Source organism: Flavobacterium sp. CECT 9288 (assembly GCF_918731615.1).
In the GTDB taxonomy this organism is placed as follows: Bacteria; Bacteroidota; Bacteroidia; order Flavobacteriales; family Flavobacteriaceae; genus Flavobacterium.
The window spans coordinates 2105172-2162842 of sequence record NZ_OU957226.1 but is presented as its reverse complement, the minus strand read 5'-3'; the positions used below and the strand labels follow the sequence as shown (position 1 = coordinate 2162842).

Annotated in this window: 56 protein-coding genes (2 of these 56 cut by a window edge); 22 read left to right on the top strand and 34 right to left on the bottom strand. The window is 32.8% G+C overall.

Translation table 11 applies throughout. The annotated features are described in order from the left end of the window. From LQ189_RS09535 to LQ189_RS09510, 6 genes are all read right to left on the bottom strand, one after another. On the bottom strand, window positions 1-147 hold the 5' portion of the coding sequence (locus LQ189_RS09535; protein ID WP_086453503.1) for a CsbD family protein. It extends 36 nt beyond the left edge of the window; 147 of the gene's 183 nt are visible here — the first part of the coding sequence; it begins with the start codon at window positions 145-147; its stop codon lies off the left edge, out of view. 238 nt (window positions 148-385) lie between these two features. Next, complete coding sequence (locus tag LQ189_RS09530) at window positions 386-1159, bottom strand: CDP-alcohol phosphatidyltransferase family protein (RefSeq protein WP_086453502.1); 774 nt, start codon at window positions 1157-1159, stop codon at window positions 386-388. Window positions 1160-1211: 52 nt separating this feature from the next. Then, window positions 1212-2234 (bottom strand): heme A synthase, encoded by a 1023-nt coding sequence (locus LQ189_RS09525; protein ID WP_230156196.1) that lies wholly within the window; start codon window positions 2232-2234, stop codon window positions 1212-1214. 60 nt (window positions 2235-2294) lie between these two features. Beyond that, the gene (locus LQ189_RS09520; protein ID WP_230156186.1) at window positions 2295-3710 is read right to left on the bottom strand and encodes a CCA tRNA nucleotidyltransferase; all 1416 of its coding nucleotides are present in this window, start codon (window positions 3708-3710) and stop codon (window positions 2295-2297) included. Window positions 3711-3731: 21 nt separating this feature from the next. Continuing rightward, a complete protein-coding gene (locus LQ189_RS09515) occupies window positions 3732-4124 on the bottom strand; it encodes a GxxExxY protein (RefSeq protein ID WP_230156183.1) in 393 nt (130 codons plus the stop codon). 61 nt (window positions 4125-4185) lie between these two features. After that, a complete protein-coding gene (locus tag LQ189_RS09510; RefSeq protein ID WP_230156181.1) occupies window positions 4186-4755 on the bottom strand; it encodes an L-threonylcarbamoyladenylate synthase in 570 nt (189 codons plus the stop codon). Window positions 4756-4876: 121 nt separating this feature from the next. Here LQ189_RS09510 and LQ189_RS09505 point away from each other — a divergent pair, with 121 nt between their 5' ends. Continuing rightward, complete coding sequence (locus LQ189_RS09505) at window positions 4877-5044, top strand: hypothetical protein (RefSeq protein WP_230156178.1); 168 nt, start codon at window positions 4877-4879, stop codon at window positions 5042-5044. A gap of 142 nt (window positions 5045-5186) precedes the next feature. Here LQ189_RS09505 and LQ189_RS09500 read toward each other — a convergent pair whose 3' ends face one another. The 3 genes from LQ189_RS09500 to LQ189_RS09490 form a co-directional block, all read right to left on the bottom strand. After that, window positions 5187-5942 (bottom strand): glycosyltransferase family 2 protein, encoded by a 756-nt coding sequence (locus LQ189_RS09500; RefSeq protein ID WP_230156176.1) that lies wholly within the window; start codon window positions 5940-5942, stop codon window positions 5187-5189. A gap of 258 nt (window positions 5943-6200) precedes the next feature. After that, window positions 6201-7148 carry a hypothetical protein gene (locus LQ189_RS09495; protein ID WP_230156173.1) on the bottom strand — a complete coding sequence of 316 codons (948 nt, stop codon included), beginning with the start codon at window positions 7146-7148 and terminating at the stop codon, window positions 6201-6203. After that, window positions 7145-7951: a glycosyltransferase family 2 protein gene (locus LQ189_RS09490; RefSeq protein WP_230156170.1), complete on the bottom strand. Its 807-nt coding sequence runs from the start codon at window positions 7949-7951 to the stop codon at window positions 7145-7147. Before LQ189_RS09490 ends, LQ189_RS09495 begins: the two co-directional genes overlap by 4 nt. A 197-nt stretch (window positions 7952-8148) precedes the next feature. Here LQ189_RS09490 and LQ189_RS09485 point away from each other — a divergent pair, with 197 nt between their 5' ends. After that, on the top strand, window positions 8149-8913 hold the full coding sequence (locus LQ189_RS09485) for a lipopolysaccharide kinase InaA family protein (RefSeq protein WP_230156167.1): 765 nt from the start codon (window positions 8149-8151) through the stop codon (window positions 8911-8913). A 250-nt stretch (window positions 8914-9163) separates the two neighbouring features. Here LQ189_RS09485 and LQ189_RS09480 read toward each other — a convergent pair whose 3' ends face one another. Next, on the bottom strand, window positions 9164-9958 hold the full coding sequence (locus LQ189_RS09480; protein ID WP_230156166.1) for a glycosyltransferase family 2 protein: 795 nt from the start codon (window positions 9956-9958) through the stop codon (window positions 9164-9166). 153 nt (window positions 9959-10111) lie between these two features. Here LQ189_RS09480 and LQ189_RS09475 point away from each other — a divergent pair, with 153 nt between their 5' ends. Then, the gene (locus LQ189_RS09475; RefSeq protein ID WP_230156165.1) at window positions 10112-11275 is read left to right on the top strand and encodes a glycosyltransferase; all 1164 of its coding nucleotides are present in this window, start codon (window positions 10112-10114) and stop codon (window positions 11273-11275) included. A gap of 7 nt (window positions 11276-11282) precedes the next feature. Here the strand turns inward: LQ189_RS09475 and LQ189_RS09470 are convergent, their stop codons facing one another. Continuing rightward, window positions 11283-12401 (bottom strand): glycosyltransferase family 1 protein, encoded by a 1119-nt coding sequence (locus LQ189_RS09470; RefSeq protein ID WP_230156164.1) that lies wholly within the window; start codon window positions 12399-12401, stop codon window positions 11283-11285. An 11-nt stretch (window positions 12402-12412) separates the two neighbouring features. After that, on the bottom strand, window positions 12413-13228 hold the full coding sequence (locus LQ189_RS09465; RefSeq protein ID WP_230156163.1) for a 2,3,4,5-tetrahydropyridine-2,6-dicarboxylate N-succinyltransferase: 816 nt from the start codon (window positions 13226-13228) through the stop codon (window positions 12413-12415). Between the two features lie 341 nt (window positions 13229-13569). On the opposite strand from LQ189_RS09465, the gene LQ189_RS09460 reads away from it, so the two are divergent. The 3 genes from LQ189_RS09460 (at window position 13570) to LQ189_RS09450 (ending at window position 16254) form a co-directional block, all read left to right on the top strand. Next, window positions 13570-14148, top strand: coding sequence for a hypothetical protein (locus tag LQ189_RS09460; protein WP_230156162.1), 579 nt, complete (start codon window positions 13570-13572; stop codon window positions 14146-14148). Between the two features lie 77 nt (window positions 14149-14225). Further along, window positions 14226-14642 carry a Holliday junction resolvase RuvX gene (gene ruvX / locus LQ189_RS09455; protein ID WP_158729504.1) on the top strand — a complete coding sequence of 139 codons (417 nt, stop codon included), beginning with the start codon at window positions 14226-14228 and terminating at the stop codon, window positions 14640-14642. A 118-nt stretch (window positions 14643-14760) separates the two neighbouring features. After that, window positions 14761-16254, top strand: a complete 1494-nt coding sequence (locus tag LQ189_RS09450) for a malate:quinone oxidoreductase (RefSeq protein ID WP_230156161.1) — start codon at window positions 14761-14763, stop codon at window positions 16252-16254. A 62-nt stretch (window positions 16255-16316) separates the two neighbouring features. Here LQ189_RS09450 and LQ189_RS09445 read toward each other — a convergent pair whose 3' ends face one another. Next, a complete protein-coding gene (locus LQ189_RS09445; RefSeq protein ID WP_230156159.1) occupies window positions 16317-18530 on the bottom strand; it encodes an FUSC family membrane protein in 2214 nt (737 codons plus the stop codon). A 192-nt stretch (window positions 18531-18722) separates the two neighbouring features. Between LQ189_RS09445 and def the strand changes: the two genes are divergently transcribed. The 4 genes from def to LQ189_RS09425 all read left to right on the top strand — a co-directional run bounded on the left by def (window position 18723) and on the right by LQ189_RS09425 (window position 22328). After that, complete coding sequence (gene def, locus LQ189_RS09440; RefSeq protein WP_086453103.1) at window positions 18723-19310, top strand: peptide deformylase; 588 nt, start codon at window positions 18723-18725, stop codon at window positions 19308-19310. 84 nt (window positions 19311-19394) lie between these two features. Then, complete coding sequence (locus LQ189_RS09435) at window positions 19395-19880, top strand: DUF5606 domain-containing protein (RefSeq protein ID WP_230156156.1); 486 nt, start codon at window positions 19395-19397, stop codon at window positions 19878-19880. Between the two features lie 76 nt (window positions 19881-19956). Next, complete coding sequence (gene mazG, locus LQ189_RS09430; protein WP_230156147.1) at window positions 19957-20739, top strand: nucleoside triphosphate pyrophosphohydrolase; 783 nt, start codon at window positions 19957-19959, stop codon at window positions 20737-20739. A 140-nt stretch (window positions 20740-20879) separates the two neighbouring features. Continuing rightward, window positions 20880-22328 carry an APC family permease gene (locus LQ189_RS09425; protein ID WP_230156145.1) on the top strand — a complete coding sequence of 483 codons (1449 nt, stop codon included), beginning with the start codon at window positions 20880-20882 and terminating at the stop codon, window positions 22326-22328. A gap of 11 nt (window positions 22329-22339) precedes the next feature. On the opposite strand, the gene LQ189_RS09420 is transcribed toward LQ189_RS09425, so the two are convergent. Continuing rightward, a complete protein-coding gene (locus tag LQ189_RS09420) occupies window positions 22340-23020 on the bottom strand; it encodes a Crp/Fnr family transcriptional regulator (RefSeq protein ID WP_086453106.1) in 681 nt (226 codons plus the stop codon). Window positions 23021-23126: 106 nt separating this feature from the next. Between LQ189_RS09420 and LQ189_RS09415 the strand changes: the two genes are divergently transcribed. The 8 genes from LQ189_RS09415 (at window position 23127) to LQ189_RS09380 (ending at window position 31924) form a co-directional block, all read left to right on the top strand. Next, window positions 23127-25568, top strand: coding sequence for a heavy metal translocating P-type ATPase metal-binding domain-containing protein (locus LQ189_RS09415; protein ID WP_230158655.1), 2442 nt, complete (start codon window positions 23127-23129; stop codon window positions 25566-25568). Window positions 25569-25679: 111 nt separating this feature from the next. Then, window positions 25680-25886 (top strand): cbb3-type cytochrome oxidase assembly protein CcoS, encoded by a 207-nt coding sequence (gene ccoS / locus LQ189_RS09410; RefSeq protein ID WP_158729497.1) that lies wholly within the window; start codon window positions 25680-25682, stop codon window positions 25884-25886. A 31-nt stretch (window positions 25887-25917) separates the two neighbouring features. Next, window positions 25918-28095 (top strand): cytochrome-c oxidase, cbb3-type subunit I, encoded by a 2178-nt coding sequence (ccoN, locus tag LQ189_RS09405; protein ID WP_230156143.1) that lies wholly within the window; start codon window positions 25918-25920, stop codon window positions 28093-28095. Window positions 28096-28100: 5 nt separating this feature from the next. After that, window positions 28101-28271: a CcoQ/FixQ family Cbb3-type cytochrome c oxidase assembly chaperone gene (locus LQ189_RS09400; protein ID WP_221917321.1), complete on the top strand. Its 171-nt coding sequence runs from the start codon at window positions 28101-28103 to the stop codon at window positions 28269-28271. 23 nt (window positions 28272-28294) lie between these two features. Next, entirely contained in the window at window positions 28295-29194 is a 900-nt protein-coding gene (locus LQ189_RS09395) for a cbb3-type cytochrome c oxidase N-terminal domain-containing protein (protein WP_230156141.1), read from the top strand. Window positions 29195-29264: 70 nt separating this feature from the next. Further along, entirely contained in the window at window positions 29265-30683 is a 1419-nt protein-coding gene (gene ccoG / locus LQ189_RS09390) for a cytochrome c oxidase accessory protein CcoG (protein ID WP_230156139.1), read from the top strand. Window positions 30684-30708: 25 nt separating this feature from the next. Continuing rightward, window positions 30709-31161, top strand: a complete 453-nt coding sequence (locus LQ189_RS09385; RefSeq protein ID WP_230156137.1) for a FixH family protein — start codon at window positions 30709-30711, stop codon at window positions 31159-31161. A gap of 61 nt (window positions 31162-31222) precedes the next feature. After that, window positions 31223-31924 (top strand): sulfite exporter TauE/SafE family protein, encoded by a 702-nt coding sequence (locus LQ189_RS09380; RefSeq protein ID WP_230156135.1) that lies wholly within the window; start codon window positions 31223-31225, stop codon window positions 31922-31924. A 68-nt stretch (window positions 31925-31992) separates the two neighbouring features. Here the strand turns inward: LQ189_RS09380 and hemN are convergent, their stop codons facing one another. The 6 genes from hemN to LQ189_RS09350 all read right to left on the bottom strand — a co-directional run bounded on the left by hemN (window position 31993) and on the right by LQ189_RS09350 (window position 41014). After that, on the bottom strand, window positions 31993-33357 hold the full coding sequence (gene hemN / locus LQ189_RS09375) for an oxygen-independent coproporphyrinogen III oxidase (RefSeq protein WP_230156133.1): 1365 nt from the start codon (window positions 33355-33357) through the stop codon (window positions 31993-31995). A 134-nt stretch (window positions 33358-33491) separates the two neighbouring features. Next, window positions 33492-35456, bottom strand: a complete 1965-nt coding sequence (locus LQ189_RS09370) for a DUF349 domain-containing protein (RefSeq protein WP_230156131.1) — start codon at window positions 35454-35456, stop codon at window positions 33492-33494. A gap of 309 nt (window positions 35457-35765) precedes the next feature. Continuing rightward, entirely contained in the window at window positions 35766-36515 is a 750-nt protein-coding gene (locus tag LQ189_RS09365) for a shikimate dehydrogenase (protein ID WP_230156124.1), read from the bottom strand. After that, entirely contained in the window at window positions 36502-37911 is a 1410-nt protein-coding gene (locus tag LQ189_RS09360; protein ID WP_086453118.1) for a lipopolysaccharide assembly protein LapB, read from the bottom strand. Before LQ189_RS09360 ends, LQ189_RS09365 begins: the two co-directional genes overlap by 14 nt. Window positions 37912-38057: 146 nt before the next feature. Further along, the gene (locus tag LQ189_RS09355; RefSeq protein ID WP_230156122.1) at window positions 38058-39245 is read right to left on the bottom strand and encodes an aspartate aminotransferase family protein; all 1188 of its coding nucleotides are present in this window, start codon (window positions 39243-39245) and stop codon (window positions 38058-38060) included. 137 nt (window positions 39246-39382) lie between these two features. Beyond that, on the bottom strand, window positions 39383-41014 hold the full coding sequence (locus LQ189_RS09350; RefSeq protein ID WP_086453120.1) for an OstA-like protein: 1632 nt from the start codon (window positions 41012-41014) through the stop codon (window positions 39383-39385). A gap of 273 nt (window positions 41015-41287) precedes the next feature. On the opposite strand from LQ189_RS09350, the gene LQ189_RS09345 reads away from it, so the two are divergent. After that, the gene (locus LQ189_RS09345) at window positions 41288-43156 is read left to right on the top strand and encodes an alpha-amylase family protein (protein ID WP_230158654.1); all 1869 of its coding nucleotides are present in this window, start codon (window positions 41288-41290) and stop codon (window positions 43154-43156) included. Window positions 43157-43211: 55 nt separating this feature from the next. Here the strand turns inward: LQ189_RS09345 and LQ189_RS09340 are convergent, their stop codons facing one another. The 7 genes from LQ189_RS09340 to rsfS all read right to left on the bottom strand — a co-directional run bounded on the left by LQ189_RS09340 (window position 43212) and on the right by rsfS (window position 48830). Beyond that, the gene (locus LQ189_RS09340; protein ID WP_230156120.1) at window positions 43212-43985 is read right to left on the bottom strand and encodes a superoxide dismutase; all 774 of its coding nucleotides are present in this window, start codon (window positions 43983-43985) and stop codon (window positions 43212-43214) included. 7 nt (window positions 43986-43992) lie between these two features. Continuing rightward, window positions 43993-44262 carry an acyl-CoA-binding protein gene (locus LQ189_RS09335; RefSeq protein WP_230156118.1) on the bottom strand — a complete coding sequence of 90 codons (270 nt, stop codon included), beginning with the start codon at window positions 44260-44262 and terminating at the stop codon, window positions 43993-43995. Then, window positions 44262-44915: a phosphatidylserine decarboxylase family protein gene (locus tag LQ189_RS09330; protein ID WP_230156116.1), complete on the bottom strand. Its 654-nt coding sequence runs from the start codon at window positions 44913-44915 to the stop codon at window positions 44262-44264. Before LQ189_RS09330 ends, LQ189_RS09335 begins: the two co-directional genes overlap by 1 nt. Continuing rightward, a complete protein-coding gene (locus LQ189_RS09325) occupies window positions 44905-45795 on the bottom strand; it encodes a phosphatidate cytidylyltransferase (RefSeq protein WP_230156114.1) in 891 nt (296 codons plus the stop codon). The genes LQ189_RS09330 and LQ189_RS09325 overlap by 11 nt, the downstream gene beginning before the upstream one ends. Before the next feature lies 1 nt (window position 45796). Then, entirely contained in the window at window positions 45797-46399 is a 603-nt protein-coding gene (locus LQ189_RS09320) for a lactate utilization protein (RefSeq protein WP_230156112.1), read from the bottom strand. Between the two features lie 115 nt (window positions 46400-46514). Then, window positions 46515-48440 (bottom strand): ATP-dependent zinc metalloprotease FtsH, encoded by a 1926-nt coding sequence (ftsH, locus tag LQ189_RS09315; protein WP_230156110.1) that lies wholly within the window; start codon window positions 48438-48440, stop codon window positions 46515-46517. Window positions 48441-48458: 18 nt separating this feature from the next. Then, window positions 48459-48830, bottom strand: coding sequence for a ribosome silencing factor (rsfS, locus tag LQ189_RS09310; protein WP_230156108.1), 372 nt, complete (start codon window positions 48828-48830; stop codon window positions 48459-48461). A 95-nt stretch (window positions 48831-48925) separates the two neighbouring features. Here rsfS and LQ189_RS09305 point away from each other — a divergent pair, with 95 nt between their 5' ends. Further along, a complete protein-coding gene (locus LQ189_RS09305; protein ID WP_230156099.1) occupies window positions 48926-49654 on the top strand; it encodes a biotin--[acetyl-CoA-carboxylase] ligase in 729 nt (242 codons plus the stop codon). 57 nt (window positions 49655-49711) lie between these two features. Here LQ189_RS09305 and LQ189_RS09300 read toward each other — a convergent pair whose 3' ends face one another. Further along, window positions 49712-50104: an SRPBCC family protein gene (locus LQ189_RS09300; RefSeq protein ID WP_230156097.1), complete on the bottom strand. Its 393-nt coding sequence runs from the start codon at window positions 50102-50104 to the stop codon at window positions 49712-49714. Between the two features lie 22 nt (window positions 50105-50126). Then, window positions 50127-50774: an orotate phosphoribosyltransferase gene (gene pyrE, locus LQ189_RS09295; RefSeq protein WP_230156095.1), complete on the bottom strand. Its 648-nt coding sequence runs from the start codon at window positions 50772-50774 to the stop codon at window positions 50127-50129. A gap of 7 nt (window positions 50775-50781) precedes the next feature. Between pyrE and LQ189_RS09290 the strand changes: the two genes are divergently transcribed. Further along, window positions 50782-51387: an NUDIX hydrolase gene (locus tag LQ189_RS09290; protein ID WP_230156093.1), complete on the top strand. Its 606-nt coding sequence runs from the start codon at window positions 50782-50784 to the stop codon at window positions 51385-51387. A 146-nt stretch (window positions 51388-51533) separates the two neighbouring features. Here the strand turns inward: LQ189_RS09290 and LQ189_RS09285 are convergent, their stop codons facing one another. Beyond that, window positions 51534-53264 (bottom strand): M14 family metallopeptidase, encoded by a 1731-nt coding sequence (locus tag LQ189_RS09285; protein WP_230156091.1) that lies wholly within the window; start codon window positions 53262-53264, stop codon window positions 51534-51536. A gap of 154 nt (window positions 53265-53418) precedes the next feature. Here LQ189_RS09285 and LQ189_RS09280 point away from each other — a divergent pair, with 154 nt between their 5' ends. Next, on the top strand, window positions 53419-54765 hold the full coding sequence (locus tag LQ189_RS09280) for a DEAD/DEAH box helicase (RefSeq protein ID WP_230156083.1): 1347 nt from the start codon (window positions 53419-53421) through the stop codon (window positions 54763-54765). A 153-nt stretch (window positions 54766-54918) separates the two neighbouring features. On the opposite strand, the gene LQ189_RS09275 is transcribed toward LQ189_RS09280, so the two are convergent. The 4 genes from LQ189_RS09275 to LQ189_RS09260 form a co-directional block, all read right to left on the bottom strand. Continuing rightward, entirely contained in the window at window positions 54919-55497 is a 579-nt protein-coding gene (locus tag LQ189_RS09275; RefSeq protein WP_230156081.1) for an alkylphosphonate utilization protein, read from the bottom strand. 427 nt (window positions 55498-55924) lie between these two features. Next, complete coding sequence (locus LQ189_RS09270; RefSeq protein WP_230156078.1) at window positions 55925-56173, bottom strand: FUSC family protein; 249 nt, start codon at window positions 56171-56173, stop codon at window positions 55925-55927. Window positions 56174-56278: 105 nt separating this feature from the next. Next, the gene (gene coaD, locus LQ189_RS09265; RefSeq protein WP_230156076.1) at window positions 56279-56734 is read right to left on the bottom strand and encodes a pantetheine-phosphate adenylyltransferase; all 456 of its coding nucleotides are present in this window, start codon (window positions 56732-56734) and stop codon (window positions 56279-56281) included. Window positions 56735-56741: 7 nt separating this feature from the next. Beyond that, a protein-coding gene (locus tag LQ189_RS09260) for a D-alanine--D-alanine ligase (protein ID WP_230156074.1) crosses the window boundary here: on the bottom strand, window positions 56742-57671 show its 3' portion. It continues 39 nt past the right edge of the window; only the last 930 of its 969 coding nucleotides appear in the window; the start codon falls outside the window, past its right edge — the gene reads right to left on this strand; its stop codon occupies window positions 56742-56744.

Here is a 57671-nt window from a genome sequence, read left to right as displayed (position 1 = left end):
GCCTAATTTTTGTTGTAATTTACCCCACATTACATCTTCTTTACCCTCTTCGTACAATAAATCATCTTCAGTAAGATCGGCAAATTTTTGTTTCAGTTTTCCTTTCAACTCATTCCAGGTTCCTTTAATCTCATTTGAATTTGGCATAATGTCTAATTTTTAAATTACTATTTGTTATTCACAAATTTGGTAAAATTTAGTTGTTTAAATGTTATACAATTCTTTAAATGTATTGCATAATTCCAATAGCTAATAGTATTTAATACTTGTTTACAACATGCGTTGATTTGAAATAAGGTGTTAAATTATAGCTGCAATTGTTTTGTTTTAAAGTTATGGTAATGTGGTTTTTAGTTAATAGGTATAGATATTGTCTATGATGGGTTTATGCCTTAAAAACAAGTTTTCTAATACCTATTAAGACTAAAATAAAAGTAGTGTAAAAGATAAAGAAAGGTATGATGTACTCAATGCAGTCAAGCGCAAGTAAAACTGCAATTAATAGCAATTGAAAGCCTAGTCCATATATAGAAAGCAAGGTCATAAACCAGTTAGGGAATGTTTTTACTTTGTATGCATCAGGATCAAGAGCGTGTATGATTTTATCAAAAACTCCATAAACTATTGTGTAGATGGCGAATAAAATATCTACTGATTTTTGTGTTTCTCCCGGTAAAGCTCGTGGAGATTTATGCTCAAATATTTTGCTTGTGGTATCCCCTCCTACAGATTTTGTTCTTAAAATAACATAGTAATAATTGTATAAAGTACCTTGTAGTTGAATACCAATAAAGGCTAAAATTGTAGGAAGTAAAGTGGTTTTAGAAACATAGCAAATGGTCATTAAAAACAAAAAATTCAATACAATATCAAACACGCTATCAAGATATCTACCCGTGTAAGAAGGCGTTTTTTTTAACCTTGCAAGCTCACCATCGGCAGCATCAATTCCTGACTTTAGGATTAAGAAAAATGCAGCCCAAAAGTAATGTCCTTGCAAAATACTATAAATGGCTAATAGTCCAGAAATGCCAAAAAGGACCGTAACATGAATGGGAGTGAAGCGCGTATCTTTTAATTGGTTGGCAAGAAATTTTCCAAAAAATCTCCCGTAATCTGATAAATCTAAAAATTTATCTTGAGCTGCAAGTTTAGACATTTTAATAATTAGTAAGCAAAAAAAGATGTGACAATATAGTCAAGAACGGATTTTAAAGTTGTTTTTTTCTTTGTGAATATGACTCTAAAACCAAATAAAATTGAACCCCAAAAAGGAGGGTAGCAAGAACAATATGTATGGTTTGTGTACCAAAAGGGAAATCAAAATAATACATTGCAATGCCCGAAATAATTTCAAAAGCAAGCAGGAATATGACCCATTTTAATTTGTTTGCATTTAAATTTAGTTTGCTATTCATATAGAATAAATAAGCATTTATAGCCAGTACAAGTATCGAAAAAGATCTGTGAATGTAAAATTCTACAGTTGGGTTTTGAAGCCACATGACCTCTGGCGCTCCTGTTTTAGAAACAATGTCAACATGTTCTCTTACATCTGTACCCAATACAATCTGTACGATTGTTAGTGCTAACGAAACAAGTAAAATAGTATTGAATTTTGTGTTGAATACCACGGGTTTGTTAATTGTTTTCACGCTGTAAATAACCACAAGTTGTATGGCTAGGATTAACAAAGCAGCGAGCATGTGTGTGGTAATTTTATACGGACTCAGTACAGAATCTACAACTGTTTTCCCTAGCCAAGCCTGAAATGCCATAAGAACACACACAAAAAAGGACATGTAAATAAGATTTTTTTGTTGTTTTCTATATCCAAAAGAAAGCACTAGTGTTATAATACATGCAATTCCGGCTAATGCACCAAAGAGCCTATTGATGTATTCTACCCAAGTGTGAATAGGATTAAAAATGGCATAATCGTGTTTTTGATAAGGTGTCCAATTAGTTGTTTCAAAATTTTCTTTAGCAACAAAATCCTCTTTAGCAACTAATAATGATTCTTCTTTTATAATTACTTGGCCTTTATTGTACTCTTTTTTCGGTGTAAACAAAAGCTCTTTTTGGTCTGTTGGCGGAATGTAATAACCAAAACATTTAGGCCAGTCTGGGCAGCCCATTCCAGAACCAGTTAATCGAACAAAGGCACCTGCAAAGATGACTAGATAAACTAAAACGAGAGCTATTTTTGCTGATTTTAAAAAGTATTTTTGCACAAGAATTGTATTTTTTTGTAAAATTATCTCATTTCAATGGAGTAAACGAATACACAATAGTTAAACTTTGACTAAACCTAATTTAGATGCTTTTTTTAGCATAAAATCAAAAGCTGCATCGTACTCATTTGGGATTTCACCCTCAAGGATTGCTTCTTTAATTGCTTCTTTGATGATACCAATTTCTCTTGATGGTTTGATATTGAAATGTTCCATAATCTCTTCTCCTGTAATAGGAGGTTGAAAATTACGAACCTGATCACGTTCCTCTACTTCCACAATTTTTTTTCGAACTATTTCAAAATTTTTGTGGTATTTTTTAAATTTATTTGGGTTTTTAGTAGTGATATCAGCTTCGCATAATGTCATTAAATTCTCAACATCTTCGCCCGCATCAAATACCAATCTACGCACCGCACTATCTGTTACGGTATCTTGAGAAAGTACAATGGGTCTGGAACTCATCATGACCATTTTTTGTACAAATTTCATTTTATGGTTTAGCGGCATATGCAAACGTTCAAATATTTTTTTAGCCATTTTCCCACCTAGAAATTCGTGCCCATGAAATGTCCAACCTTGTTTTTTAGTGAAACGTTTTGTGGGAGCTTTGCCTATATCGTGTAATAAGGCAGCCCAGCGCAACCATACATCATCTGTATTTGGGCATATATTGTCAACTACTTCCAGCGTGTGGTAGAAGTTATTTTTGTGGGTGTGACCTTCTATTTCTTCTACTTGATTTAAGGCTGTTAATTCAGGTAAAATTAGATCTAAAAGTCCGGTTTTGAATAGTAATAAGAACCCAATAGAAGGTTTGTCAGTAGAAAGTATTTTATTCAATTCGTCTACAATACGTTCTCCTGAGATAATTTTGATTCGATCTGCATTCTTTTTGATGGATTGAAACGAATTTTCTTCGATTTCAAACTCTAATTGGTTCGCAAAACGAATGCCTCTCAACATCCGCAACGGATCATCAGAAAAAGTAATATCTGGATCCAATGGTGTTTTAATTATTTTGTTTTTTAAATCTTCAAGACCGTTAAAAGGGTCTAATAATTCTCCGAAATTGTCTTTATTGAGTGATAATGCAAGCGCATTGATTGTAAAATCGCGTCGGTTTTGATCATCTTGAAGTGTACCGTTTTCCACAATAGGATTTCTACTATCAGATTGATAGGATTCTTTTCTGGCGCCTACAAACTCAATTTCGGTATCTTCAAAACGTAACATTGCTGTTCCGTATGTTTTGAAAACCTGAACTTTTGGTTTGTTAGGAAGCAATTGAGACACTTTTAAAGCCAACTCAATTCCGCTACCAACAGCAACAATATCAATGTCTTTTTTAAAGTTTCTGTTCAAAAGTAAATCTCTAACAAAACCACCAATTACATAACTATCCACGTTAAGTTCTTGAGAAGCTTGAGAGATGACTTCGAAAATTTTATTATTTAAGGCTGTTTTGTAATTCATTTTTACCGCAGATTCGCAGATTTATTTTAATTTTTTTGAACTTACTATCCGTTTATATTCTAAGGATATTGCGTTGAAGTTTGCTAGTAATGCCAATTCATTTCCTGATACCTTTAAATAATTAAGACATTGATTATAATGACTAGAATTGAAGCATTCAACTGTTTTTACCTCAAGTATTATGCTGCTGTAAACTACAAAATCAGCATAAAATTTATGTTTTAAAGTGGTGTTTTTATACTGAACTTGAAATTCTTTTTCACGTTCAAACGGAATAAAATTAATCTTAAATTCATATTCCAGCGCATCTTTATAAACTATTTCTGAAAACCCTTTTCCTAAATTTTTATGTACCTCAAATAGAATTCCAATTATTTTGTATGTTTCATCTTTAATTGAATATTCTTCTGACATAAAAAAATAATAAATTGATTAATAATCTGCGAATCTGCGGTGAAAAATTATACTAAAAAAACTATTTCCGAATCACTTTTACCTGAGAATCATTAGTCAATTTTATGATTGTCGAAGGTTTACCGGCTATTTTGTCGTGATGCAAATTTACAACATAGTCTACACCTTTTATAATTTCTGGACTAATATCTTTAAAAGCAATAGGGGTAGGTTGGCCCGAAATATTTGCTGATGTTGAAACCAGTGGCTTTTTCATCTTTTCCATTAACTTAAAGCAAAAAGGCTCTTTTACAATGCGGATACCTAATGAGTTGTCTCCTGAAACTAAATTTGGAGCTACATTTCTTGGTTTGTCTAAGATTATGGTCGTAGGTTTTTCGGAAAGATCAATAATTTGCCAGGCTACTTCAGGAATATCCTTAAAAACATTGTACATCATTTTTTCTCCGTTCATCAAAACAATCATGCTTTGTGTTTCGGATCTTTGTTTGAGTTTGTATATTTTGGCAACAGCTTCAGGATTTGTGGCGTCGCAACCTATTCCCCAAACGGTGTCTGTTGGGTATAAAATAATACCTCCTTCTTTTATTATTTCGAAAGCGTTATGTATTTCTTCGTTCAGATTTTCCATTAAATATATTTAAAATTCAGGGTACAAGTTTCTATTTGCAAAGAAACGAATAATAAATATGAAAATACTACACATTTCAGGAGCAAAAGGTTGTGGAGGGAAATGAACAAAAAGGATTGATATGATTCCCGAATTAATAAAATTAGATTTTGAAAATATTATTATTGGTGTTGAGAATTCTTTACTTCACAAAGATTATGAAAATAATTACATCAATTTTGTTAATGCAAAAAAAAAAACTAGCTCAATAGATATTAAATTATCGGTATTTAAAAGCTTTAGTGTTTGAGAGAAAGTCAAATCTTATTTATATACATACTAATGATATATCCATTGTTTTTGTGATTTCAGATTTGCTTATTAGACTAAAATCAAGATTATTTTCAAAATAAATAATTGTTATAGTTAATGTATTTAAAATAGAAAATCAATTAATCAATCTTTCGATGCATCATCCAAAGCTGAAAATAACGTTTAAATACTGCAAATGAATGAATATATGCTAAAATGAATCCCTCTTTTTGATCAAGAAAGCCTAATCTGTATATATACTGCCACCAAAATCGATAATTTGGACGGATGAAAAAATGATATAAATTTGGACGCTTATTTTTTAGATATAGTGTTTCGGCCTGTAGTTTACTGTATAAATTTAGTTTTTCAATGTAATTTTCAAAGCTTTTATAACTGTAATGATTAACACGATTTTTCAAAAAACCTACTTTACCATTAGTGGTAATTGACTCATGAACTAAATTACCATTATAAGAACAGTATTTTTTGTTAAATATTCTAATGCATTTGTCAGTTTGACAACCTCCATATTTAATTTGTTTTCCCAGAAAAAAAGAAATTCTCTTTACGTAAAAAGCAACAAAATCATTTTTTAGTGAAATGACAGAAACAATTTCTTCTCCAAGTTCCGGAGTTATAATTTCATCTAGGTCAAAAAACACAACCCAATCATTTTTTGCCTGCTGAAGTGCAAAACTTCTTTGTTTTGAAAAATCGTCGAAATTTCTTTGGATTACCTTTACTCCAAGATCTTTTGCTATTGAAACTGTAGCATCAGTGCTATTTGAATCAATAAAGACAATTTCATCGGCAAAAGATAAACTTTCGACATATCTTTTTACGTTGTCTTCTTCGTTCAAAGTGATTGCTAATGCTGTTATTTTTGGTTCCAAATTATCGTGATTTTTATTTTGAGGTATTTAAAAAGCAAATGTAATAATTTTAGATTTACTTGCTAAACCTAAACTACTCAAATGACTCGATTGTCTAATTTAATGGATCAGAATATTTCTATTTATTAGCACTTCTTGTTCCTGTTTTTTAAATTTATATTAATTCAATAAAGTAATTGTTTAAAAAAAAACAGGAATCACCTTTTACTTTTTTATGTAAAAGAGTAGTGTAAAATATAAATCATATAAGGAGACTTTCTATAATTTAAATATCGTATTTACCCAATTTTGTATAGAGTATTTGTGAAAAATTTCATCTTTTATAGGTTGATAGGATGTTTCAAAAAAGGATTTGTTTATTTTTATATCGTTTTCAGTAATAATTAAAATATTGTTAGGATTGTAGAAATCATAATTCTTAATAGATTGATTTGTGGTAATTGTTTTTCTCTGGAAAGCTAATGCTTCAAAAATTCTAAAACTTAATCCGTTATGGTTTTTTCTAATTAAATCAATGAAAATTTCAGATTCATTCATCAAGTTTTGAACTTCAATAGGATTTATATTTTCTCTTAGATGTTGTATACTTGGGTGAAGTGATTCGGGGTTTTTTGGACTAATAACAATGCACTTGCTATCAATACCTAAAGAGTATAGTTTTTCTACAAGTAAGTTTAGAACGGTTAGTCGTTCATCAACAGACATTATTATAAAAACTGGAAATTTAAATGATTTCCTTATTTCTTTTTTTTCAAGAAAAATATAATTGGTTAAAGTCATAAAACCAAATTTTTCAACATCATCTTTGTCAAAAGAATAAATTCTTTCAAAAACCCCCTTTGTTAAGTTTTTAATATTGAAACGAGTACAACTGTCATATAAGTAGCAAACATATTCAGAAGTTTGCTTCTTAATTTCTAAATGAGTCTCTCTGGATATTAAATCTGGACGAATTACAAGTATTATGTCTTGTTTTCCAAGTGGTAATAATTGATTAAAAATAAATTTTTTTAACTCAATTTGCTTAACGTTTTTTTTGAAAAATAACTTTGTAAAAAAATTATTTATTTTTTGAAATTTACTACTGTAAGAAAAATGAAATTTGCTAATATCAATATGGGTTACATTCAAATTTCTTTTTTGGAGTTCTATAACAATATGTTTGTCATATCCAAAATAATCATAGCTTATTATACAATATCTCATAGAATTTCATTTTGCTTCGATATTCCATTCTCGCACCAAAAAGAAGTTGCTTTCTTATTCTTATCTAAAATGGCATTGTTTTGTTCAATATTGTTTTTTTCTTGTTCATTGTGATTCAAATGATATTGGATTCCAGCTAATCTTAATTTTCGTAATGCGACTCCTTTTTTTATTAATCGAGCAGATAAATCAGAGTCTTCTCTTCCCCAAGTTTTGAAATCTTCCTCATAACCGTTAATATCTAATAAATCTTGACGCCAAAAACTCATGTTGCATCCACGAACTTTAAAAATTAATTTTTCGACAGGAGTCTTTTTAGGTCGTATTAATTGATTTATTAGTGGAGCATGGATAGCATTGAACCTATTTTTGATGTTTCTTGTAAAAGGATTAAACTTTGTTATTTTACTTGTTAAAGCAAATTGAGTTGTTTCTTTTAATAAAAGTACTCTGGGGCCAGTGATAAAAGTGTTTTTTGCTGCATAATATATGTGATCTTTTATGTAGTCTTTGTGTAGAATTACATCACCGTCGATTTGAATAATATACTCGAATTGGGATTTTACAATTGCTTTATTTCTAATTTCTGCCAAACGAAAACCTATATCTTCTTGCCAAATATGATGTAATTCTATAACTGTTGTTGTTCTGAAATTTTCAATTACTTGTCGAGTTTCGTTATTGGAACCATCATCGGCAATGATTATTTCATTTGGTAAAACGGATTGATTTTTAACGCTTTCTAAAACTAATAATAGAGCTTCAGGCCAATTATACGTTGCAATAAGTAATGAAACTTTCATGTTAATTTAGTTTGATTTATGCCGTTTGATGATATTTTAATTATATTTGTATGTTCATAAAAAATAGCTTGTATACGCTGTGTTTTTTATAATGCAAATTTACAACATAAAATCGATTCTAATGTTATACATTTTCAATATGGATTTTCTTTAAAAATTGAAATGATAAAATTAAAACGTTTACCCAATACAATATAATGGTCTGCAATATTAATTCAAATACCTCATTTAGTAAAGACGAAATCATTGACTTAGTTAATAATTTTCATGATAACGGAGTTCTTCTTGTAAAAGGGAATCGGAATGAAATAAAAGTCTTTGAGAGTAAGAATTTTAGTTTAAATATTAAATCTTTTAAAATTCCTCATTTTATTAACAAGATAGCGTATAGATATTTTAGAAAATCTAAAGCAAGACGTTCCTTTGAGTATGCTACAATCTTATTACAGAAAGGAATAGGAACACCGCAGCCTATTGCTTTTCTTGAAAAGTTTAACTGGCTTGGTTTGGTTAATAGCTTCTATGTTAGTGAACAACTTGAAACTGAATTGACTTTTAGAGATTTAGACTGGTATCCAGATTTCCCAGATCATGAAAATATATTGAGACAGTTTACCAAATTTACTTTCAGTTTACACGAAAAAAAAATATTTTTTTTAGATCATTCAGCTGGAAATACATTGATCAAAAAAATGCCAAACGGAAAATATGAATTCTTTTTGGTCGATTTGAATAGAATGGCTTTTGATGTAAATATGGATTTTAACAAAAGAATGCAAAATTTTTCTAGGCTTACACATAAGAGAGAAATGGTAGAAGTTATGAGTGAAGAATATGCTAAATATTATAATGAGTCTAGTGCAGTAATATTTGAAAAAATGTGGTTTTTTACAAACAAATTTCAAGAGCAATTTTTAAAAAGACGAAAGTTAAAGAAGCAATTAAAATTTTGGAAATCGTAAATTATTTTTTGAATTTAGGTATGATATTAAAAAAAATAATGCTAAAAAAAATTGACAAGCAATATATATTGCTTTCATAGACAAAAATCATTAAGAATTATTTTTTTATGCCTACTAATCCAGCTGTATTTAGCAATTAATTTTTGGGCTTAAATAGAGATTTTGTATGTGAAATTCTTTTTAATACGAGTAAAAAAATATGTTTTTAGTAAGTTATAGTAAAAACTATTGTCAATATTACTGCTGAGCTTTAGAAGTTATTAATGCCGTTTTTTGCCATTTTTAGGTTAGAATTTACAGCTTTTTCTAGAATATTATAATTTGAATTTGCAGAATCAGTATTTCTTTCTTTGTGATAAATGTGGTAGACTATCCCCATATTTTTCATCACCCTTTTTTTTAGATTGCAATTAATTAGTCTTGCAGCTAATTCAGAATCTTCATAGCCCCAACCCTGTAAATTATTATCGTATCCATTAACTCTATAAACATCTTTACGCCAGAATGCCATATTACATCCTAGCATTTTAAGTTTATCTTCTTTTTTGTAAATTAAAAGTTTTGTCAAAAAAGGGAATCGAATGCCATTTCCTCTGTTTTTAATTCCTTTAGAAAAAAGTGAGACGTTTATAGTCTTATTAGCTAAAATTTTTTTTGATAAATTTTCTTCCATTTTTAGTCTGCTCCCTCTTACAAAACAATTTTCTTTGGCTATTTTGAGATGATCTTTGATGAAATGCTTATGTAAAATTACATCTCCATCTATCTGAATAATATAATCTCCAGAACTTATTTTTATCGCTTTGTTTCTAATTTCGGATAATCTAAAACCTTTGTCTTCATGGAATACATGGATTAGCGGTATTTGAAACTTAGATTGATAAAATGTTATCATGTCTTTTGTTTCAATTGTTGAACCGTCATCTGCAATAACTATTTCTTTTGGAAAAACAGATTGTGTTAAGGCACTCTTCAAAACAAGCTCCAGTGCTTCTGGCCAGTTGTAAGTTGATATTATTAGCGAAGACGTAGTTTTTTCTTTCATTTATCTACAGTTGATATCTTTTTTTATTCTTAACCAAAATAATGGAATTACAAATTTAAATTTTAAATTTAATAGTTAAATCATGACTTACGAATTTTTATTAAAATTAAATTTAGATACATTTGTATACCTATTTATAATAAAAGTAAACTTATGTCTTTAGAGAATAAAGCCTTTTTTTTGATTGATTATTCTTTGACAGGAGGGGTAGAGAGAGTTAATGCAAACTTATCTTTTTTGTTTGAACAAAACAATGTAGATTTCAAACATATTATTTCTTTATATAGTTTTAATAAGTCTCCTGAAATTAATTACTCATCACATTTAAGAGTTCACGTTGTTAATCCAATTTCAAAAAGAAGATTGATTGAAAGTATTACTAAAGTTTTAAGGGATAATAACATTACTTCAATTATTTTTCAAGGCGATAACATGACTATTTCTTTGGCCGTTTTGAAAGCAGCAAAAAAAGCAAATTGTAAAGCTATTTTGCATTATCATGGTTCTCCACATGCATATTTAAGAAAATATATTTTTAGAGAAGATGTAATTAGGAATCCTATTTTAATTTTTAAATGGTTGTTTTCTAAAATTGTTTATCCTTTAAAAAAAAATAAATTAAAAAGAGTAATTCAATTCGCCCAAGATGGTTTTGTTTGTGTAAGTCAAGGTGCAGAACAAGAGATAAAAGATTTATATAATCTTAAAGAATCCTTTAGTCATAAAATTATCACGATATATAATCCTTTATTTTTCAAAAGAATAAATATCGATAATCTGTTTTCAGAAAAAGAACAAATAATATCATTTGTTTCTAGATTGACTCATAAGCACAAGAATGTGATGCTTATCGTTAAAACTTGGATTTTGCTTGCCGATAAATACCCTCAATGGAAATTACAGATTTTAGGGGATGGACATTTAAAAACAATAATGGAATCATTTTTTGAAAAAAATAAAATTCGAAATGTTCAGTTTTGCGGGAATGTGAAAAATATTGAAGAAAGACTGATTAAAAGTAGTATATCTGTAAGTACTTCTAATTGTGAAGGATTTGGACTTGCAATGGCTGAAGCTGCTTATTTTGGAAATGCACTAGTTGCCACCAAAAGTGATGGTGGTTTGAAAGATATTATTTTGGAAGCTCAAACTGGTTTCTTTGTGCCATTAAATAATGCCCCCAGTTTAGCATTAGCAATTGAAAAATTAATTCAAAATCATGAATTGCGTACTAAATTTGGGAAAAATGCACAGAAGAAGATCGAAAGCTTAGATTTTAAAAATGAAATAATAAAATGGAAGAAGCTATTAGTATAAATTATATTTAATTATCTAAGCTTTTATAAATAGCAATAATCTTGTTTGCTATAACTTCATCATTAAATTTTTGTACAAATTCAAACCCTTTTTGTATCATATTTTCACGAAATTCTTTGTCTACTAATAGTTTTTGTATGGCTTTTTCAAGATCTAACACATTTGTAGGATCAATATACACTGAATTGGGTCCGCCTGCCTCTGGGAAAACACCTCCTTGAGTTGTAATTACTGGAGTTTTTGAATATAAAGCTTCAATAATTGGTATTCCAAAGCCTTCATATAAAGATGGATAAACAAAAATCTTAGCTTGTTGATACAGTATTGCCAGCTCTTCAAGAGTTAGTCCTTTCAAGAAGATTACTTTATGTTCCAGATTGTGTTTCTTGATGTAACTTTTTACTTCAATAGCATAATCGGTCTCTTTACCTACAATTACTAAACAAGTATTTATATTATGAAGTGTTTTAACAGCTAGTAAAATATTTTTTCTAGTTTCAATAGTACCCACGTTAAGAATAAATTCTTTTGGCAAATTGTATTTGGATACAATCTTTTTTTTATCGCTCTCAGTGAATACCTTTTTGAAAATAGCGTGGCATCCTTGGTAAATTACCTTTATTTTTTCGGGATCAATTTTTAAAAACTCAACAATATCATCTTTTGTTTGTTCACTAATTGCAATAACCACATCTGCTTGATGCGCAGCTTTGTTGAATTTATAAAAGTGAATTTTGCGATCAAAAAAGGAATATAAATTTGGGAATTTCACAAAAATGAGATCATGAATGGTAACCACACTCTTTATATTGGCGTGGTTTAGTCCAGACGGGATTTCACCAGATAAACCATGAAAAATGGTAATGCCATCTTTTGTTAAATCCTTTACAACTCCTTTTTGTCTCCATAAATTATAAAATTTTTTGTAAAAAGGAGACTGTGGTTTCTTTTCAAAAACATTTGTTCTATTCGCCTCAAATAGATTGTCATTCGATCGTTTTGGATTGTATAAATAGTAATGGTTTTCAGGATAATATTGGCTTAGTAAGCGTACCAAATCACGACTATAGTTACCAAGTCCAGTTTTGTTATGAAAGATTCTTTTTGCTTCAAAGCCAATATTCATCTGATATGTGTTTAAACCGCTACGTCATATTCACGTAAAGCATTATTTAATGATGTTTTTAAATCTGTTGATGGTTTACGAGTTCCAATAATTAAAGCGCAAGGCACTTGGAATTCACCAGCAGCGAATTTTTTAGTATAACTTCCAGGAATTACTACAGACCTTGCAGGAACAAAGCCTTTCATTTCCACAGGCTCATCACCTGTAACATCTATAATCTTTGTAGAGGCAGTCAAGCAAACGTTAGCTCCAAGTACTGCTTCTTTTCCTACGTGAACACCCTCAACTACAATACAGCGTGAACCAATAAAGGCACCGTCTTCTATAATTACAGGAGCAGCTTGTAATGGCTCAAGTACACCACCAATTCCAACACCACCACTTAAGTGTACGTTTTTACCAATTTGTGCACAACTTCCAACAGTAGCCCAAGTATCTACCATAGTTCCCTCGTCTACATAAGCTCCAATGTTAACATAACTAGGCATTAAAATCACACCACTTGAGATATAGGCTCCGTAACGTGCTACGGCATTAGGAACCACACGAATTCCTTTTTCGGCATAGTTTCTTTTTAAAAGCATTTTATCGTGGTACTCAAAAATTCCAGATTCCCAAGTTTCCATTTTTTGTATTGGGAAATACATCACCACTGCTTTTTTAACCCATTCGTTTACTTGCCATCCGTCGCCAATAGGCTCTGCAACACGAAGTTTACCAGCATCAAGTAATTCGATTACTTCTCTAATCGCATCTGTTGTAGTGGTTTCTTGTAATAAAGCTCTGTTTTCCCAGGCTTGTTCTATAATAGTTTGTAATGGATTCATCTTTTAATTGATTTTTAGGCAAAGATAGGATTTTTAGCCAAAAGCAAAACAGTTAAAAACTGACTAAAATGTTACAGATCTAACTTAAATTTATAAATCACCGCTGTTATGAGATTAGAGTTTTAGACTAATATTAAAACCCAAGTCCTTTAATTATTGAGATCGGTCACTTTGGATGAATTATGAATAGTTTAGAAAGTTTTTATATTAATAAAAATGAAATAAGATCTACACTAGAGTTAAATTATAAATGTACTCCAAGACTTAGCGATAAAATTTGTGAATTAATTTTGATATTTTGGCATTGTATGTGCTATTACCTTTTTGTAAAAGTTATATTTATGAAAAGAATTATACTAATTGGGATACTATTATTTGTTTTTCAAAGTTGTGGTCTCTATTCTTCAAATGGCATCTATAGACAAACAGATTCAATTAAAAACACCATTGTAGTCTCTTGTAAACAAAGGTATTTTATTAAAAATAACAGTGAAATCTTTTATGCAAATAATGATTTTGTCTTAGAAAAAAAGAAAGAATCTGATACATTTAGTTCTTTTTTTAATTTGTTTACAAGCCAAGATTTTGGCAAAATAGACAGCGTGGTTTATGTGAAAATAAACGATAGAATTTACTCTAAAACGATCAAAAATTACAGTAAAAGTATACATATAGAAACAAAAACCGATACCGAGTCTATTAAAGATAATGAGGATAAAAAAGTCGAAATTGTTACAGGTTTTCAAAGTGATTCTCGTTTAATGCATCAATTTGAATTGAATTATAACGAAGAGGAGCTCCTTGAATTTAAAAATATTAATACACTTAGTTTCCAGTTTTATAAAAACAGAAAGCCAATCTTGATCAATGTTAACACTTCTGAAATCCTTAAAATAAGAAATATATTTAACCAAAAATAATCTAATTAAATAATAACTTTATCTTAGCATTTTAATTAGCTAATTTTAATTTTAGTACTAAGTTTTTATATTTTAATATGCCAAGAATACTCGCCATTGATTACGGACAAAAAAGAACAGGAATTGCAGTTACTGACGAAATGCAAATTATTGCTTCAGGTTTGACGACAGTGACTTCTAGTACTGCAATCGCTTTTTTAAAAGATTATTTTGCTAAAGAAAAAGTAGAAGCTGTTCTAATAGGAGAGCCCAAACAAATGAATGGACTACCCTCTGAAAGTGCTTCCATTGTCAAAGGATTTGTGACTCATTTTACCAATCATTTTCCGGATATGAAAGTCATTCGCGTAGACGAACGCTTTACCTCTAAAATGGCTTTTCAGTCCATGATAGACAACGGAATGAGTAAAAAACAGCGTCAAAATAAAGCACTTATTGATGAAATTGCAGCAACTATAATGCTGCAAGATTACCTAAATAGAAAATCTTTTTAAGGTTCAAGAGAATATGTTGACTTTTTGAGAAAAATGTTTGAAAAATGTAACTTTTTGGTTCAGTTTTATACTTTTTTTTGGAATTTAATAATTTATCTTTGCATTTTAAAATCTTATTATGCCTGATACAACGATACGTACCCACAGCGAAGTAGTTCTTATAGGAGCTGGAATCATGAGCGCCACTCTAGGTTTAATTTTAAAAGAGTTGAAACCTGATATTACAATTGAAATATACGAACGATTAGATATGGCAGCTGCCGAAAGTTCTGATGCATGGAATAATGCAGGAACTGGTCACTCCGCTTTTTGTGAGCTAAATTATACTCCAGAGGGCGAAGATGGTAGTATTAATCCAAATAAAGCGATAAGTATTGCTGAATCATTTGAAGTTTCAAGACAATTTTGGGCTTACTTAGTTCAAGAAAATAAAGTTCCCTCGCCTGAAAAATTCATCAAAAGCATTCCTCATCTCAGTTTTGTTTGGGGCGAAAAAAATATAGAATACCTTAAAAAAAGATTTGAAGCCTTGCAAGCCAATCCTCTTTTTAAGGAAATGATTTTTAGCGAAGATTTTTCTGAATTAAAGAAATGGATGCCTCTAGTAATGGAAGGCAGAGATGAGTCTGATAAAGTTGCTGCTACTACAATGGCAATTGGTACCGATGTGAATTTTGGAGAATTAACTCGAAGTATTTTTAATTACCTTACTAGTCTAGATGGTGTTACGATTCATTTTAATCATGAAGTTCTAAAGCTAAGACAGAAAGATGATAAATCTTGGAGAATTAAAATAAAGAATTTGGCTAACGGCCAAATACGTAAAGCATATACTAAGTTTGTTTTTATTGGAGCAGGAGGAGGTTCTTTACCTTTACTTGAAAAAGCTGATGTTCCAGAAGGAAAAGGATATGGTGGATTCCCAGTAAGTGGTCAATGGCTAAAATGTACTAATCCTGATGTGATTGCAAAGCATCAAGCTAAAGTATACGGTAAAGCTAGCGTGGGCGCTCCGCCTATGTCTGTACCACATATTGATTCAAGAGTTATCAATGGAGAAAAACAATTGCTTTTTGGACCATTTGCAGGTTTCTCAACTCGGTTTTTAAAAAATGGTTCTTATTCTGATTTGCCTTTGTCTATAAAGACAGATAATATTATACCTATGATTGCAGCGGGTATCAAAAATATTCCGCTTACTAAGTATCTGATAGAACAAGTACGTCAATCTCAAAAAGATAGAATCAATGCTTTACGTGAGTATGTGCCAGGTGCACGCTCTAAGGATTGGGTACTAGAACGTGCAGGTCAGCGAGTTCAAGTTATTAAAAAAGATGAAAAGGAAGGTGGTATTCTAGAATTTGGTACCGAAGTAATTACAACTGCTGATGGAACATTATCGGTATTGTTAGGAGCTTCTCCAGGAGCATCTACTGCTGTTTCTATAATGATTGACTTGATTAGTAGGTGTTTTGTAGACGAATATCAAACTCAAGAATGGCAAGATAAACTTAAAGTTATGGTACCATCATTTGGACAGAAATTAAATGAAAACCCTGAACTATTAAAAGAAGTTCGTGAAAATACGGCCAAAGTATTGAAGTTAAATTAATATTTGGGCGATTCATATTTATAAAAAAACGCTAGAGCATATTTCATGTTCTAGCGTTTTTTTTAGCTAATACTCTTTAAAGTTTGTGTGGTTTGAACTATTTTTTCAGATAAGTTAATCAGCCACATGAGTTGTTCTATAACTAGTTGCGCCTCTTGCATAACCGAGTCAAAATCAGTTTCAGTGCTGTTTTTATGAATGCTGATTTCTCTTTGTTGAATATTTTTTAGTTCTGTGAATCTTAGTTTTAATTCGTTTACAGATGAAGGTGTAATTGCTAGATTTTTACCATTTAAAGTTTCGATAGCATTTTCTAAATTTTGAATTCCTGTATTTACTACTACATTAAATGATTCTGACGCCGCAGTAGTTTTATGGGATTGAATATAAGTGCCTAATGAAGCTATCGAGGAAAGTAAAGAGTGGTTTAGAACGGCTAATTCATAAACTTGTTCTAGATGAAATTGTTTTGTTTTGGGTTCTTGAACCATTCTTTGGTAACAAGCCATTAGATTTCCTATTTCTATAAACGCATTTTTTCGAGCTAGTTTGTAGGATGTTGATAAAGTACTTTTGGTATTGTAATAAATAGAGATTTCTTTTAAATAATTTTGATTGGCAAGTACTGCCTTTTTAATCGTTGCGGGAGCGCTCAAAAATTCCCAAGTAGGCCATAAAACATAATTGGCCACAGCTGCTAGTAAAGCACCTACAAGAGTATCTACAATTCTATACTGTACAAGTTCATTCACGTTTGGAGTTAGTATTCCGTATATAAAAACCACATACATGGTTACAAATGTAGCTCCGATTTTATAATTAGTTTGTGAAAATGCAAACCCAAGCAGCATGCAAATAATACAAAACATGCTAATTATAAAATTATCTTTAATGAAATAAAGGATTCCAAAAGCAATAATTCCACCGAGGATAGTTCCAGTTATTCGTTGAAACGTGCGTTCTTTGGTTAAACCATATCCTGGTTTCATAATGACGATAATGGTTAACAAAATCCAGTAAGCGTTTTGAAAAGGGAAGTAGTTCCCTAGTGCTAAGCCTATTATTAAGGTAACTGTTATTCGTAAGGAATGTCTAAATATGGAGGATGAAAAACTGAGGTTCTCTATTAATGTTGTCCATGGGTAATGCTGAGGGGTTAAAAATTTCTCGATGTCCTTATCAAGACCTTTGTATTCAAGTGTGTTATAATCTCTTGTAAAAGCATGTTCAATGGTTTTTATTTTATCTACTTGCTTGTCAGCATACTGTAACATGGTGGTTAACATAAAAACTCCTTCGGCTGCTTGTTGTTTGCCAAGGGCTCTCTCATATTGAGTGATAACAATTTGCAAGGCATTTATGTCTTCCCAAAAGGAAAGTTTATCGAGTTGTGTTTTTCCTTTTTTAATACTTTTTGAAAAAATCTGTAGGCTTGACGCCAAATGGTACGCCAGCTTTTGATAGGTGGCTAGCACTTTTGGATGATCGTCAAATTTATCGTGTAGTTTTTTATGATCAAATGCTGTTGATAAAGCCAATTCAAGAATTTCAACAAGGCAAATAAAGACAACAAGCATTTTTCTATTTGCAGCAGAGGAGCCATTGATGCTGTGATTGGGTATTAATACTTCTCTAATATTCTGATGAATGACGTTGAGTTCTACCTGTAAATGAAGCTGCTTTTTGGTAATTGCTTTTCGATCTGCGTTTAAGGACCACAAATCACCCCTAAGTTTTAAATATTTCGCGCTAAGTTTCATGCATTCCTGTACTTGCAGTTCTAAATACCTATTTGGTTTTAGATAATGAAACACAAGAGAAACTAGTAAATAAAAAACCCCACCAGCAAAAATTAAAAGCGCGTGAAAAAACATGGGGCAACCTGAAGCTGTATTAGAAAATGCTAAAGCCAGAGCTACCAAGCAAGAAAAGGATAACATACTAGCCCTTTGCCCATAGACAGATACAATTGAAATAGAAAAAATTAATAAAGTAATTATGAGGTAGAATAAGACTTTATAAGGAAAAAAGATATTGACTATTAGCGTAATAATAGAAGTTAATATTGCCGTAAGCACTATGCCATATATTTTTTGGTTTAAGCTACTTGCTATGTCACTTGGATATACAAATATAGCTCCCAGTGCCAGTACAAAACCTATATTAAACATACCAAAATAAGTAAAAACAACTACAGGAATTACCGCCGCAATAGTTACTTTTAGTGCGTTTGTAAAAGAAGCCGTGTCTATAAATTTTTGAATCTCTGTAAGCATATCTCTAGGTTGTAACAAAGATAAGATTTGAAAAAGTTAAAAGAGGTATAAACAGCGTACTTCTGTCTAAAAGATTTAATTTATTTTAAAAATTGATAGTATAATATTCATTGTTTATTTTTTACTATTTTTGCAAACTGAATAAAAAAGCTGGATACCATATTTTTTAGCTCCTAATTTTAACACTGTACAATGATTTTACCAATTATAGCTTACGGCGATCCCGTATTAAGAAAAACAGGAGAACTTGTTACTGCAGATTTTCCTAATCTAAAGGAAATCATTTCAAATATGTATGAAACCATGTATAATGCTCATGGTGTGGGTCTTGCAGCTCCTCAGGTAGGTCTTGCTTTACGCATATTTGTAATAGACACAACTCCTTTTAGCGATGACGATGAACTAGATTCTACAGAACAAAATAAATTGAAAGGGTTTAAAAAAACTTTTATCAATGCTAGAATGGTAAAAGAAGAAGGGGAATTATGGAGTTTTAATGAAGGATGCTTAAGTATTCCAGATGTAAGAGAGGATGTTTACAGAAATCCAACGATTACATTAGAGTATTGCGAAGAAGATTTTGTAATGAAAACTGAAGTATTTGACGGACTCATAGCCCGCGTAATTCAACATGAATACGATCATATTGAAGGCGTTTTATTTACGGATAAAATTTCGTCTTTAAAAAAACGATTGATTCAAAAGAAATTAAAAAACATATTAGAAGGGAAAACTTTTCAGGAGTACCGAATGAAATTTTTCGGAAAAAAGGGAAGATAAGTCAAGCTAAGACAAGCGTGGTACAATTTTTGGGTACCCAAATAAAATTAATTAATCCAATTTTCAATAACAATTACACGAACCATGAATTTAGAAAAAATATTAGCCATTTCAGGAAAACCAGGTTTGTACATTTTGAAAGTACAAACTAGATCAGGATTTGTGGCTGAGTCATTAGCTGATGGAAAAAAAATTACAGTAAACTTAAAAAGTAATGTAAGCTTACTTTCTGAAATTTCGATTTATACTTACGAAGGTGAAAAACCATTATCTGAAATCATGCAAACTATTGCAGATAAAGAAAATAAAGGTGAAGCTTTATCTCATAAAGCTGAAAACGCAAAATTAATGGAGTATTTCAAAGTTATTTTGCCTAATTATGATGAAGATAGAGTATACCCATCTGATATTAAAAAAATATTAAACTGGTACGGAATTTTACAATCAAAAGGATTGCTTAATGATGATGCTCCAGCTACTGCCGAAGAGCCAAGTGCACCGGCTGTTGAAGAAGTTAATGAAGAAGCTACAGAAAAACCAGCTAAAAAAGCAAAAGCTAAAAAAGAATAACAAAAGCTTTAAAACATTTAATCCCATTCAGGACGTTCTTGAATGGGATTTTTTTATTTTTACCAAAACAATATTGATGAATACAAGAGCCGCACAACTACAAGCATTTGACAGACTACTTACTATAATGGATGATTTGAGGGAAAAATGTCCTTGGGATCAAAAACAAACCATGCAATCCTTGCGTCATCTTACAATTGAAGAAACCTATGAACTTGGTGATGCTATTTTAGATAATGATTTAAATGAAGTGAAGAAGGAATTGGGAGATCTCTTGTTGCACATTGTTTTTTATGCTAAAATAGGAAGTGAAACTAGTGATTTTGATATTGCTGATGTGTGTCATGAAATTTCTGAAAAATTGATACACCGTCATCCCCACATTTATAGTGATACAGTAGTGAAGGACGAAGAAGAAGTCAAGCAAAATTGGGAGAAATTAAAACTCAAAGAAGGTAAGAAATCTGTTTTGGAAGGAGTTCCTAAAAGTTTGCCGGCCTTAGTCAAAGCCAGTCGAATTCAGGATAAAGTGAAAGGAGTAGGATTTGATTGGGAAGAGACGCATCAAGTTTGGGATAAAGTGCAAGAGGAATTAGAGGAACTACAAGTTGAAGTGCAAACGGGAGATCAGGACAAGATAGAAGCGGAGTTTGGTGACGTTTTGTTTTCAATGATTAATTACGCCCGATTTTTGAATGTTAATCCCGAAGATGCCTTGGAACGAACCAATAAAAAATTCATTAAACGATTTCAGTATTTGGAAAGTAAAGCTTCAGAGTTAGGAAAACCTTTAATGGATATGACATTGGCTGAAATGGATATTTTTTGGGAAGAAGCGAAGCGTCTTCCTAACAAATAGGAATTGGAAATCTCTGATTTCTAAATAACTCAATTTTGGGAAGAAGCGAAAAGATTGTAGTTGTCAGTTTGCAGTATTCAGTATCTTGTAATCAATATTAAGAGTTTAAAGTCTAGTTTTAGAATAATTTATAATTACCAATGTCAGAAAATAAAACCGAGTTAAAACGTTCTTTAGGATTGATTGATGCAACCAGTTTAGTTGCAGGTTCCATGATAGGATCAGGAATATTTATTGTAACATCGGCAATGGCCAGAGATATAGGATCGGCGGCTTGGTTGCTCGTGATTTGGATTGTGACCGGCTTAATTACCGTTGCAGCTGCGTTAAGTTATGGCGAGCTAGCAGGAATGATGCCTAATGCAGGTGGTCAATTTGTGTATATTCAGCGTGCATACGGTAGGCTTGTTTCCTTTTTATATGGCTGGACTGTTTTTACGGTAATTCAAACAGGAGTTATTGCAGCTATAGCAGTAACTTTTGCAAATTATGCTGCTATTTTTTTTCCGGTTTTAGATGAAACGCTATTTTCTGTAGGATCGAATTTTGTTTTTTCGTACCAAAAAGTTTTAGCCATTTTCAGTATTGTTTTACTTACTTATATCAATACTAAGGGCGTTCAAAGTGGTAAAATAGTTCAACTTGTTTTTACTTCGGCAAAATTAATCGCGCTATTTGCCTTGATTATTTTAGGATTGTATGTAGGGTTAAAAACGGATGTTTTATCGGATAATTTTGCAAACATGTGGGACGCTAGCAAAACGGTAGTTAACCCAGATGGAACTGTAACTGTTACAAAACTTGTAGGGACAGCGCTTTTAGGTGCTGCGGGTGCTACTATTATAAACTCTTTGTTTTCCAGTGATGCTTGGAATAATGTTACCTTTATAGCAGGTGAAATTAAAGATCCTAAAAAAAATATACCTCGCAGTTTGTTTCTAGGAACGGTCATTGTGACTGTAGTTTATGTGTTGGCTAATGTGGCTTATTTAGCGTTACTGCCAATGCAAGGTTCGCCTAGTGCAAGTGATGCCTTGAGTAACGGAATCATGTTTGCTAATAATGATAGAGTAGGTGCGGCAGCAGCAAGTATGATATTGGGAAATGTAAGTGTCTTTGTTATGGCAGGATTAATCATGGTATCCACTTTTGGTTGTAATAGCGGATTAATCCTCTCTGGTGGAAGATTGTTTTTTGCAATGGCAAAGGATGGTTTGTTTTTTAAACAAGCCACCGAATTAAATAAAAATCAAGTCCCAGCCAAAGCCTTGTGGGTACAGTGTATTTGGGCTTGTGTGTTGTGTATTTCGGGAAAATTTGGAGATTTATTGACGTATGCTACTTTTGCATCCTTACTGTTTTATATCTTGACTATTTTAGGGGTTTTTATCCTTAGAAAAAAAGAACCTCATGCTGATAGACCTTATAAAGCATTTGGTTATCCCTTTGTTCCTGCACTTTATATTGTAGTCACGGTGGCTATTTGTCTTACCTTATTAATTTATGACACCTTCAATACCGGACTAGGATTAGCTATTGTTGCATTGGGAATCCCTGTTTATTATTTAGCAATGCCTAAAAAAAAGTAAAATTGAAGTAATTACTCGGCTAGTTTTTTGAGTTTAGAAAGGTCTAATAAAACTATTTTTTTTCCGCTAAGTTCAATGAGCCCTAGCTTTTTAAAGTCAGAAAGTAGTCTAATGCAACTTTCTGTTGCAGTGCCTATCATGCTAGCTAAATCATCTCTAGAAAGTTGCACTTTTAGGGATGCATCCTCATTTGTTCCAAAAGTATCATGCAAATAGAGCAAAGTTTCGGCAAGTCTTTCTTTGACTGTTTTTTGAGCTAGATTAACCATTTGATCATCGGCTTCTTTTAGATCGCCGCAAATAGTTTTCATTACATTCATAGAGAACTTGTTGTTTTTGTCAAAATATCCCATCACTTCTGATTTTGGAATAAAACAAACCTGCATATCATCAAGCGCTACTGCACTTAAATTAACAGGCTCCTCACTTATCATAGATCTTTGGCCTAGTAATTCCCCTTTGGTTACCAGTTTTACAATATGGTCTTTTCCATTGGCGCTAAGCTTGATGAGTTTGCAAACACCATCTTTAATACAGTAAATTCCGTTTACAGTATCTCCTTCCTTAAATATTATTTCTCCTTTTTTTACAATATGAGACGTTTTACAATCAGATAATTGCACGAGCTCTTGTTTAGTAAGGGCTTTCAAGGAACTGAATTCGCGCACGATACATTGTTCACATTTACTCATTAGTATGATATTTTTGTTATACAAAACTAGCCTTTTATTATGATAAATATCATATTTTAATTAACATTCGTTTAGGTTCTTTGCTTCAGGAAAAATGAGCAAAGTTATGGAGAAAAACAACTGTTTCCATTGTGGATTAGATGTCATAAAAGCCGAAGAAATATTTTTTGACGATAAAATTTTTTGTTGCACGGGTTGTAAAACAGTGTATGAAATTTTCAATCAAAACGATTTAAAAAGCTATTATGATTTTGAGAAATCACCTGGAGCAACACCGCAAAATACAAATGGAAAATATGATTTTTTAGACAATGAAAGTATTGTATCAAAACTATTGGAATTCAAAGAAAATGAAACAACAATTATTTCACTTAACATACCACACATACATTGTAGCTCGTGTATTTGGATTCTGGAAAATTTACAACGTCTTCAAAAAGGCATAAGCACTTCACAGGTCAACTTTCCTGAAAAGAGAGTACGCATTACCTTTAACTCCGCTACGGTATCTGTCAAAGAAATTGTTTTATTGCTGAGTTCTATAGGCTATGAACCTTATATAAGTTTAGAAAACTACGAATCTGGTAAGGCTGTTGTAGATAGAAGTTTGACCTACAAACTGGGTGTTGCTTTCTTTTGTTTTGGGAATATTATGTTACTTTCTTTTCCAGAATATTTTGAAGTTAAGGAGTATTGGCTGGACCACTATCGAGGTTTTTTTAGATGGTTAATATTTGCTTTATCATTGCCTAGTTTTTTCTACTCGGCAAGCGGTTATTATGTGTCTGCCTACAAGAGTATAAAAACCAAAATGCTCAATATTGATATTCCTATTGCCTTAGGAATTATTGTAATGTTTGTGCGCAGTACTTTTGATATTATCATGGATTATGGTTCTGGTTTTTTTGATAGTTTGACAGGACTTATCTTTTTTATGCTCCTTGGCAAAATGTTCCAAATAAAAACCTATAGTTTTTTGAGTTTTGAAAGAGATTTTAAGTCTTATTTCCCTATTGCAATAACTAAAGTTAATCCTGACGGAACGGAGTTGAGTATTCCTATTTATGAGGTTGAAAAAGGAAATAGATTGCTGATTAGAAATCAAGAACTCATTCCCGTTGATGGTATATTACTGTCTGAAAAAGCAGAAATAGACTATAGTTTTGTTACCGGAGAAGCAGTTCCCATTGTAAAGTATTCTGGAGATAAAGTTTTTGCAGGTGGAAAACAAATTGGGAAGATGATAGAAATGGAAGTCTTGCAAACCGTTTCTCAAAGCTATTTAACACAGCTGTGGAGTAATGATGTGTTCCAGAAAAATGTGGAGCAAAAACACAAAACAATTACTGACAAAATCAGTCGATATTTTACTCCGATATTATTGTTAATTGCTTTTATAGGGTTTGGATATTGGATTTTTATTAATGCCAATACTGCTTTTAATGTTTTTACCGCCGTTCTTATTGTAGCATGTCCTTGCGCGCTTGCATTGACCGCTCCATTCACTTTTGGGAATGTCTTACGAATTTTAGGAAAACAAAAATTTTACCTTAAAAATGCTTTGGTTATAGAACAATTAGCCAAAGTAGACACCATAGTTTTTGACAAAACAGGAACAATTACTACCAATAAAAAATCTAAAATTACGTATGTGCCACCCAGCGAAATAAATGGGATTGAAGTTCAAGAGGCCGCAATTAATTCAAAAACTAATGCATTAATAAAAAATGCGCTACGAGGTTCAAATCATCCGTTGAGCAGAATGTTATATGATTTTTTACCTGAAACAAAATTGATTAAAGTAGAGAATTTTGAAGAACAAGCTGGTAAAGGTATTCAAGCTCTGGTTGCTGGAAGTAGTATAAAAATTGGTTCAAGAGATTTTGTGCTCCATACAAATTTGGAGACGGATAATAAAGGTTTAGATAGTGAAGTTGAACTTGAAAATACCGTTGTATACATTACCATTGACGAAGTTTATTATGGGAAATATATCTTCATGAATCAGTATAGAGATGGTTTAGCGAAACTTTTTCAAGATTTGAGTAAGAAGTACGAAATTAAAATTTTATCAGGAGATAATGATGGAGAAAGAGCTACTCTTGAAGCTCTTTTGCCGAAAGGTACAGCATTAATTTTTAATCAAAAACCAGAACAAAAACTAGAGTTTATCAAAGCTTTGCAGGCCGAAGGTAAGAATGTGATGATGGTAGGCGATGGACTTAATGATGCGGGTGCATTGGCGCAAAGCCATATCGGAATATCTATTTCAGAGAATGTGAATGTGTTTTCGCCTGCTTGCGATGCTATTTTGGATGCCGAAGAGTTTCAAAAACTAAACTTCTTTTTACAGTATTCTAAAGATGCTATTACCACTATAAAAATGAGCTTTGTAGTTTCATTACTGTATAATGTAGTGGGATTAGGATTTGCCATAACAGGAAATTTATTACCACTTGTAGCGGCTATTATTATGCCATTGAGTACCATAACTATAGTCAGTTTTGTTACGGTAATGAGTAATTATTATGCTAAAAGAAAACACTAGTTCATTAAATATTTACAAAGTTCACATTTCATTAACAAATGTTTCAAGTATGATAAATGTCATATTTTACGTGAATGCATCCCAGTAACTTTGTTGAAATAAAAATACAATATGAGTGTCATTTATTTATTAATATCCATCAGTATTCTAGTAGCTATAGGTTTTTTTATAGCATTTATTAGAGCAGTCAAAACAGGACAATATGATGATGATTATACTCCCTCTGTTCGAATGCTTTTTGAGGATGAGTTAATTCAAAAAGAAACAAAAAATAAGGAAGAGTCTTTAAAAACAGAATATCTAGAAACTCAAAAATAATCAATAAACAACTTTCAAAATAATTATAAATATGGAAATGCAGCAGTTTTATTATGACAACAAAATTGTAAAAAAATTCATTTACGCCACCATAGTTTTTGGGGTAGTAGGAATGTTAGTGGGACTTATTCTTGCTTTTATGTTTCTATTCCCAAATATCACCGATGGAGTTTCTTGGTTGAGTTTTGGTCGATTGAGACCATTACATACTAATGCTGTTATTTTTGCCTTTGTAGGGAATGCTATGTTTGCAGGTATTTATTACTCTATGCAGCGCCTTTTAAAAGCAAGAATGTTTAATGATTTTTTAAGCAATCTGCATTTTTGGGGATGGCAATTAATTATTGTTGCGGCGGCTGTTTCTTTACCATTAGGATACAGTACATCTAAGGAATATGCGGAGCTAGAATGGCCTATAGACATTGCAATTGCTTTGATCTGGGTTATTTTTGGGATCAATATGATTGGTACTATTTTAAAACGTAGAGAACGCCATTTATATGTTGCTATTTGGTTTTATTTGGCCACTTTTGTTACTGTTGCAGTTTTACATATTTTTAATAGTTTGGCATTGCCAGTTTCTGGTTTAAAAAGTTATTCTGTATATGCGGGTGTTCAAGATGCACTAGTTCAATGGTGGTATGGTCATAATGCGGTTGCTTTTTTCTTAACCACACCTTTTTTAGGTTTGATGTATTACTTTATTCCAAAGGCGGCTAACCGTCCGGTGTATTCGTACCGCCTTTCAATTATTCACTTTTGGTCGTTGATTTTTATTTATATCTGGGCAGGTCCACACCATTTATTATATTCGGCATTGCCCAACTGGGCTCAAAATTTAGGTGTTGCTTTCTCAATCATGTTAATTGCTCCATCTTGGGGAGGAATGATCAACGGACTTTTAACGCTAAGAGGAGTTTGGGATAAGGTAAGAGTAGAACCTGTTTTAAAGTTTTTTGTAGTAGCAATTACCGGGTATGGTATGGCCACTTTTGAAGGTCCGATGTTGTCTCTTAAAAATGTTAATGCTATTGCACATTACACAGACTGGATTATTGCACACGTTCACGTAGGTGCGCTAGCTTGGAATGGTTTTATGGCATTTGGTATGATTTATTGGTTAGTACCTAGAATGACCAAGAGTAATTTGTACTCTACAAAATTAGCTAATTTTCATTTTTGGATAGGAACTCTCGGAATCATCTTGTATACTGTTCCTATGTATGTTGCGGGATTTTTACAAGCTTCAATGTGGAAACAATTTAATCCTGACGGAACGTTAACGTATGGTAATTTTCTAGAAACGGTTACTCAAATCATGCCTATGTATTGGATGAGAGCCATTGGAGGAACGATGTACTTGGTAGGAATGTTTGTATTAGTGTATAACATTTGGCAAACGGTTCGATTTGGATCAAAAGTAGAAGACGAACACGCCGAAGCTCCTGCGTTACTAAAAATAAGTTCAAGTAGAGTTAAGGGTGAAAAATTCCACCCTTGGTTAGAGCGCAAGCCTATTCAACTGACTATTTTGGCAACAGTAGCAATCTTAATAGGTGGTGTGATTCAAATTGTGCCTACTATAATGGTAAAGTCTAACATCCCTACGATAACCAGCGTAAAACCATATTCTCCTCTTGAACTGGAGGGACGCGATTTATACATTCGTGAGGGCTGTGTAGGTTGTCACTCTCAATCGGTACGACCATTTAGAAGCGAAGTAGAACGTTACGGACCTCAATCAAAAGCAGGAGAATTTGTATACGATCATCCATTTTTATGGGGATCAAAACGTACTGGACCCGATTTATTAAGAGTAGGTGGAAAGTACAATGACAACTGGCATTTCAATCACTTTTGGAACCCACAAAGTATATCTGCTGGTTCTATTATGCCGGGTTACAAATGGCTTTTTGATAATAAACCTATGGATATTTCCATGACCCAAAAGAAAATGGAAGTGATGTCTACACTAGGAGTTCCTTACACTCCTGCGCAAATTGCTGGTGGACTTGATGATTTGCGTAAACAAGCGGTTGCCATTGAAGAGAGTTTAAAAAACGACCCTGATTTTGTAAAAAGCTACGAAGAAAGTAAGAAGAAAGCCGAAGCAAGAGGTGAAAAATTTGTGCCAATGAACGAAAGAGAAATTGTGGCTTTAATAGCTTATATGCAACGTTTGGGTACTGATATTAAAGTAAAAAAATAGTAGTTATGTTTGAACAAATTAAACACAATATGGAGACCATTGATGGTGTAGCCATATATCCTATTCTGTCTTTATTAATTTTCTTTTTCTTTTTTGTAGGTCTAGGTCTTTGGGTTTTCTCTTATAATAAAGAAAAAATTAAGGAGTTGAGCCAGATGCCATTGAGCGATAATTAATTGTAGTATTTAAACTAGTTAGAATGAAAAATAATTTTCCTGTATACGTTAGAGTTCCTGTAATTTTCTTTACTGTTTTTATGGTAATGGAGTATTTCATTGACTCAGGAGATCGACCTGCATTTATAAAATTCCCAATGGTCACCGTGTTTTTATTAGTATTTCTTTTTTTATTGATTGCAGTAGAAATTACTTGGAAAGCTGTTGATACCATTACATATCAATTAATGACGCAAGATCAAAAAGAAGCTTTGCATAAAAAACAAAACATTCGTTTTCAAGATCAGGCGTGGTATAAAAATCTAATGGCAAAACTGACTAAAACGCAGCCTCTTGATAATGAAGGACAGTTGTTATTAGATCATGATTATGATGGTATTAAGGAACTTGATAATAATTTGCCGCCATGGTGGGTGTATTTGTTTTATGCGTGTATACTTTTTGGAGTAGTGTACATGGTACGATATGAAGTATTGGGAGCAGATAATCAAGAAATGGAGCTTCAAAAAGAAGTGGCTCAAGCCAAAATTGAGATTGCTGAATATATGAAAACTGCTCCAGACTTGATGGATGAAAAAACGGTAACCTTATTGACAGAACCAGCTGATTTAGCTGCTGGAAAAGAAATTTTTAATACGAATTGTGCTGCTTGTCATAGAGCTGATGCTGGTGGTCAAATAGGTCCAAATTTAACCGATGATCAATGGATTTTGGGCGGTGGTATAAAGAATGTTTTTCATACTCTGGTTAATGGAGGCCGTGACGGAAAAGGAATGATATCCTGGAAAGGGACCTTAAAGCCAAAAGAAATGCAAAAAGTTGCTAGTTATATTTTATCCTTGAAAGGCAGCAACCCACCTGATGCAAAAGCATCTGAAGGGGAAGTATGGGTTGAAGAAAGTGCAGTAGTCGCTGCTAAATAATTTTCATCCTGGGACTGGTGTTTGAACATCAGTTCCAAGTTTTGTAAACTCGTTTTTATAAATTAAAATAATGTCAAATTCATCAGACGAAGCGTTTAGAGATACCATAGGAACTATTGACGAAGCGGGTAATAGAAAATTTATCTATCCTAAAAAACCTTCCGGGAAGTTGTATGAGTACCGTAAATGGGTAAGCTATTTTTTATTGATTGTCTTAGTAGCAAATCCATTTGTTAAAGTGAATGGCAACCAGTTCATGATGTTCAACATTCTAGAACGCAGGTTTACTATTTTTGGATTTCCTTTTTGGCCACAAGATTTTTATCTGTTTGTGCTTTTTATGATTATCGGAATTGTTTTCGTTATTCTTTTTACGGTTATTTTTGGACGTATTTTTTGCGGATGGATTTGTCCCCAAACTATTTTTCTCGAAATGGTTTTCCGAAGAATTGAATATTGGATAGAGGGAGATAGAGGCGCTCAAATTCGTTTGCATAAACAGGAATGGAACGCTGAGAAGATTAGAAAGAAAGGGCTAAAATGGTTCATTTTTTTAATAATATCATTTTTTATTGCCAATGTTTTTTTGGCCTATCTCATCAGCAGTGATGCCCTTTACAAAATGATTGAGGAGGGACCACGTAACCACATCAGCACCTTAGTTTCATTATGTATTTTTACTGGTGTGTTCTATTTTGTATTTGTTTGGTTTAGAGAACAAGTTTGTATTATAGCATGTCCTTACGGTAGGTTACAAGGTGTTTTATTAGATGATAAATCCATAAATGTAGCCTATGATTTTGTTCGAGGTGAAAAAACTGCTGGAAGATCAAAATTCAATAAGCAAGAGGATAGGAGTGCCACTGGGAAAGGAGACTGTATTGATTGTAAACAATGCGTAAACGTTTGCCCCACAGGAATTGATATTCGTAACGGAACACAGCTAGAATGCATCAATTGTACGGCTTGTATTGATGAATGCAATACTATTATGAATAGTGTAGGACTGCCCGAGGGTCTTATTAGATACGCATCTGAAGAGGAGATTGAAAAGGAGAAAAAATTCAAATTCACCACTAGAATGAAAGGGTATTCAGCCGTTTTGTTCATTTTAACGGGTGTTTTGATAGGTTTGTTGTTCCTTCGTTCAGATGTTGAGGCGGTGATTCTAAGGTTGCCAGGGCAATTGTTTCAACACAAAGGGGACAATATAAGTAATGTGTACACATTTAAGGTGATCAATAAAACTAGTAAAGGTCTTGACAGGGTTCATTTTAAATTAGTGGGAACCAAAGGGAGTCTGAAAATTGTAGGAACCCAATACTTAAAAGTGGATAAACAAAGCATGAACAGCGGAACACTTTTTATTGAAATCAATCAAAATATTTTAGATACCGATAAAACAAATCTAAAAATTGAAGTTTACAACGGCAATGATAAAATAGAAACTACAACCACCAGTTTTTTAAGTCCGCGTAGTTTTAATTAAAGTATAACAAGCAAATAGTAAGAACATGAAAATAGGTTGGGGAACAGGAATAGTAATTGCTTTTGGATTGTTTATGACATTCATTTTGTTTTTTGTATTTACGGTACAGTCTGATTCTAAATATGATAATGAATTGGTTGTAGAGGAGTATTACAAATATGATGCTCATTTTGCTGAGGAGATGACACGCATACAAAATGCTGTAGATTTGGCTCAAAAGCCAATTATAAACAACAATGTAAACGGAATAGAAGTGGAATTTCCTAAGACTTTTGAAACCAATAAAATAAAAGGGAAAGTGTCTCTATACAGGCCGTCTAATAAAAAATTAGATTTTGAAATTCCTATTTCATTATCTAATGCTACAACTTTGCTCATTCCTAAAAAAAGTTTAGCAGGCGGCCGTTGGGACATTAATATGGAATGGCAATACAACGGAACATCATATTTGTCAAAGGAAACGGTTTACGTGAGGTAAGTACCAGAAATCATTTCAACAAAATGTTCTTCATTATTTCTTAGATCAATAAGAATACAACATGTTTTACACAGCAATTATATTTGGTTTATTAAGCAGTTTTCATTGCATCGGGATGTGTGGTCCTATTGCTATGATGTTGCCTGTAGACAGGAATAACTCCTCTAAAAGAGTTTTACAAATAATCACGTATCATTTGGGTAGAATTTCAGCTTACGGTACCATAGGATTTGTATTTGGTTTAGTGGGCAAAGGTTTTTTTATGGCGGGCATACAGCAGCAACTTTCTATAGGGATAGGAATTGCAATGATTGCAGTGGTACTTATTCCTGAAAAGTTATTTGCTAGATATAATTTTTCTAAGCCTATATTTAAATTCGTGGCTGGTATTAAATCAACTTTAGGAGCACAGTTCAAAAATAAAAGTTACAAGTCATTGTTTACAATAGGTTTACTAAACGGATTTTTACCTTGTGGTATGGTTTACGTTGCCTTATTTGGAGCTATTGCTATGCAAAATGCAGGTTGGGGTGTTGTATACATGATACTTTTTGGGTTAGGTACTATTCCGCTTATGAGTAGTATTGTTTTAATACAGGGATATATTACATTGCCTATGCGAAACCGAATTCAGAGATTAATTCCCTATGTGGCCATAACAATGGGATGTTTGTTTATTTTGCGAGGTTTAGGTTTGGGTATTCCATATGTATCACCGTCAACAATGAGTTTGTTTATTCAATCTAATGCCACTTGTCATTAAACAAATAATGGTAGTCTAAATTACAAAGCACGCCTTGAGCGTGCTTTATCATTTTGTATGATTAGGTATTAAATTGTCATCGAAAAAAGAGCCGTTTCTGGCGCTTTTCTTTTCAATCTTAAGTCAAATGCCATTCCTATATTTCGAATATAAGGTTTGCCTTTTTCTGTAATTACAAGGCTATTTTCATGTATCACGATAAGAGCGTCTTTTTCCATTTCTTCTAGCTGCTCCAATACTTCGGGCAGTTCTTCAAAATATAATGAAGCATCATGCCAAGAAGTTTCAAATTGACACATTAAATTTAAAATGTGTTTTCTAATGATGAGGTCTTCACGAGTTAAGATATGACCTCTAAAAACGGGCAGTCTATCCCATTCAAGCATTTGGTAGTAATCGTCTAAGTTTTTAGCATTTTGAGCAAAACCATACCAGCTGTCACTTATTGAGGATACGCCAAGACCTATCATTAACGGAGTTTTTGAAGCACTATATCCCATAAAATTACGGTGTAAAGTTTTTTCTTGAAAAGCAATGTAAAGTGCATCGGTTTCTAAAGCAAAATGATCCATCCCTATTTCATGATATCCATTCTCATATAATAACTCTTTACCAGTTTCATATAATTGTCTCTTTTTATCATCTTGAGGTAAATCTTCGTCATTAAAACCGCGCTGCCCATTTCCTTTTATCCAAGGCACGTGCGCGTAACTATAAAATGCCAATCGGTCTGGTTTAAGGGATTTTGTCTTTTCAATAGTGTCTATTACATCGTCAATTTCTTGAAACGGTAACCCATAAATAATATCATGACCTATTGATGTATACCCAATAGCTCTTGCCCAAAAGGTTACTTTTGCTACATTATGAAACGGTTGTACTCTGTGAATAGCTTTCTGAACTTTTTCAGCATAATCTTGCACCCCAAAACTTACTCTTCTAAAGCCAAGCTCATATAGTTTTTGTAAGTGAGCATAGGTTGTATTGTTAGGATGCCCTTCGAAACTAAATTCGTTATCCACAGATTTATTGGCATGCATAAAAATGCCGTTTATTAAGTCCTCTAAATTTTGAGTCGAAAAAAAAGTAGGTGTGCCACCGCCTAGATGTATTTCTTTGATTGTAGGTTTTTCGCCCAATAGTTTGCAATATAAAGTCCATTCTTTTAAAACGGCCATAATGTATGGATGTTCTACGGCGTGATTTTTTGTAATTCGCTTATTACACCCACAAAAAGTACATAAGCTTTCGCAAAATGGCAAGTGAATATACAAACTAAGACCTTCTTGAGGACCACTTTTACGAAAAGATTGTTGTAACGTTTGAATCCATAAATCACTTGTAAAATCACTTTCATCCCAGTAAGGAACGGTAGGGTAGCTAGTGTATCTAGGGCCGGGTACATTATATTTTTGAATCAAAGAATTTTTCATAATAAAACATTTTGTCACACCAAAAGTAGAACGAGTCTGCCAAGATAAAAATGATAATTATCATGTAGAAACCTCATAAAAACAAGAAACCCCAATCCTGCTGGATTGGGGTTTACTATCTTGTGGGTAAAAATCTATTCTTCTATTTTAATATTTTTTAATTGTTTTAGTTTTTCTTTCCATACATCAAGACTTTCTTTGTGAATGGCAATGTTTTTACGAACTTCCAATACAATTGAATTCTCTTTCTTAGCATTACGAGTATTGGCAAAAAACTGAATGTTGTTTTCCAATTGGAAAATTTCATTCTGTACTTCCTCAATTTTACGCATAATGAAAATTTTCTCACTATCTAGTTTTCTAGAATCATTACTTTCAGATAATTGATCCATTCTGTTAGCAAAACGCATCATGTCAGTATCCTTTTTACTCAAGCTTAATTTTTCAAAAAGAGCATCTAGAATTTTGTTAAATTTCCCTTCAATATGCCTTCTAGCAAAAGGTACTTTACCAAAACCTTTCCAGTTTTCAATATGAAGTTTTATAGCATCAAGATCGGTTTTATGATCACCTGTAAGTTGAAATTCTCTCAGCGATTCTAGATATGTTTTTTTACCTTCAAATGCAGCAACTTCTTCACTGTTTTCCTCTTTTTTATGCTCTTTAAGGTGTTCAAAATAGTGGTTGCAAGCTTCCCTAAACTCTTTCCATATTTTGTCCGAATATTTTCTAGGAACATGACCTATTTCTTTCCACTCCTCTTGAATTTGCTTCATTATAGGTGTAGTGGCAGCAAAATCAGTGCTTTCTTGTAGTGCTTTTGCTTTTGCTACAAGTGCAGTTTTTTTAGCAAGATTGTCGTTTTGATCTTTTTTAATGTCTTTGTAGAAAGAATTTTTAAAAGAATTAAAATTACGTACCGCGTTTTTAAATTGGCTCCACGTTTCCTCATTAACTTCTGAAGGAACTTTTCCAGCCGAGAAAAAAGCAGTGCGCAATGCCTCAACCTTTTCTATTTGACCAAGCCACTGCGAGTGAGCATTCACTTTTTCAGTAGCCAGAACTTCAATTTGAGCAATAATGGCTTTTTTATTTTCTAGATTAGCTAACTCAACTGCACGCTGATTTTCAAATAAAACTTCACGTTTATCGTGCATTTTTTTAGTCAAATCGCTAAACTGATTCCAGATAGCATCACGGTGTTCTCTTGAAACAGGACCAATATCTTCTTTCCAGATTTTATGTAAATCTTGTAATTCTCTAAAAGCTTTATTAACATCTTTTTCAAGAACCAGTTCTTCAACACGGGCAACAATTTTTTGTTTTAATTCCAGGTTGTGTTTAAAATCAAGGTCTCTCGCTTCACGATCAAGGTGTAAATAATCATAAAAATTTTCAACATGAAAATGATAATTATTCCACACATGGTTGTACTTATCCTTAGGAATAGCCCCTGCATTATTCCATCGCTCTCTTAAATCATTAAAATGTTTTAGCGTGTCCTTGATGTTAGCTTGCGGATTTATAAGTTCTTTTAATTCCTCAACAATAGCAAGCCTATTTTCCAGGTTATTTTTTAAGTTAGTTTGTAAGCTTTTAAAATGAGCATTCTTTACCTCACGAAATTGCGAATATAATTTATCAAACTGACTCTTTAATGGAGAGTGGTATTCAAACTCTTCAGTAGGATCTTGATTTTCTGCAAGGAATTCCTCTTTCTTTTCTTCAACTAAATGATTATATTTAGCTAAAAAAGCTTTCTTTATTTCTTCAATATGATCCTTGTAGGCAAGAGCTTTATCGCTAGAAACAAAACCTTTAAGTTCCTCAATAAGCTCCTCAAGTGCAAGTGCATCATAATCCTTCATAGGAATTTCATGGCGCTCTTTCAGTGTTTCATCTTCGCTTTCCTCTGCATTACTAGCAGCAATAGCATCTGTTGCAGTAGTAGCATCAGCTTCAATTAGTACAGCTTCAGGTTGCGTTAGTTCACTTAAATCATCAGGAGTTGCAGTAGTAGCATTCAAGATTGTTTCGGTACCATTTCCATCTGCATCGACTTGATGTTGATCCAGGTTGTCATTCTTTTCTTCTAACATTTTTTTAAATGTATAAGGTTTCTAAATAATATTGAGTCCGAAAGGTAGTAAAGCCTTACCAAAATACAAAATATACAAGCCATTTTATTAATCATAGATCAAATGATATTTTTAATTAGGAGCTTTCTCCAGCTGTACGCTATATCTTTAGGATCCTGAAAAAAATCAGGACCCTAAAGGATGCCGCTTCCATCTGGGCTAGGAATCTAGAATATAACAGAAAACTTTTTAAACAGAAGTGTCAAAAAATGGATGTAAAACTATCAACAGCTTAACTTTAAAAAAAAAAGTTTTTAGCGGGATTATTTTTTACTTATTCCAAATTTTCCAAGCTTTTTCAGCTTGAAAAATAAGCATGTCTAAGCCATTTTTTGTTTGAGCGCCTTGAGCAGCAGCTTTTTTCAAAAATTGTGTTTCTGCGGGATTGTAAATCAAATCGTAGGCAATGTGCTTCTCGGTAAAAAACGAATAGGGCAGTAGTGGGAAAGCATCAGTATTTGGGCTTGTACCTACTGGCGTAGCATTAATTATGATTTGGTAATTATCAAATGTTGTAGCATTAATTCGGTCATAACTTATGCTTGTTTCAGTAGCTTCTCTTGATACAAATACATACGGAATGTCAAGCTCATCAAGAGCAAAAGCAACGCCTTTAGAAGCTCCACCTGTGCCTAAAATCAAGGCTTTCTTGTGATGAGGTTGCAGTAAGGGTATCAGGGATTTTTTAAAGCCAAAATAATCAGTATTGTATCCTTTTAGTTTGCCTTTTTTTGTAACGCGTATGGTATTTACGGCACCTATAAGCGCAGCTTTTTTGGATAAGGAATCTAGATAAGGAATAACCGTTTCTTTGTACGGAATGGTTACATTAAGTCCTTGTATATCTTTGTTTTCAAACCGAATTGTTGGAAAATCTTGAATGTCTTGGATGTCAAAATTTTCATAAGTACAACCCTCAAAACCTGCCGCAGCAAATTTCTCAGTAAAATATTTTTTAGAAAAAGAATAACTGATGTTACGTCCTACTAACCCAAAACGTCTTGTATTACTCTCCGTCATTTGTACCCGTATATTTTTTGATGTGGTTTTGCACTGATTTTTTCTCCCAAACAGATGGGAAAGAATTTTTTAATAACTTTGAATTGGCTGCATTGAGACGTAAAGCATTACTCAAATGAAATTTTGCCTTCGTTGTATCGTTTAGTAAATAATATAAACCAGCTAATCGGTATTCAATTTCGTTTTCTTCAGGATAATATTCGGTAGCCTGCAAAAGTGTTTGTACTGCCGGCATAAATTCACCTTGAAATTGTAAAATATCTACCCAAAAAAGCCAAACATCAAGGCTTGTTTCTCCATATTCAACTGCTTTTTTGTATCCAAAGGTTGCTTCTTCAAAAAAGCCCATTTTTTTGTTGATGCTTGCAAATCGTTTCCAATACAGTTTGTTTTGGTTGTCAATTGCAAGGGCTTTGTTTACAAAATAGAGTGCTTTTTGATAGTTTTTTTGACGTACATAAAAATCGGTTATTGCAATCCAGCCTTTATCTAGTAAAGGATCTTCATGCACGGTTTGATTATAATATTTGAGAGCTAGAGCGGTATTGCCAAGTTTTTCATGACATTTTCCCATTCGCAACAGCGCATAAGAAGTTGCATCATCTAGCTCAATAGTTCTGCTGTAACTTTCAACGGCTTTTTCATAATTTTTTAGACGTTCGTATGCCTTTGCTTTTTCCATAAAAGCACCCACAAATTCATCATCTATCAGCGTTGCGTATTCATAAGCACGTATAGCTTCTTCATATTCTTTTACGCTGTAATGCAAACGTCCTAGTTGGTGCCAAGCAATTTCACTATACGGATTTTTATCAATGTATTCTTTTAGAAATTGGATCGCATCTTGATTTTGATCTAAAAATTCAAAACAATATACCACGTTATACAACGCTGATTGATCTTCAAGATCTTCCTCAAGACAATTGATGAAATTGGTTTTTGCCAATTCAAAATTGTCCATAAACAAATACTCCATGCCTATTAAATTATACACATCTGCCAGATCATCTGTATATTTAAGGGCAATTTTTAAGAGTTCAACAGCTTTTTCATGTTGATCTCTTTTAGAGCATATATTTGCTTTTTGAATGTATATTTCTTCATTATTGGGTTCAATAGCATACAACTCATTCAATATTTTTTCAGCGAGTTCTAATTTATCATCATACACAAGCATCTCGACTTGCACGAGTTTAAGTCCTGTTGCTTTAGGATGTTGTTCCAAGGCTAATTTGAGGGCTTTTTTTGCCAAAGTGGCTTTGCCCATATCCAGATAATGAAGGATAATTTCTTCAAATTCTTCGGAGTCGAAAAAGAATACCTTGTTGGTTTTCAACATGGACTCAAATTTTGATAAGGATAAGTTATAATCTTCTTCTTCGTTGCTTAATTGCATACTTTGTGTTTTAAATTTAGCCTAACTAAAATTAGGTAATCGTGGGTGTACTGTGAGGATAATTTAGAATTTTTGTGAACAATTTAATTAACAAAAAAATGCTTTAGTTAAAACAAAGAGTATCTCCTTGTCGAATATTTTTAAGATTAATTCTTATTCATCATTTCATCCATCACTTCTAGAATAATACTACAACCTTCTCGTATTTCTTCCTCCGAAATGGTTAACGGGGGCGTAATCCTGATGGCGCATCCTTCAAAAAGGAGCCAGAATAAAATAAGTCCTCTATCTTGACATTTTAAAATAACCTCGTTTGTGATATCAGGGCTTTTAGTCATGGCGGCTAGCATCAATCCTTTACCTCTTATTTCTTGTATCAAAGGATGTACCAAAAGCGATCTAAATAATTTTTCTTTCTCAAGAGATTCCTGCATGATATTAGTTTCTGTAATTTCTTGCAAAGTAGCTAAGCAGGCTGCCGCTATGACAGGATGTCCTCCAAAGGTAGTTATGTGCCCTAATTTTGGATTGTCACTCAACAAATCCATTTGTGCTGATGAAGCTGTAAAAGCACCAACAGGCATTCCGCCACCCATGCCTTTTCCCATGACAACAATATCAGGAACAACATCGTAATTTTGGAAACCAAAAAGTTTTCCGGTTCTACCAAAACCCGGTTGAATTTCATCCAGAATCATCATGGCACCTACTTCATCACAGCGTTCTCTCACTTTTTTGAGATAGTCATTGTGGGGTTGAATGAATCCCGCTCCACCTTGAATGGTTTCTAATAATACTCCTGCTGTTTTGTGCGTTATTTTAAGTAAATCAGCTTCGTCATTAAACGTGATAAACTCCACATCAGGGATCAACGGTCGAAAGACTTGTTTGCGCTCTTCAAATCCCATGACACTCATTGAACCCATGGTGTTGCCGTGATACGCGTTGTGACACGAAATCAATTGACTTCTTCCTGTGGTTCTTCGGGCTAGTTTTAAGGCTCCTTCTATGGCCTCTGTGCCTGAATTAACCAGATAGGTTTTGTCTAAAGGTGCTGGCAATAATGAGGCTAACAATTTGCAATAAGCTACAGCTGGACTTTGAGAATATTCGCCGTATACCATTACGTGTGAATATTTATCTAATTGATCTTTTATGGCTTGGTTGACTCTAGGATGCTGGTGGCCTAAGGCACAGGCTGATACGCCTGCTACAAAATCTAGGTATTTTCTAGAATCTGTTGCGTAGATGTAAGACCCTATAGCGTGTGACACCTCCATGCCTAGCGGATAGGGTGAAGTTTGTGCTTGGTATTTTAAAAAATCTGTGTTCACAAATTATTGTTTAATCGTTTATTTGATACTTTTTTGTAATAGGTAACTTTTAATGTAACTGTTTACTAAAAAATGATACTGTTCGCTGTTCACTGTGACTGTAAACTGTGACTGTGTACTGTGATTGCAAACTAAGACTACTTCTTAACTTTCTTTTTATCGTAATTCAGCGTTTCTTTCCTAATTTTCATCGGAATATTCCCTTTACCTTGAGCTGATTTAGTGGCTTTGGCAATTTTTTCATTGTCTTCATTTTCTTCGGGAGGAAAAATATCGTCCTTTGATTTTATACGTTCATCGCCTCGCCATACTAATCCTCTTAGTTTTCTTGCATTTTCGGGCAGTTCGTTTTCGGGGAAAATATCGCCATCTACATCTTGAAAAAAAGTAATGGTTTCGATCTCATTATCAGCTAATACTAAATTTATTTTACTGCTTTTATTTTTGTTAATACCTATTAATTCTTGTGCTTCATTACGCATGTAGTAAATGACTTCTGCGTTTTTAATAATATCAACATCGTGTAATTTTCCTTCTAGAAATTTTCCATATAGATTTTGTCCCTTGACTTGATTGTATCCTGTTCCCAAAGTGTCTTTTGAGAGAATAAAAGTGTTTTCGAGTACTTTAAGGGAGTCTAATTTTTGAGTGGTTTTATCTCCTATCAAATGCATAATGTCACCCGTAATTTGGTTTTCAGCGTTCCAAAGTATTGGATTTCCTATCATTTTTGTCAGTCCCATTTTAGTACTAGAATGTATCGAATCACATTTTCCGCTCATATCCTTTTTGAAAAATCGGACGTTATTAAAGGCTCTAATGATTCTGTTTCCTTCTTTTCCAGTAACCATTAGTTTTTTTCCGTGAATATAAACCGAGTCATTTTCGACAAAATTTACTGCTACGGCTCTTTTTGTAACATACATAGAATCTTGTTTTTTAAACACTTCGGCATAATGCCCTTTTACAATACCGCGGTTAATAGAATCTGTTATTTTTACATTTCGAGTCGCCGATGCAAATTCTCTGTTTCGATCATAATACAAACTGTCACCCTTAATCACTCTATCGTCATATTTGATATAAGATTTGTTTAGGAAGTGTGCTAGATTTTTTTTGGTATCATAAAATCCTTTTTCGGTGTAAATGTAATTGGCTTTACTAGTGATTGTTGAGGGTCCTAAAAGATACGAATGTCCTGAATTACTAAAATAATCCAAATGATTTGATTTGATCACATACGTAGGATTGGTAATCGTGACCGATGTCAAAAATCGAAACTTTTTTTCTTTTACATAATACCTACCTGAATTACTCTTAAGTGTATTGTCTTTATTGGTAATAGTTCCCGGTGTATCGTAATAAGCTTCTTGAATATTTCGGTCAAAATTGATAATATCTGTTACCAACGTTGCGTCTGGCGAACTCATAACTGCGTCACCAGAAGCATATGCTTTTTTTACAGTAGCATTATACTCCGCATATTTACTATTCAAAAACAAAGTATCTCCTTGTACCATTTGTACATTTCCAAAAGCTTTGATATACTTTTCTTTTGAAAAATAATACGCTTTGTTACAAGTAAGTACAATACCGTCGTGACTTATACGAACGTTTCCCATTAATAAAAGCCCATCTGGGACTTCAAGTTCATTAACTTCTTGAAAATCGGCATTTTCAATAACTAATATTTTTGGGGCTTGCGCCAAAACAAACTGCGAAATCAATAAAATGGCTAGTTGAGTAAGGAAAAAAAGTGTTTTTTTCAATGGATCTAATTTTTGTCAAATTTATGAAAAAGGAAACAATCCTAATCCATATTAGGATTTATTTATAATTAGTCAAAACGGGCTTTAAAGGATAGGTTTAACTGCTAAAAGTTATCAACAAATAAAACTACTCTTTCGTTGTAGTTTGTTCACTAGCACTTATAACGGTATAATTTTAATTGTTTTTCACGCCATCTTATTTTAAAAATATTAAATTTAAAATCTGATGTCCAATTGGTACAAGACCTATTGACATTAGCATTAATGATAACTATGATGAAAAAAAGAACTATTGTTGCGGGTGTAGGCATGGGATTATTGGCAATAGCCTGCAAAACAACTGATTTAAAAATGAATACAACTCAAAAAGAACCTGTTGCACGTAAAAAAGAAGTCGTGTATCAAGTTTTTACGCGATTATTTGGAAATAAAAATACTACCAACAAACCTTGGGGAACTATTGAAGAAAATGGAGTAGGGAAGTTCAACGATTTTACAGCAACAGCCTTGCAAGAAATAAAGGATTTAGGCGTAAGTCATATTTGGTACACGGGAGTGCCGCATCATGCTTTAATTCGGGATTATACTGCTATCGGAATTTCTAATGATGACCCAGAAGTCGTGAAAGGTAGAGCAGGATCGCCTTATGCTGTAAAAGATTATTACAATGTGAACCCAGATTTAGCAGTAAATCCTGAAAACCGATTGCAAGAATTTGAAGCCCTTATTGATAGAACGCATCAAGCGGGATTAAAAGTGATTATTGATATTGTACCAAATCACTTAGCGCGCAAGTACGAGGGTAAAAACAATCCGGCAGGAGTTTGGGATTTTGGTGCTGATGATGATACTACTTTTGAGTATAAAAGAGATAACAACTTTTATTATATTCCAAATGCTAAATTTGAAGTTCCTGATACGAATGCACCTTTAAACGGAGAAGTTCATCCGTTGGTTGATGGAAAATTTGAAGAAAATCCAGCAAAATGGACTGGAAATGGCTCCCGAAAGGCAAAACCAGATAAGAATGATTGGTACGAGACCGTAAAAGTAAATTATGGTATTCGTCCGGATGGGTCCAAAGATTTTCCAGAACTTCCAGCACGATATGACAAAAAAACAGTTCAGGAGCATTTTGAATTTTGGAAAAATAAAAATGTACCCAATTCGTGGGTTAAATTCAAAGACATAGCTTTGTATTGGACAGCAAAAGGGGTAGATGGTTTCCGATTTGACATGGCCGAAATGGTACCGTATGAATTTTGGAGTTATATGAATTCAGCCATTAAAATGAAAAATCCGGAAGCTTTTCTATTAGCCGAAGTTTACAACCCAAAAGAGTATAGAAATTACATTCATCTAGGTAAAATGGATTATTTGTATGACAAAGTGGAGACTTATGACGCCTTGAAAGCCATCATAAAAGGTCAAGCTACACCAGATCGGTTGGTAGAAATTCAGAATGGTTTAAAAGACATTGAAAACCACATGCTTCATTTTCTAGACAATCATGATGAGCAACGCTTAGCAAGTCCAGAATTTGCTGGATCAGCTGAAAAAGGAAAACCATTGATGGTAGTTTCAACAACCATAAGTTCAGCACCTACTATGGTTTATTTTGGTCAAGAAGTTGGAGAAGCAGGCAATGAGAATGCTGGATTTGGAACACATTCAAGAACATCCATTTTTGATTATGTTGGTGTGCCAAATCACCAGCGCTGGATGAATAATGGCAAATTTGATGGAGCGTTATTAACAGCAAACGAAAAAGAGTTGCGAGATTTTTACAAAAGACTTCTTAACTTTTCTTTGAATAGTTCCGCATTGATGGGCGATTATCAGGAGTTGCATACTCAAAACCGTCAATTTACAAAAGGTTATGACGAAAGTATTTTTTCTTTTGTCCGTTGGTCTACAGAGCAAAAATTAATTGTTGTTACTAATTTTTCATCAGTGACCACAAGTACTTTTGAACTTAAAATTTCAAAAGACCTCATTAAAAAGTGGCAATTAATAGATGGTCTATATACTGTAAAAGATCAATTGTATCAAGTGTATTCTTCTCAATTAAGAGTTTCTCAAGGAGAAGGAACCTTGCAAATAAAGATTAATCCATTAGAATCTTTCATATTACAACTGTAAGGATGAAAAAAAGCTGCTAAAATTTTTAGCAGCTTTTTTTTTCTTTTTAAGAGAACTATTTTATGGCTACCGCCGTATAGTTTTCTTCAATTTTATTCCAGTTGATAATATTAAAAAAATTATCAACGTAGTTTTTTCTTCGGTATTGATAATCCATATAATAGGCATGTTCCCATAAGTCAAGTGCAAGAATTGGTGTTCCCGGAACAATAGCATTTCGCATCAAAGGATTGTCTTGATTTGTAGTTGTTGTAACTTGTAATTTACCCGTTTTATCTACTATAAGCCAAACCCAACCTGATCCAAAATGTTTTGTAGCTTCATCTTTAAAAAGAGACATAAAATTACCGTAAGATCCAAAATCAGTTATCATGGCACTAGCCAAAGTGTTTTTTGGTTCACCGCCAGCTTTTGGTCCCATACATTTCCAAAACAAACTGTGGTTGTAATATCCTCCCGCATTATTACGCAGCCCTGCATCATTAGGATCTAGTTTTGCTAGCACTTCTTCTATGGTTAAGTTTTCTAGTGGAGTTCCTTTTATGGAGCTGTTTAGATTGTTTGTGTAATTTAAATAATGTTTAGAGTAATGCAACTCCATTGTAGTAGCTGATATGCTCGGAGCTAGCGCATCATATGCATACGGCAGTTTTTCTAATTGAAAAGAACCTTCATCAGCTTTTACATTATCAGGCGAGCCCATAACTGTTTTTTGCTCTGTGGTAGAAGGCAAAGGGACTTCAACAACTTCAATTAATTTTTTCTCATTACAGGATACTATAAAAACTGTTGCACAAACTAATGGCAACACATAAAATGCTTTTTTCATGGGTAAATTATGATTTTATTAGTGAGTCAATGATTTCAATATAATATTGTTTGGCTTCATCTGGTGATAAATGACTTATCTGCATCCAAGCGTTAGTTTTGAATGCATCTCTCAAATGATAGGATGAATTTTGTCTTAAATCAACAGTGCCATAAGTTGCTTGTTTGTAAAAAGCATATAAGCGCAATTGTACATCTTGTGGTAGGGATGCTTGCGTCATATCAGCTGCTTTCGCTACAGCTTCTAGGAATAAAGTATCTAAATCCTTTTTGGTCATTATGCCTTGGTTGCAATAATAGTTTTTCCTCCAATAGCCTTTTGGTTCAATTCCACATTAATAGGTGTTCCCAAAGGTAAAAAAATATCAACTCTTGAACCAAATTTTATAAATCCAGCATCGGTACCTTGAGTAACTTGAGTTCCTTCTACAGCATAATTTACAATTCTACGTGCCAGTGCTCCAGCAATTTGACGGTACAAAACGCCACCAAAAGTACTGTTTTCTACAACAATTGTTGTTCTTTCATTTTCTTCACTTGCCTTAGGGTGCCAAGCAACAAGAAATTTACCAGGATGGTATTTACTAAACTTAACAATTCCACTCAAGGCATATCGAGTAACGTGAACATTTATTGGCGACATGAAAATAGATACTTGAAGTCTTTTATCTTTAAAATATTCTCCTTCATATACCTCTTCAATTACTACTACTTTACCATCAACAGGCGCAATTATTTGGTTGTCATTAATAATTACAGTTCTTTTAGGGTTTCTAAAAAATTGTAAGATGATGATCAATACTAAAAGAGCTAGTATTTGAACAGCCATTTTGAGCCAGTTGGTCTCAATTAAATTGTCAGACAATAAAAGGACAACCGCAGTAAAAATGGTGCCTAGTAAAATAGATTGGGTTCCTTCTTTATGAAACATAATTTAAAATTTGATAGAATAAAAATATTAATGGTGCTACAAATATAACACTATCTAGTCGATCTAGTATACCTCCATGACCCGGCATGATGTTTCCGCTGTCTTTTACGTTTGCAATTCGCTTGAATTTAGATTCAATTAAATCTCCAATTGTTCCTGCAACTCCCACAATAACTGCTATAGATGTCCAAATTAGTATAGATCTATCGCTAAACTCTGGTTTTGCTTTAATATAATATTTTGAAATTAAATATCCTGCAAGTACGGCAAATACAAGTCCGCCCATGAAACCTTCAACTGTTTTTTTAGGAGATATTTTTTCTAGTAATTTTGTTTTTCCAATGGATTTACCAACAATGTACGCAAAGGTATCGTTAGTCCAAATGAGTATAAATAGTCCAATGATAATTTTAGGATTGTAATCAATAACTCCAAAAGATATTTTGGTAATAAATACAAAAGGAAGGATGATGTAACCTAAAAGATATAGATATTTTGATGAAGTATTAATTTTTTGGATAGAATCGTAAAATAAAAATAGAATGCATTTTAAAGTTACAACAAGAGCAATGACCAGTAGAACAATATTTAATTGCTGAATATTGATGTTTAAGTCTACATCTAAGTCAAAATTAGTCTTTAAAAAAGAAACAGTTTCTTTGTTGTAATGACTAATAAGCGCTACCGAAGTGTACAAGGAAAAACCAAAAATAATTGGAAACACTTTGTGAATTTGAACTAGATTACAAAATTCGTATATGGTAATTAGTAAAAATATACCAAAAAGTAAAAAAAAAGTTTCAGTTGAATATAAGATAGAAGTGAGTAGTAATGCAATATAAACTACTCCTGATATTCCTCGTTTTAGAGTTTCATTCATCTTAAAGATCTTCTAAAAGCAGTAAATATAGATTCTTTGCGGAACTTCCATATTGGGTGAAGTCCTCTTCTTTAGCTTTTTCGAAATACTTTATAGTTGAAATATTAGTTGGATAATCTCTTTCGTATTTTTTCTTAATGGCACTTAAACCGTCACTTTTGGTTCCCATTATTTGGCTGGCTTTAGCCAAAATAATCATGTTTGTAGGGAGATCGTTTGGTTTGTGTTGTTTGATTTGTTTGGATGAAAACAATATAGAACCCTCTTCGGCAATCAAACTTTCACAACTAGACAACAAAAATTTAGGATTTTCAGGTTTGTCATAAGTAAGTTTATTGTCTTCAAGTAACTGGAAAAGTTCAGGATCGTAACAAAGGACTTCACTTTCAAACCAGTCGTTTTCTTCAAGTATGTTTTCAAACTGCTCGGTAACTTCTAAATTGTTTTCACAGTATAAAAATTTACCACCGTTTTTTTTGAAATTAAAAATAAATTGCTCGTCTATAGACACAGTTGGTTCCTTATAGTAAGTACTAAATTCACTTTCTTTTTGCTCTTCAGCAGCAGGATGACTTGAACCAAAAATTTTTCTAAAAAGACTCATATTTATTTTTGAAAACAATAATTAAAGGTATAAAAACCGTTCAAAGATAAAAAAATCTTAATTCAAAAATAATTTTTGAATTAAGATTTTAAAAATAATTGCTATTATGAGTTATTTATGACACCACTTCTTCAAGGTTTTTGTCAAATGTTCTTTTTCCAAAAATGGCTTCAAGATCATCTTTAAATATTACTTCTTTCTCTATTAAGATGTTGGCAAGTTGATTTAGCTTGTCTTTGTTATCTTCTAGAATTTGAATCGCTCTTTGGTATTGGCTTTCAATCAACAATGAAATCTCTTCATCAATAACTTTTGCGGTCTCCTCTGAGTACGGTTTTGAGAAATTATACTCACTTTGTCCTGTTGAATCATAATAGGTAACGTTACCTATTTTGTCATTCAAACCATAAACGGTAACCATAGCGCGAGCTTGTTTGGTTACTTTCTCTAAGTCACTTAATGCTCCAGTAGAGATTCTATCAAATGTTACTTTTTCAGCAGCTCTACCACCCATTGTAGCACACATTTCATCAAGCATTTGGTCTGGACGTACAATTAGTCTTTCCTCTGGTAGATACCAAGCTGCACCTAAACTTTGACCTCTAGGGACAATAGTTACCTTAATAAGAGGAGCAGCGTGCTCTAGCATCCAGCTCACTGTTGCGTGACCCGCTTCGTGTATTGCAATTGCTTTTTTCTCTTCTGGAGTTACAATTTTATTTTTCTTTTCTAAACCGCCAACTATTCTATCAACAGCATCTAAGAAATCTTGTTTATCCACTGCAGATTTGTTGTTTCTAGCAGCTATTAAAGCAGCTTCGTTACATACATTTGCAATATCAGCACCTGAAAAACCTGGAGTTTGTTTGGCTAAAAAGTCAGTATCAAGATCTTCAATTTTTTTCAAAGGAGCTAAATGTACTTTAAATATTTCGGCTCTTTCACGAATGTCTGGTAAGTCTACAAAAATTTGTCTATCAAAACGACCAGCACGCATTAAAGCTTTATCCAGTACGTCAGCTCTGTTTGTAGCAGCAAGTACAATAACATTTGAGTTGGTACCAAAACCATCCATTTCTGTCAATAATTGGTTCAATGTATTTTCACGCTCGTCGTTACCGCCTGACATATTGCTTTTACCTCTAGCTCTACCTACAGCATCAATCTCATCAATGAAAATGATGGCAGGTGATTTTTCTTTAGCTTGTTTAAATAAGTCTCTTACACGTGATGCACCTACACCAACAAACATTTCAACAAAATCAGATCCTGATAAAGAGAAAAATGGTACTTGAGCTTCCCCGGCAACAGCTTTGGCTAATAATGTTTTTCCTGTTCCTGGAGGCCCAACTAGTAAGGCGCCTTTTGGTATTTTACCACCCAGATTAGTATATTTTTCAGGATTTTTAAGAAATTCTACAATTTCTTGTATTTCTTCTTTTGCACCTTCAAGACCCGCTACATCTTTAAATGTAGTTTTGATGTCCGTTTTTTCATCAAAAAGTTTCGCTTTGGATTTACCGATATTGAATATTTGTCCACCACCGCCAGTACCGCCACCAGACATTTTACGCATGATAAAAATCCAAACTGCTATGATAATTATAATAGGTAAAAAAGTGATTAAAATATCAGACCAATTACTCGCTTCTTTAAAATCATAGTTTACTAATTTTTTTTCAGTTTTAGCTTTATCTAATTTTTCTTGAAAAGATTTTAAATCACCAAATTTTGTGGTGTAGTGAGGACCTTTGCTTGGTCTGTCAAAAACATCTTTAGCTACTTTTTTATTGATAGGATCTTTCAAAGCAGCATCTGAAAGGTAAATTTCAGCATCTTTATTATTAAAAATAATGACATTTTTAATTTGCCCTTTGTTTAGCATATTATCAATGTCAGAAGACTTCAGTTGTCCTGGCTCATTTAGCCCATTTCCTTGGAAAGTGATGCTTATGAATAAAAGAATTAAAATTACTGAAGTGTAAACAAGCCATGGGCTTACCTTAAACTTATTCGGGTTTGGATTATTTTCTTTAGCCATTACTACGGATATGTGTCTTTAGTATTTGTTTTCTATGGTTGTTATTTTAGCATCGCCCCATAAACTTTCGATGTTGTAATATTCTCTAATGTGTTTTTGAAATACATGAACTGCTATATTTACATAGTCCATTAACACCCATTCGGCATTGTCTGTTCCTTCAACATGCCATGGTTTGTCTTTTAATTCTTTAGAAACTGTTTTTTGAATTGAATTTACAATTGCATTAACTTGGGTATTCGAATTTCCATTTGAGATTACAAAATAGTCACATACTGCAGTATCAATTTCTCTTAAATCTAGGATGGTAATATCATTTCCTTTTACTTCTTCTATTCCTTTAATGATATTTGCCAGAAGGATATCATTGTTTATAGTCTTTTTCGCCATGAATTATTTTTATATAAGTTTGTAAAGTTACCATTTTTTGTGATTATTTTTGAACCTTAACACAATATTAAATTCTGTTTCACAAAAAACTACATATGAAACTAATCAAACTCGATGCCATAGATTCAACAAACGACTTCCTGAAAGGACTTGCGAGTAAACAAGACTTAGAAAATTTTACTGTAGTTACTGCTGAAAGTCAATCAAAAGGGAAAGGTCAAATGGGAGCTGTGTGGACTTCTGAAAAAAGTAAGAATCTAATAATGAGTGTTTTGATTAAAAATATTCTTTATAATATAGATTCTATTTTTAATTTGAATACCGCTGTTTCGTTGGCTGTAATATCTGTTTTAGAAAAGCATCAAATCCCTAAACTAAGTATTAAATGGCCTAACGACATAATGTCAGATAATAAAAAAATAGGTGGCATCTTAATTGAAAATAGTATAAAAAGTGATGGTTCTATTTTTTCAATTGTAGGTTTAGGCTTGAATGTGAACCAAACTAACTTTGAAAATTTACCCAAAGCTTCCTCTCTTGAATGTGTGAGTGCAACATCATTTAACATTTCAATACTAATTCAGGAAATTGTTAGTGAGATGAAAGAAAAAACAAATCATTGGCCAGATTCAAATTCCTTACATACTAAATTATACACTCAATATTTGTTTAAAAAAGAGGTTCCTACTGCTTTTAGTTTACCAAATGGAGCGGCTTTTATGGGAATTATTCAAGGGGTGTCAAGTACAGGAAAACTTCAAGTTTTATTGGAAGATGACACTATACAAGAATTTGACATCAAAGAAATTCAAATGCTGTATTAAAAAAAAAAGTCTTTAAGCTATTGCTCAAAGACTTTTTAATGATTGGAGAATAAAAAATTATAGTTTATTCATATTTGTAGCCAAAGTTTCAATGAACTTTCCTATTGGGCCTTTAATCATCATTGCCATCATCGGGTTAAAATCGCCTTCAAAATCAAGCTTTACACTACTACTAGCTGCTGAGATAGACTCAATATTTGCAACAAGTGTAAATGGAAGTTTGTCACTAGCAGCACCCAAAACAACTTTGTTCGGTGCTATTTTTTCTTTCATTTTTAATTTAATTTCTGGCATTCCTTTTAGTCCAAAAATGAAAGCATCTTCGCCAATTACTTCAAATTTAGCAATATTGTCTGGCATTAATTTTTCAAAATTCTTTACATCACTTAATGAGTTAAATAATTCAAGTGCTGATTTCTCTACTGTTACTTTTGGGCTTTCTAGGTTCATATTTTGGGGAGTTAATTTTTAATTAAACATTTGTATTCCAGGTTGATGGAGATACGTTCCATTCTCTTAAAGTTTGTTCTTCTTCTTCAGTAATATATCTTTTGGCTACAGCCAAATTTAAAAGATTTTGATAGTTACTTAAGGTGAACAAATCAACATTTGCGTTTTTAAAATTCTCTTCAGCTACGTTAAAACCATAGGTAAATATAGCTGCCATGCCTTTTACATTGGCTCCAGCTTCTTTCAAGGCTTCAACAGCTAGTAAACTGCTGTTTCCTGTACTAATTAAGTCTTCTACAACAACAACATTTTGCCCTTTTTGTAAAAATCCCTCTACTTGATTTTGTCTGCCATGTTTTTTTGGTTCAGGTCTTACGTATACAAATGGTAAACCCATACTCTCTGCTACAAGCATTCCTATGCCTATTGCTCCTGTGGCAACTCCTGCAATTACATCAGGTTTTCCAAATTGTTTCTCAATGTTTTTGGAAAATTCATCGCGAACGTAATTTCTAACGGCTGGAAATGAAAGGATTAAACGGTTATCACAATAAATTGGGGATTGCCATCCAGAAGCCCATGTAAAAGGATTTCTTGGATTCAATTTAATTGCATTTATTTGCAATAGAAATTCGGCTGTTTTTTCGGCTGTATCTTTATTAAAAATCATACCACAAATGTATAAAGTTTTTGTTAACGACAAACCACTTTTTTTGACAAATCACATCTCAAAGGAAACAGATTTTCAATTGTTTCTTCTAGAGAGTATTGATATTGAGCATCTTATAGTGAAAATTTTTCAAAATAAAATTAATAAAGCCTATTTATATCATCCGGATGAGACCTTGATTATGAAGACTTTGAAAGCCAAAATTCCTGTTTGTAAAGCTGGTGGCGGACTGGTCTATAATAAAAAAGGAGAGGTTTTATTCATTTTTAGAAACGGAAAATGGGATTTACCTAAAGGCGGAATTGAAAAAGGGGAGGATATTGAGGATACCGCAATGCGCGAAGTAGAAGAGGAAACAGGTGTAAATGGGTTGTCAATTTCTCACAAATTACAAAAAACGTATCATGTTTTTAAAAGAAATGGCAAGTATAAGCTGAAAGTTACACACTGGTTTGAAATGCAGTCCACTTTTGAAGGAACGCCTCAAGGACAATTAGAAGAAGGAATTGAAAAAGTTGCTTGGATGAATCCAGAACAAATAAAAGAGGCATTGAAAAACTCCTATGAAAATATCAAATTATTGTTTGAAGAAGAAGAGAAGCTAGTGAAATAGTGCTGCATTTCGGAAACATATAAAGGTTATTGAGCAGTTTTATACTGACGTATTAAAGTTAAACACGAATTTCACGAATTTCCATTAAATAATTAGTGGAAATTCGTGAAATTCGTGTTTTATAAATAATTCAATTGTAGCTTTTTTTATTTTAAAACTCGATACACAGGATATTGCAAATGTGCCTTTTCATAGTAAACCGAATGTTTGTATATCCAATCTAGTTGCGCTTCTGGATTTTTTAAAAAGGCTTCGTCATTTTGTTTTTTTGTTTCAAATTCTGCTTTCAAAGATGGGTTTTCTTTAAAAATTTGAGTTGCAGTATCTTCAAAAACATAGTCAGAATAGCCCTCTTTTTGTTGGAGTACTGTATCAAAAAAATTCCAATTGAAAAAAGAATCCACTGCCTCGGGCTCTAAAGTTTCAAGAATGTATTTAATCCCTTTTTGTTGCGTAGGAATCAGATAATCACCTTTGGCGAATGCCTTTTTCTCAATTGTATTGTTTACGGTTGTATTTCGATGTAGATAATGTCCTTCATAGGCTGAACTACTAGTTTTAAAATCAGCTATTTTATAACTTTCTACTTCAATAATGGTATCGTTTTTAAGTTGAGAATAAGTTATGGTGTTGCTTTTTAATAAATCAATTACAGGCCAAAAACCTTTTGGAATAATGTAAGCTTCTGGGATTGTAATTTCTTTTACAGATTTGTATTCTCTATTGTAGGGAATGTTTTTTTGAAATGGTTTTTTTTGATCGTAATAAAGTCGATTTCCTGTTGTAACGTCACTTTTTTTATAGCTCGCTTCAAAACCTTTAAAAAAGAATGATTCGGTTTTAGTGGTGTCAATTTCCCATTTTAAGGAGTATTTTTTCCTTGGAGCATATTGGTTTTCGTTTTTTAACCTTAGTTCCTTGATGATTTTGTAATTTTCATCGGTGTAATCAATCGTTGATTTCATGTATTCATAAGTAACTTTTACACGATCAGCATATTTTTTCAGCATGTGTGTCTCCACCACAAAGCCTATTGTATTGAATAGTGAAGTGTATCCAGTAGCATACCTTGGACTTTCAAAAAATTGTGCAAATCCCTTGTCAGGAGTGTCTTGAAACGCATTTACGTAAGGAGTGGTTTCTATTTTCTTTTTTTGTAAATCAGCTACAATTGACGGCATCATTTTAGTATTTAAAAAATCACCTAAAACAGTTCCTAATTTATTGTGTTGAGTCATGATATAAGTGAGTTTGTACTGGTAATCAGATCCATTACTAACATGGTTGTCAATAAAAACATCGGCATTTATTTTATGGAAAATGTCCACAAAACTTTTCGTGTTTCGGGTATCTGATTTGATGAAATCCCGATTTAAGTCAAAATTTCTTGCGTTTCCACGAAAACCGTACACTTCGGGTCCGTCTTGATTGGCTCTTGAGGTCGAATTTCTATTTAAAGCACCTCCAATATTATAAACAGGTATACAAACGATTACCGAATTTTTGGGTGCTTTTATTTTGCCTAAAGCTAAATCTCTAAATAGTTGCATACTAGCATCAATTCCGTCTGGTTCACCGGCATGAATACCGTTATTAATCAAGATTACGGCTTTGTTTTTTTGGATTTCTCCAAAATCAAATTGCTTTTCAGGATTAAAAACAACCATGTGAAGTGGTTCTCCGCTGTCTGTTAACCCCATTTCTTGCATGTTAATGGTTAGGAAATCTTTTGCCAATAATTTGTAATAAGCAATAGTTTCTGGGTAGGATGCCGATTGATTGCCATTGCCTTTCTCAAAAAAAGTATCGTATTTATTTTGATTTTGTGCCAAAGAACAAATACTAAATAAAAGCAAAAAGTAGTGTAAGTATTTCATGGTTACGTAAGTATAAGAGCTTCAAATTTAGCTTTTTTTATAGAATCTTTAAAAGGAATATTGAATAATAGGGCAGATGTATGAAATTATCGAAATTTTAAACGACAAAATTCATTAGTCGCAATTTAAAATTACCTTTGCACAAACGAATAAAATGAATACGAAGCACCACTCCAACAATATACTTTTGAATTTAGGTATAGAAAGCCTAAATGAAATGCAAGAAGTAGCACAAGATGCTATCCTGAATGACAATAATATTTTATTACTTTCTCCTACAGGTTCAGGGAAAACACTCGCTTTTTTACTACCAATATTTGAAATGCTACAGCCGGAAATACTTTCGGTGCAATGCTTAATTTTAGTTCCCTCACGTGAATTGGGACTCCAAATAGAACAAGTTTGGAAAAAAATGGGAACCGATTATAAAGTAAATGTATGCTACGGAGGGCACTCCATAGATACTGAAATCAAAAACTTAAGCAATCCGCCAGCTGTTTTGATAGGAACTCCAGGTAGAATTGCAGATCATATTGATAGAGGAACTTTTAGGGTTGATAAAATTCAAACCTTAATTTTAGATGAATTTGATAAATCATTACAGCTTGGTTTTCATGAACAAATGTCTTATATTATAGGGAAGTTAACTAAATTGAATAAACGAGTATTGGTTTCAGCTACTTCAGATATTGAAATACCTAAATATACACGTGTACTTAATCCTACTATTTTGGATTTTATTCCTGAGCATGTTGTTGAAACCAATCTTTCTATGCGAATGGTTGTTTCTAAAGACAAGGATAAAATGGGTAGTTTGTTTAACTTAATTTGTTCTTTGAAGTCACAAGCTGCAATCGTATTTTGTAATCATAGAGACGCTGCTGAAAGAATAAGTGATACTTTGAATGCAAAAGGTATTTATGCTACGTATTACCACGGCGGCATGGATCAAGAGGAGCGTGAGCGAGCGCTTATACAATTTAGAAATGGAAGTATGACGTATTTAATAACCACTGATTTGGCTGCTCGTGGACTTGATATTCCAGAAATGAAGCACGTTATTCACTATCATTTACCATCAAAAGAAGATGAGTTTACGCATAGAAACGGACGTACTGCTAGGATGCAAAACTCAGGTACCGCTTATATTATTTTCAACGAAAGTGAGAAAAAGCTAGATTATATTGATTATTCCATGACGGAATTGAAAGTGGAGAATACTGTCAGTTTACCAAAACCGCCTGAATTTCAAACTATTTACATCAGTGGTGGGAAGAAAAATAAATTGAATAAAATTGATATTGTAGGCTTCTTTTCTCAAAAAGGAAAATTAGAAAAAGGAGATTTAGGCCTTATTGAAGTCAAAGATTTTATTTCATTTGCAGCAGTAAAATTCAATAAAGTAAAAGATTTATTGCACGCCATCAAGGATGAAAAAATGAAGGGTAAAAAATATAAAATTGAAGTTGCGCGAAAAGTAATCAAGAAAGAGGAGGAGTAGTCCTGAAGTTTCGGGATCAGTCTCAGTCCCAGTCTCAGTCGCAGTTTTTAGTAAAAAAATCGTTAATAGTAAATTTTGTTTTACTGTTAACGATTTTTAGTTTGATGTATATATTTACCTGTTCACTTTTTACCGCAAACGGATTACTATAAACTAAGTTTTCTTTACATACTGAGTGATAATTACGATAGTTTGACCATCTACTTTTCCCTCAATATATTCAGCGTTTTCATGATCAAGTCTAATGTTACGTACAGCAGTTCCTTGCTTTGCAACCATGCTAGATCCTTTTACTTTTAAATCTTTGATTAATACAACCGAGTCGCCTGTTTCTAGTATGACTCCATTACTATCGCGGTGTATGATTTTGTTTTCGTCTTCCTCGCCTTCGCCTGTAGCTTGGGCCCAAGCTAAAACTTCTTCATCAAGATACATTTGGTCTAATAATTCCTGAGGCCATCCCGCATTTCGCATACGACTTAACATTCTCCATGCAACAACTTGTACCGCAGTATGTTCACTCCACATGCTGTCATTTAAACATCTCCAGTGATTTAAATCTACTTTATCTGGATTTTCAATTTGGTCAATGCATGTAGTACAAGCCATAATACTTTCGTCAAGTCCGCCTTTTTTGGTAGGTAAAACTTGATATACTTTTAGGTTCTCAGTTGACCCGCATAGTTCACATTTTGACCCGCTGCGTTTGCTTAATTCTCTTTCTATACTCATGTTTGATGGCTTTTATTTTATGGCGAAAGTACATCTTAACATTACTTTCGACAAACTTTTATTGTTGTATAATTTTTGCTTACTGCGTAACTTGAGTAAGCGATGTGCGGACTAAATATCCTAATCCTTGAGGTATTCAATTTGTTAATTTACAAAATTAATTTTGTCAAGCTAAATTCTAGATTATTATTTACTGTAGTTCATTCTCGCAATAATTATTCCGACAAACATTGAAAATAATATATATATGAAAATACAACGGCAAAGCTTCTAATGATCAATGAATTTTTGAATAACCATAACTGCCGTGAATTAAATCGTGCTCAATAAAATGTTTAATAGAATATCTATGAACTTTTACTTTTTGACCGCATTGATTACAAAAAATTACCTGTCGTTGGATTTACACAGTTTAAACAGTTTTTACTCATTTTATATTTCGAGATTTAACTTCATTTATTGCTTCTTGGTAATTTTTCCAATTTATTATAAAAGTAGGAAAAAACATTATTGGCATTACGGTAAAAAATGAAAATCCATTTTTTATATATCCATAAATTGAAACTCCAATCATAATTCCGATTATAATAGAATATGAAATGCTAGTACTTTTTCTCTTTTTTTGTTCAGTAATTAATTCCTGGTCTGTCAGATCTGTTAATTTATTTGTTTTCATTTGATTATTCTATCTCTTAAAATTATGATGTCTTTTACATGACGTCTTATGAAATTTATGTTAACTACAAGATTAAAACTTAAACTGACCACTTTTTACTGATCACTATTTTATCCTAACAGCATCAGGAACTAACATTTCATATTGTCCACCGTTACGAATTACATCTCGTACTATACTGGAACTGATGTACGATGTTTTTGCTGCGGTCAATAAAAACACAGTTTCTATTTTTGATAATCTACGATTGGTGTGCGCAATGGCTTTTTCGAATTCAAAATCGGCTGGATTGCGTAAACCACGCAGGATAAAATCAGCTTTTAATTTTTTGCAAAGATCAGTTGTTAATCCTTCATAGGTAATTACTGAAACTTTAGTTACATCCTTAAAAGTCTCCTCAATAAATCTTTTTCTTTCTTCAAGAGAGAACATGTATTTTTTTTCGGCATTGACACCTATGGCAATAACTATTTCATCAAATAAGGGTAAGCTTCTTTTTATGATGTCTTCATGACCTAGTGTGATAGGATCAAATGATCCAGGAAAAATTGCTTTTCTCATTGTGTTGTTATATGGCTAGTTCAATAGCATTTGTAAATAAATCTTCAAGTGTTATTCCTGCTGCTTTGGCTTGTTGCGGAATCAAACTTTCCGTTGTAAGTCCAGGAATAGTATTCATTTCAAGCATGTGTGGTTCTTCATTTACAATAATAAATTCGCTTCTGGAGAAACCTTTCATTTTGAGTACTTCGTATGCACGTTTAGCAATCTCGCTGACTTTTTGTGTCATTTCATCTGAGATTCTTGCCGGTGTAATTTCTTGAGACTTTCCTAAATATTTGGCTTCATAATCAAAAAAATCATTTTCTGAAACGATTTCGGTTATCGGTAAAACGGTCACTGTTCCTTTATAATTAATAACACCTACAGAAACCTCAGTTCCGTCAAGAAAACTTTCTATTATTATTTCGTTATCTTCTTTGTATGCAACTTCAATTGCGATAGGTAATTCGGCGGCTGTTTTTACTTTAGAAATTCCGAAGCTAGAACCTGCTTTATTGGGTTTTACAAAGCAAGGCAAACCAACTTTAGCAACAATTTCAGCGGTATTGATGACATCGCCTTTGTTTAAATAGTAAGAAGTAGCAGTTTTTATACCATACGGTTTTAAAACTGAAAGTAAATCGCGTTTATTGAACGTTAATGCGGCCTGGTAATAATCGCAAGAAGTTTGCGGAATGTGTAATAGTTCAAAGTAGGCCTGCATTAATCCATCTTCGCCGGGTGTACCGTGAATGGCATTGAAAACACAATCGAAAGTAATCTTGTTGCCTGCAACAGTTACGGAGAAATCATTTTTATCTATTGGAAATTCAGCATCATTTGCGTCAACGTAAACCCATTTTTCTTTTAGGATATGGATGCGAAAGCCATTGTATTTTGTCTTGTCAAGGTATTGATAGACAACGTTTCCGCTGATAAGTGATATTTTATATTC

Excerpts from the sequence above, each read along its gene's own strand:
- LQ189_RS09530 (WP_086453502.1), bottom strand. The coding sequence starts at position 1,159 with ATGTCTAAACTTGCAGCTCAAGATAAATTTTTAGATTTATCAGATTAC.
- LQ189_RS09520 (WP_230156186.1), bottom strand. The coding sequence starts at position 3,710 with ATGAATTACAAAACAGCCTTAAATAATAAAATTTTCGAAGTCATCTCT.
- LQ189_RS09515 (WP_230156183.1), bottom strand. The coding sequence starts at position 4,124 with ATGTCAGAAGAATATTCAATTAAAGATGAAACATACAAAATAATTGGA.
- LQ189_RS09510 (WP_230156181.1), bottom strand. The coding sequence starts at position 4,755 with ATGGAAAATCTGAACGAAGAAATACATAACGCTTTCGAAATAATAAAA.
- LQ189_RS09505 (WP_230156178.1), top strand. The coding sequence starts at position 4,877 with ATGATTCCCGAATTAATAAAATTAGATTTTGAAAATATTATTATTGGT.
- LQ189_RS09495 (WP_230156173.1), bottom strand. The coding sequence starts at position 7,148 with ATGAGATATTGTATAATAAGCTATGATTATTTTGGATATGACAAACAT.
- LQ189_RS09490 (WP_230156170.1), bottom strand. The coding sequence starts at position 7,951 with ATGAAAGTTTCATTACTTATTGCAACGTATAATTGGCCTGAAGCTCTA.
- LQ189_RS09485 (WP_230156167.1), top strand. The coding sequence starts at position 8,149 with ATGGTCTGCAATATTAATTCAAATACCTCATTTAGTAAAGACGAAATC.
- LQ189_RS09480 (WP_230156166.1), bottom strand. The coding sequence starts at position 9,958 with ATGAAAGAAAAAACTACGTCTTCGCTAATAATATCAACTTACAACTGG.
- LQ189_RS09475 (WP_230156165.1), top strand. The coding sequence starts at position 10,112 with ATGTCTTTAGAGAATAAAGCCTTTTTTTTGATTGATTATTCTTTGACA.
- LQ189_RS09470 (WP_230156164.1), bottom strand. The coding sequence starts at position 12,401 with ATGAATATTGGCTTTGAAGCAAAAAGAATCTTTCATAACAAAACTGGA.
- LQ189_RS09465 (WP_230156163.1), bottom strand. The coding sequence starts at position 13,228 with ATGAATCCATTACAAACTATTATAGAACAAGCCTGGGAAAACAGAGCT.
- LQ189_RS09460 (WP_230156162.1), top strand. The coding sequence starts at position 13,570 with ATGAAAAGAATTATACTAATTGGGATACTATTATTTGTTTTTCAAAGT.
- ruvX (WP_158729504.1), top strand. The coding sequence starts at position 14,226 with ATGCCAAGAATACTCGCCATTGATTACGGACAAAAAAGAACAGGAATT.
- LQ189_RS09450 (WP_230156161.1), top strand. The coding sequence starts at position 14,761 with ATGCCTGATACAACGATACGTACCCACAGCGAAGTAGTTCTTATAGGA.
- LQ189_RS09445 (WP_230156159.1), bottom strand. The coding sequence starts at position 18,530 with ATGCTTACAGAGATTCAAAAATTTATAGACACGGCTTCTTTTACAAAC.
- def (WP_086453103.1), top strand. The coding sequence starts at position 18,723 with ATGATTTTACCAATTATAGCTTACGGCGATCCCGTATTAAGAAAAACA.
- LQ189_RS09435 (WP_230156156.1), top strand. The coding sequence starts at position 19,395 with ATGAATTTAGAAAAAATATTAGCCATTTCAGGAAAACCAGGTTTGTAC.
- mazG (WP_230156147.1), top strand. The coding sequence starts at position 19,957 with ATGAATACAAGAGCCGCACAACTACAAGCATTTGACAGACTACTTACT.
- LQ189_RS09425 (WP_230156145.1), top strand. The coding sequence starts at position 20,880 with ATGTCAGAAAATAAAACCGAGTTAAAACGTTCTTTAGGATTGATTGAT.
- LQ189_RS09420 (WP_086453106.1), bottom strand. The coding sequence starts at position 23,020 with ATGAGTAAATGTGAACAATGTATCGTGCGCGAATTCAGTTCCTTGAAA.
- LQ189_RS09415 (WP_230158655.1), top strand. The coding sequence starts at position 23,127 with ATGGAGAAAAACAACTGTTTCCATTGTGGATTAGATGTCATAAAAGCC.
- ccoS (WP_158729497.1), top strand. The coding sequence starts at position 25,680 with ATGAGTGTCATTTATTTATTAATATCCATCAGTATTCTAGTAGCTATA.
- ccoN (WP_230156143.1), top strand. The coding sequence starts at position 25,918 with ATGGAAATGCAGCAGTTTTATTATGACAACAAAATTGTAAAAAAATTC.
- LQ189_RS09400 (WP_221917321.1), top strand. The coding sequence starts at position 28,101 with ATGTTTGAACAAATTAAACACAATATGGAGACCATTGATGGTGTAGCC.
- LQ189_RS09395 (WP_230156141.1), top strand. The coding sequence starts at position 28,295 with ATGAAAAATAATTTTCCTGTATACGTTAGAGTTCCTGTAATTTTCTTT.
- ccoG (WP_230156139.1), top strand. The coding sequence starts at position 29,265 with ATGTCAAATTCATCAGACGAAGCGTTTAGAGATACCATAGGAACTATT.
- LQ189_RS09385 (WP_230156137.1), top strand. The coding sequence starts at position 30,709 with ATGAAAATAGGTTGGGGAACAGGAATAGTAATTGCTTTTGGATTGTTT.
- LQ189_RS09380 (WP_230156135.1), top strand. The coding sequence starts at position 31,223 with ATGTTTTACACAGCAATTATATTTGGTTTATTAAGCAGTTTTCATTGC.
- hemN (WP_230156133.1), bottom strand. The coding sequence starts at position 33,357 with ATGAAAAATTCTTTGATTCAAAAATATAATGTACCCGGCCCTAGATAC.
- LQ189_RS09370 (WP_230156131.1), bottom strand. The coding sequence starts at position 35,456 with ATGTTAGAAGAAAAGAATGACAACCTGGATCAACATCAAGTCGATGCA.
- LQ189_RS09365 (WP_230156124.1), bottom strand. The coding sequence starts at position 36,515 with ATGACGGAGAGTAATACAAGACGTTTTGGGTTAGTAGGACGTAACATC.
- LQ189_RS09360 (WP_086453118.1), bottom strand. The coding sequence starts at position 37,911 with ATGCAATTAAGCAACGAAGAAGAAGATTATAACTTATCCTTATCAAAA.
- LQ189_RS09345 (WP_230158654.1), top strand. The coding sequence starts at position 41,288 with ATGATGAAAAAAAGAACTATTGTTGCGGGTGTAGGCATGGGATTATTG.
- LQ189_RS09340 (WP_230156120.1), bottom strand. The coding sequence starts at position 43,985 with ATGAAAAAAGCATTTTATGTGTTGCCATTAGTTTGTGCAACAGTTTTT.
- LQ189_RS09335 (WP_230156118.1), bottom strand. The coding sequence starts at position 44,262 with ATGACCAAAAAGGATTTAGATACTTTATTCCTAGAAGCTGTAGCGAAA.
- LQ189_RS09330 (WP_230156116.1), bottom strand. The coding sequence starts at position 44,915 with ATGTTTCATAAAGAAGGAACCCAATCTATTTTACTAGGCACCATTTTT.
- LQ189_RS09325 (WP_230156114.1), bottom strand. The coding sequence starts at position 45,795 with ATGAATGAAACTCTAAAACGAGGAATATCAGGAGTAGTTTATATTGCA.
- LQ189_RS09320 (WP_230156112.1), bottom strand. The coding sequence starts at position 46,399 with ATGAGTCTTTTTAGAAAAATTTTTGGTTCAAGTCATCCTGCTGCTGAA.
- ftsH (WP_230156110.1), bottom strand. The coding sequence starts at position 48,440 with ATGGCTAAAGAAAATAATCCAAACCCGAATAAGTTTAAGGTAAGCCCA.
- rsfS (WP_230156108.1), bottom strand. The coding sequence starts at position 48,830 with ATGGCGAAAAAGACTATAAACAATGATATCCTTCTGGCAAATATCATT.
- LQ189_RS09305 (WP_230156099.1), top strand. The coding sequence starts at position 48,926 with ATGAAACTAATCAAACTCGATGCCATAGATTCAACAAACGACTTCCTG.
- LQ189_RS09300 (WP_230156097.1), bottom strand. The coding sequence starts at position 50,104 with ATGAACCTAGAAAGCCCAAAAGTAACAGTAGAGAAATCAGCACTTGAA.
- pyrE (WP_230156095.1), bottom strand. The coding sequence starts at position 50,774 with ATGATTTTTAATAAAGATACAGCCGAAAAAACAGCCGAATTTCTATTG.
- LQ189_RS09290 (WP_230156093.1), top strand. The coding sequence starts at position 50,782 with ATGTATAAAGTTTTTGTTAACGACAAACCACTTTTTTTGACAAATCAC.
- LQ189_RS09285 (WP_230156091.1), bottom strand. The coding sequence starts at position 53,264 with ATGAAATACTTACACTACTTTTTGCTTTTATTTAGTATTTGTTCTTTG.
- LQ189_RS09280 (WP_230156083.1), top strand. The coding sequence starts at position 53,419 with ATGAATACGAAGCACCACTCCAACAATATACTTTTGAATTTAGGTATA.
- LQ189_RS09275 (WP_230156081.1), bottom strand. The coding sequence starts at position 55,497 with ATGAGTATAGAAAGAGAATTAAGCAAACGCAGCGGGTCAAAATGTGAA.
- LQ189_RS09270 (WP_230156078.1), bottom strand. The coding sequence starts at position 56,173 with ATGAAAACAAATAAATTAACAGATCTGACAGACCAGGAATTAATTACT.
- coaD (WP_230156076.1), bottom strand. The coding sequence starts at position 56,734 with ATGAGAAAAGCAATTTTTCCTGGATCATTTGATCCTATCACACTAGGT.